General features: G+C 72.9%; 49 protein-coding genes (2 of these 49 only partly in view). 35 read left to right on the forward strand and 14 right to left on the reverse strand.

The annotated features are described in order from the left end of the window. The 3 genes from ACFYYT_RS28970 to ACFYYT_RS28980 form a co-directional block, all read right to left on the reverse strand. Positions 1-185, reverse strand: partial view of an acyl-ACP desaturase gene (locus tag ACFYYT_RS28970; RefSeq protein WP_351828193.1) — the 5' end (the start) only. It extends 787 nt beyond the left edge of the window; only the first 185 of its 972 coding nucleotides appear in the window; it begins with the start codon at positions 183-185; the stop codon falls past the left edge of the window. Between the two features lie 267 nt (positions 186-452). Continuing rightward, positions 453-2,093 carry an ABC-F family ATP-binding cassette domain-containing protein gene (locus ACFYYT_RS28975; protein ID WP_351828196.1) on the reverse strand — a complete coding sequence of 547 codons (1,641 nt, stop codon included), beginning with the start codon at positions 2,091-2,093 and terminating at the stop codon, positions 453-455. A 311-nt stretch (positions 2,094-2,404) separates the two neighbouring features. Beyond that, positions 2,405-2,821 carry an SsgA family sporulation/cell division regulator gene (locus tag ACFYYT_RS28980; protein ID WP_351828198.1) on the reverse strand — a complete coding sequence of 139 codons (417 nt, stop codon included), beginning with the start codon at positions 2,819-2,821 and terminating at the stop codon, positions 2,405-2,407. Between the two features lie 306 nt (positions 2,822-3,127). Here ACFYYT_RS28980 and ACFYYT_RS28985 point away from each other — a divergent pair, with 306 nt between their 5' ends. Further along, a complete protein-coding gene (locus tag ACFYYT_RS28985) occupies positions 3,128-4,240 on the forward strand; it encodes an oxidoreductase (RefSeq protein WP_351828200.1) in 1,113 nt (370 codons plus the stop codon). On the opposite strand, the gene ACFYYT_RS28990 is transcribed toward ACFYYT_RS28985, so the two are convergent. Both ACFYYT_RS28990 and ACFYYT_RS28995 read right to left on the reverse strand, forming a co-directional pair. Continuing rightward, the gene (locus ACFYYT_RS28990) at positions 4,221-4,469 is read right to left on the reverse strand and encodes a hypothetical protein (protein ID WP_351828203.1); all 249 of its coding nucleotides are present in this window, start codon (positions 4,467-4,469) and stop codon (positions 4,221-4,223) included. The genes ACFYYT_RS28985 and ACFYYT_RS28990 overlap by 20 nt on opposite strands. Positions 4,470-4,528: 59 nt before the next feature. Further along, a complete protein-coding gene (locus ACFYYT_RS28995; protein ID WP_351828224.1) occupies positions 4,529-4,828 on the reverse strand; it encodes a YciI family protein in 300 nt (99 codons plus the stop codon). A 25-nt stretch (positions 4,829-4,853) separates the two neighbouring features. Here ACFYYT_RS28995 and ACFYYT_RS29000 point away from each other — a divergent pair, with 25 nt between their 5' ends. Continuing rightward, a complete protein-coding gene (locus ACFYYT_RS29000; protein WP_351828206.1) occupies positions 4,854-5,531 on the forward strand; it encodes an endonuclease V in 678 nt (225 codons plus the stop codon). A gap of 29 nt (positions 5,532-5,560) precedes the next feature. Here ACFYYT_RS29000 and ACFYYT_RS29005 read toward each other — a convergent pair whose 3' ends face one another. Then, on the reverse strand, positions 5,561-6,760 hold the full coding sequence (locus tag ACFYYT_RS29005; protein ID WP_351828209.1) for a saccharopine dehydrogenase NADP-binding domain-containing protein: 1,200 nt from the start codon (positions 6,758-6,760) through the stop codon (positions 5,561-5,563). A gap of 212 nt (positions 6,761-6,972) precedes the next feature. Here ACFYYT_RS29005 and ACFYYT_RS29010 point away from each other — a divergent pair, with 212 nt between their 5' ends. Genes ACFYYT_RS29010 through ACFYYT_RS29030 form a run of 5 tightly spaced genes read left to right on the forward strand, consistent with a single transcriptional unit; the run spans position 6,973 to position 13,767 of the window. Further along, a complete protein-coding gene (locus tag ACFYYT_RS29010; protein ID WP_351828211.1) occupies positions 6,973-8,127 on the forward strand; it encodes a CaiB/BaiF CoA-transferase family protein in 1,155 nt (384 codons plus the stop codon). Continuing rightward, positions 8,127-9,152: an LLM class F420-dependent oxidoreductase gene (locus ACFYYT_RS29015; protein ID WP_351828213.1), complete on the forward strand. Its 1,026-nt coding sequence runs from the start codon at positions 8,127-8,129 to the stop codon at positions 9,150-9,152. The genes ACFYYT_RS29010 and ACFYYT_RS29015 overlap by 1 nt, the downstream gene beginning before the upstream one ends. 12 nt (positions 9,153-9,164) lie before the next feature. After that, positions 9,165-10,307: an acyl-CoA dehydrogenase family protein gene (locus ACFYYT_RS29020; RefSeq protein ID WP_351828215.1), complete on the forward strand. Its 1,143-nt coding sequence runs from the start codon at positions 9,165-9,167 to the stop codon at positions 10,305-10,307. A 27-nt stretch (positions 10,308-10,334) separates the two neighbouring features. Next, a complete protein-coding gene (locus tag ACFYYT_RS29025) occupies positions 10,335-11,549 on the forward strand; it encodes an acetyl-CoA C-acetyltransferase (protein ID WP_351828217.1) in 1,215 nt (404 codons plus the stop codon). A gap of 46 nt (positions 11,550-11,595) precedes the next feature. Continuing rightward, complete coding sequence (locus ACFYYT_RS29030; RefSeq protein WP_351828220.1) at positions 11,596-13,767, forward strand: 3-hydroxyacyl-CoA dehydrogenase NAD-binding domain-containing protein; 2,172 nt, start codon at positions 11,596-11,598, stop codon at positions 13,765-13,767. Between the two features lie 110 nt (positions 13,768-13,877). On the opposite strand, the gene ACFYYT_RS29035 is transcribed toward ACFYYT_RS29030, so the two are convergent. Then, positions 13,878-14,552 (reverse strand): 1,4-alpha-glucan branching protein, encoded by a 675-nt coding sequence (locus ACFYYT_RS29035; protein ID WP_388609782.1) that lies wholly within the window; start codon positions 14,550-14,552, stop codon positions 13,878-13,880. A gap of 9 nt (positions 14,553-14,561) precedes the next feature. Further along, positions 14,562-15,290: a MerR family transcriptional regulator gene (locus tag ACFYYT_RS29040; RefSeq protein WP_351831131.1), complete on the reverse strand. Its 729-nt coding sequence runs from the start codon at positions 15,288-15,290 to the stop codon at positions 14,562-14,564. 85 nt (positions 15,291-15,375) lie between these two features. On the opposite strand from ACFYYT_RS29040, the gene ACFYYT_RS29045 reads away from it, so the two are divergent. From ACFYYT_RS29045 to ACFYYT_RS29060, 4 genes are all read left to right on the forward strand, one after another. Then, positions 15,376-17,241, forward strand: a complete 1,866-nt coding sequence (locus ACFYYT_RS29045) for a long-chain fatty acid--CoA ligase (RefSeq protein WP_351831134.1) — start codon at positions 15,376-15,378, stop codon at positions 17,239-17,241. 115 nt (positions 17,242-17,356) lie between these two features. After that, positions 17,357-19,036 (forward strand): aspartate-alanine antiporter, encoded by a 1,680-nt coding sequence (aspT, locus tag ACFYYT_RS29050; protein ID WP_351831137.1) that lies wholly within the window; start codon positions 17,357-17,359, stop codon positions 19,034-19,036. A 19-nt stretch (positions 19,037-19,055) separates the two neighbouring features. Then, entirely contained in the window at positions 19,056-20,759 is a 1,704-nt protein-coding gene (gene aspT / locus ACFYYT_RS29055) for an aspartate-alanine antiporter (RefSeq protein ID WP_351831139.1), read from the forward strand. 41 nt (positions 20,760-20,800) lie between these two features. Continuing rightward, on the forward strand, positions 20,801-22,456 hold the full coding sequence (locus tag ACFYYT_RS29060) for a bifunctional aspartate transaminase/aspartate 4-decarboxylase (RefSeq protein ID WP_351831141.1): 1,656 nt from the start codon (positions 20,801-20,803) through the stop codon (positions 22,454-22,456). A gap of 52 nt (positions 22,457-22,508) precedes the next feature. Here ACFYYT_RS29060 and sph read toward each other — a convergent pair whose 3' ends face one another. Next, positions 22,509-23,504 (reverse strand): sphingomyelin phosphodiesterase, encoded by a 996-nt coding sequence (gene sph / locus ACFYYT_RS29065; protein ID WP_388609827.1) that lies wholly within the window; start codon positions 23,502-23,504, stop codon positions 22,509-22,511. 255 nt (positions 23,505-23,759) lie between these two features. On the opposite strand from sph, the gene ACFYYT_RS29070 reads away from it, so the two are divergent. Then, positions 23,760-24,647 carry an oxygenase MpaB family protein gene (locus ACFYYT_RS29070; protein WP_351826868.1) on the forward strand — a complete coding sequence of 296 codons (888 nt, stop codon included), beginning with the start codon at positions 23,760-23,762 and terminating at the stop codon, positions 24,645-24,647. 49 nt (positions 24,648-24,696) lie between these two features. Here ACFYYT_RS29070 and ACFYYT_RS29075 read toward each other — a convergent pair whose 3' ends face one another. Beyond that, positions 24,697-26,202 (reverse strand): M1 family metallopeptidase, encoded by a 1,506-nt coding sequence (locus ACFYYT_RS29075; protein WP_351826867.1) that lies wholly within the window; start codon positions 26,200-26,202, stop codon positions 24,697-24,699. A gap of 339 nt (positions 26,203-26,541) precedes the next feature. On the opposite strand from ACFYYT_RS29075, the gene ACFYYT_RS29080 reads away from it, so the two are divergent. The 5 genes from ACFYYT_RS29080 to ACFYYT_RS29100 all read left to right on the forward strand — a co-directional run bounded on the left by ACFYYT_RS29080 (position 26,542) and on the right by ACFYYT_RS29100 (position 32,760). Then, entirely contained in the window at positions 26,542-27,405 is an 864-nt protein-coding gene (locus tag ACFYYT_RS29080; RefSeq protein WP_351826866.1) for a hypothetical protein, read from the forward strand. Between the two features lie 78 nt (positions 27,406-27,483). Continuing rightward, positions 27,484-30,006, forward strand: coding sequence for a Tex family protein (locus ACFYYT_RS29085; protein ID WP_351826865.1), 2,523 nt, complete (start codon positions 27,484-27,486; stop codon positions 30,004-30,006). A gap of 319 nt (positions 30,007-30,325) precedes the next feature. Beyond that, positions 30,326-30,778 (forward strand): hypothetical protein, encoded by a 453-nt coding sequence (locus ACFYYT_RS29090; protein WP_351826864.1) that lies wholly within the window; start codon positions 30,326-30,328, stop codon positions 30,776-30,778. Beyond that, positions 30,768-31,967, forward strand: a complete 1,200-nt coding sequence (locus ACFYYT_RS29095; protein ID WP_351826863.1) for an MAB_1171c family putative transporter — start codon at positions 30,768-30,770, stop codon at positions 31,965-31,967. The genes ACFYYT_RS29090 and ACFYYT_RS29095 overlap by 11 nt, the downstream gene beginning before the upstream one ends. A 7-nt stretch (positions 31,968-31,974) precedes the next feature. After that, complete coding sequence (locus tag ACFYYT_RS29100) at positions 31,975-32,760, forward strand: SDR family NAD(P)-dependent oxidoreductase (RefSeq protein ID WP_351826862.1); 786 nt, start codon at positions 31,975-31,977, stop codon at positions 32,758-32,760. A gap of 36 nt (positions 32,761-32,796) precedes the next feature. On the opposite strand, the gene ACFYYT_RS29105 is transcribed toward ACFYYT_RS29100, so the two are convergent. Then, a complete protein-coding gene (locus ACFYYT_RS29105; RefSeq protein WP_351826861.1) occupies positions 32,797-34,434 on the reverse strand; it encodes an ABC-F family ATP-binding cassette domain-containing protein in 1,638 nt (545 codons plus the stop codon). 123 nt (positions 34,435-34,557) lie between these two features. Here ACFYYT_RS29105 and ACFYYT_RS29110 point away from each other — a divergent pair, with 123 nt between their 5' ends. Together ACFYYT_RS29110 and ACFYYT_RS29115 are read left to right on the forward strand one after the other, a co-directional pair. After that, on the forward strand, positions 34,558-35,529 hold the full coding sequence (locus ACFYYT_RS29110; protein WP_351826860.1) for a helix-turn-helix domain-containing protein: 972 nt from the start codon (positions 34,558-34,560) through the stop codon (positions 35,527-35,529). Positions 35,530-35,654: 125 nt separating this feature from the next. Beyond that, positions 35,655-36,290 (forward strand): DJ-1/PfpI family protein, encoded by a 636-nt coding sequence (locus ACFYYT_RS29115; RefSeq protein ID WP_351826859.1) that lies wholly within the window; start codon positions 35,655-35,657, stop codon positions 36,288-36,290. Here ACFYYT_RS29115 and ACFYYT_RS29120 read toward each other — a convergent pair. After that, positions 36,268-37,020 carry an enoyl-CoA hydratase/isomerase family protein gene (locus ACFYYT_RS29120; protein ID WP_351826858.1) on the reverse strand — a complete coding sequence of 251 codons (753 nt, stop codon included), beginning with the start codon at positions 37,018-37,020 and terminating at the stop codon, positions 36,268-36,270. The genes ACFYYT_RS29115 and ACFYYT_RS29120 overlap by 23 nt on opposite strands. Positions 37,021-37,110: 90 nt before the next feature. On the opposite strand from ACFYYT_RS29120, the gene ACFYYT_RS29125 reads away from it, so the two are divergent. Together ACFYYT_RS29125 and ACFYYT_RS29130 are read left to right on the forward strand one after the other, a co-directional pair. Further along, entirely contained in the window at positions 37,111-37,776 is a 666-nt protein-coding gene (locus tag ACFYYT_RS29125) for a DUF308 domain-containing protein (protein WP_351826857.1), read from the forward strand. A 106-nt stretch (positions 37,777-37,882) separates the two neighbouring features. Further along, the gene (locus ACFYYT_RS29130) at positions 37,883-38,413 is read left to right on the forward strand and encodes an ATP-binding protein (protein ID WP_351826856.1); all 531 of its coding nucleotides are present in this window, start codon (positions 37,883-37,885) and stop codon (positions 38,411-38,413) included. 52 nt (positions 38,414-38,465) lie between these two features. Here the strand turns inward: ACFYYT_RS29130 and idi are convergent, their stop codons facing one another. Further along, positions 38,466-39,065 carry an isopentenyl-diphosphate Delta-isomerase gene (gene idi, locus ACFYYT_RS29135; protein ID WP_351826855.1) on the reverse strand — a complete coding sequence of 200 codons (600 nt, stop codon included), beginning with the start codon at positions 39,063-39,065 and terminating at the stop codon, positions 38,466-38,468. Between the two features lie 128 nt (positions 39,066-39,193). Beyond that, positions 39,194-40,438, reverse strand: coding sequence for a GNAT family N-acetyltransferase (locus tag ACFYYT_RS29140; protein ID WP_351826871.1), 1,245 nt, complete (start codon positions 40,436-40,438; stop codon positions 39,194-39,196). Between the two features lie 410 nt (positions 40,439-40,848). Between ACFYYT_RS29140 and ACFYYT_RS29145 the strand changes: the two genes are divergently transcribed. The 14 genes from ACFYYT_RS29145 to hpnH all read left to right on the forward strand — a co-directional run. Then, positions 40,849-42,630, forward strand: a complete 1,782-nt coding sequence (locus ACFYYT_RS29145) for a DUF5941 domain-containing protein (protein WP_351826870.1) — start codon at positions 40,849-40,851, stop codon at positions 42,628-42,630. Continuing rightward, positions 42,627-43,379 carry a phosphocholine cytidylyltransferase family protein gene (locus tag ACFYYT_RS29150; protein ID WP_351826854.1) on the forward strand — a complete coding sequence of 251 codons (753 nt, stop codon included), beginning with the start codon at positions 42,627-42,629 and terminating at the stop codon, positions 43,377-43,379. The genes ACFYYT_RS29145 and ACFYYT_RS29150 overlap by 4 nt, the downstream gene beginning before the upstream one ends. Beyond that, the gene (locus ACFYYT_RS29155; RefSeq protein WP_351826853.1) at positions 43,367-44,428 is read left to right on the forward strand and encodes an iron-containing alcohol dehydrogenase family protein; all 1,062 of its coding nucleotides are present in this window, start codon (positions 43,367-43,369) and stop codon (positions 44,426-44,428) included. The genes ACFYYT_RS29150 and ACFYYT_RS29155 overlap by 13 nt, the downstream gene beginning before the upstream one ends. Continuing rightward, positions 44,406-45,185: a CDP-alcohol phosphatidyltransferase family protein gene (locus tag ACFYYT_RS29160; RefSeq protein ID WP_351826852.1), complete on the forward strand. Its 780-nt coding sequence runs from the start codon at positions 44,406-44,408 to the stop codon at positions 45,183-45,185. The genes ACFYYT_RS29155 and ACFYYT_RS29160 overlap by 23 nt, the downstream gene beginning before the upstream one ends. Positions 45,186-45,193: 8 nt before the next feature. After that, positions 45,194-46,066, forward strand: a complete 873-nt coding sequence (locus ACFYYT_RS29165; protein WP_385364578.1) for a glycosyltransferase family 2 protein — start codon at positions 45,194-45,196, stop codon at positions 46,064-46,066. 96 nt (positions 46,067-46,162) lie between these two features. Then, positions 46,163-47,092, forward strand: coding sequence for an ABC transporter permease (locus ACFYYT_RS29170; RefSeq protein ID WP_351826850.1), 930 nt, complete (start codon positions 46,163-46,165; stop codon positions 47,090-47,092). Next, positions 47,085-47,867 carry an ABC transporter ATP-binding protein gene (locus tag ACFYYT_RS29175; protein WP_351826849.1) on the forward strand — a complete coding sequence of 261 codons (783 nt, stop codon included), beginning with the start codon at positions 47,085-47,087 and terminating at the stop codon, positions 47,865-47,867. Before ACFYYT_RS29170 ends, ACFYYT_RS29175 begins: the two co-directional genes overlap by 8 nt. Before the next feature lie 437 nt (positions 47,868-48,304). Beyond that, entirely contained in the window at positions 48,305-49,228 is a 924-nt protein-coding gene (hpnC, locus tag ACFYYT_RS29180) for a squalene synthase HpnC (protein ID WP_351826869.1), read from the forward strand. After that, positions 49,225-50,193, forward strand: coding sequence for a presqualene diphosphate synthase HpnD (gene hpnD, locus ACFYYT_RS29185; protein WP_388609792.1), 969 nt, complete (start codon positions 49,225-49,227; stop codon positions 50,191-50,193). The genes hpnC and hpnD overlap by 4 nt, the downstream gene beginning before the upstream one ends. 259 nt (positions 50,194-50,452) lie before the next feature. Further along, complete coding sequence (hpnE, locus tag ACFYYT_RS29190) at positions 50,453-51,856, forward strand: hydroxysqualene dehydroxylase HpnE (protein ID WP_351826847.1); 1,404 nt, start codon at positions 50,453-50,455, stop codon at positions 51,854-51,856. Between the two features lie 59 nt (positions 51,857-51,915). Next, entirely contained in the window at positions 51,916-53,010 is a 1,095-nt protein-coding gene (locus tag ACFYYT_RS29195) for a polyprenyl synthetase family protein (RefSeq protein WP_385364545.1), read from the forward strand. Between the two features lie 123 nt (positions 53,011-53,133). Next, complete coding sequence (shc, locus tag ACFYYT_RS29200; protein ID WP_351826845.1) at positions 53,134-55,206, forward strand: squalene--hopene cyclase; 2,073 nt, start codon at positions 53,134-53,136, stop codon at positions 55,204-55,206. Then, entirely contained in the window at positions 55,203-55,838 is a 636-nt protein-coding gene (locus ACFYYT_RS29205) for a 1-hydroxy-2-methyl-2-butenyl 4-diphosphate reductase (protein ID WP_351826844.1), read from the forward strand. The genes shc and ACFYYT_RS29205 overlap by 4 nt, the downstream gene beginning before the upstream one ends. A gap of 5 nt (positions 55,839-55,843) precedes the next feature. Beyond that, positions 55,844-56,802 carry the 5' portion of an adenosyl-hopene transferase HpnH gene (hpnH, locus tag ACFYYT_RS29210; RefSeq protein WP_351826843.1) on the forward strand. 73 nt of this gene lie beyond the right edge of the window, so only the first 959 of its 1,032 coding nucleotides appear in the window; it begins with the start codon at positions 55,844-55,846; its stop codon lies beyond the right edge, outside the window.

A 56,802-nucleotide genomic window follows, 5' to 3' on the forward strand; every position in this document is an offset into this window, starting at 1 on the left:
CCGTCCTCGAAGAAGCCGGGGAAGTTCCGGCCGTCGCTCCACGGGACGTACTCGTGGGGCATCCAGTCCTTGGTGACCTGCAGATGGCGGTTGAGTTCCTTCTCCACCACCTCTTCCAGCGCGTACAGCAGCTTGGCGTCGGTCCACGCCTCCGAGCTGCCGAGGTGGGGAGAGGTGATCGTCACGGGTGCTCCTGGGGACAAAGCGAATTACCTACGGTTCCGTAGCCTACGGACTCGTAGGTTAAGCGCGGCATCAAGGCCAGCCAAGCCCCAGGGGTCGTTGTGTCCGGTTACCACCGGTTATCTGTGCATATGAAGCCCCCCTCAGGCGGCTTCAGAAAGGTCAGAATCACGCCAGAAGGTGGTCCCCGGTTTCTCGCCTTGACGGCCGCGAGATCGCGGGGACGGCCGCGCGGAGGTACCGCGCGGCCGTCCGGTGAGTCGTGCCGGTCAGTCGTGCCAGAGCGCCTCCCGGACCTCCTCGGCCGAGGACGGCCGCAGCGTTCCGTCGAGGAGCAGCCACCGGGTGATGCCGATCGACTCCAGGAACGGCACGTCGTGGCTCGCCACCACCAGCGCCCCCTCGTATGCCTCCAGGGCGCCGGAGAGCTGGCGTGCGCTCGCCAGGTCCAGGTTGTTCGTCGGTTCGTCCAGCATCAGCAGCTGCGGGGCCGGCTCGGCCAGCAGCAGAGCCGCCAGCGCGGCCCGGAAGCGTTCGCCGCCGGAGAGGGTGCCGGCCGCCCGGTCCGCCCGGGCGCCCCGGAACAGGAAGTGCGCGAGCCGCGCCCGGATCAGGTTGTTCGTGGCGTGCGGGGCGAACCGCGCCACGTTCTCCACGACCGAGCGCTCGTCGTCCAGCACGTCGAGCCGCTGCGGCAGGAAGCGGGCCGGCACGTGCGCCACCGCCTCCCCGGACGCGGGCGGCACCAGCCCGGCCACGGTCCGCAGCAGGGTGGTCTTGCCCGAGCCGTTGCCGCCGACCAGGGCGATCCGCTCCGGACCGCGGACCTCCCACTCGCCCGGCACCGACGCCCCGTGGGCCAGGCGCAGGTCCCGCAGGGTCAGGACGCGCCGGCCCGGTGGCACCTGGGTCGCGGGCAGCTCGATCCGGATCTCGGCGTCGTCACGGACCGCCTCCGCCGCCTGGTCCAGCCGCTCGCGGGCGTCCGCCAGCCTCTCGGTGTGCAGGGTCCGGTGTTTGCCCGCCGATTCCTGGGCGGCGCGCTTGCGGTTGCCCATGACGATCTTCGGCTCGCGCTTGTTGTCGTTCATCTTCTGGCCGTACCGCTTGCGGCGGGCCAACTTGACCTGTGCATCCGCCAGTTCGCGCTTCTGGCGGTGTACGTCGGCCTCGGCGACCCGGACCATCCGCTCGGCCGACTCCTGCTCGGCGGCGAGCATCCGCTCGTAGTCGGTGAAGTTCCCGCCGTACCAGCGGACTTCGCCGTCCCGCAGGTCGGCGATCTGGTCGACCCGGTCCAGCAGTTCCCGGTCGTGGCTGACCAGCAGCAGCACTCCGGACCAGGCGTTCACGGCCGCGTACAGGCGCCGACGGGCCGACAGGTCGAGGTTGTTGGTGGGTTCGTCGAGCAGCAGTACGTCCGGGCGGGCCAGCAGCAGCGCCGCCAGCCGCAGCAGGACGCATTCGCCGCCCGACAGCTCGCCGACGGTGCGGTCGAGCCCGATGCGGGCGAGTCCCAGCTGGTCGAGGGTGGCCAGGGCCCGTTCTTCCACGTCCCAGTCGTCGCCCACGGCGGCGAAGTTGGCCTCAGTGGCCTCGCCGGCCTCGATGGCGTGCAGGGCCGCGCGGGTGGCGTGGATGCCGAGCGCCTCGTCCACGCGCAGGGCGGTGTCCAGGGTGGCGTTCTGCGGCAGGTAGCCGACGGTCCCGGCGACGGAGATCTGGCCCGCGGACGGGGTCAGCTCGCCCGCCGCGAGTTTCAACAGGGTTGATTTTCCCGAGCCGTTGAGCCCGATCAGACCCGTGCGGCCGGGGCCGACGGCCAGCTGGAAATCCTCGAAGAGGGGGGTTCCGTCGGGCCAGTCGAAGGACAGGGCGGAGCAGGTGATGAAAGCAGTGGGATGACTCATGGAGGCCTCCAGGTTGCGTGGATGGTGCGTGCAACGCGGGGAGACAGCCGACGGGTCACGAAGATGTGGTCGCGGTCGGTGTCTCGGACCTCAGACGAGCAATGTCCTGCTCCGTTTCGGCGGCAATGGGGCGTTCACGAAGCTACGCGGGGGCGGCCGGCGTCCGCAAACGAATTGTGGCCGGTCCCGGTGGAGCGCACGAGCGGCGTGCTCCACCGGGACCGGCCACGCGGACCGTCCGGATCAGCGGGAGTCGGGCGTCAGCGGGAGTCGGGCATCAGCGAGGGTCGGGCGTCAGCGAGGGTCGGGCGTCAGAGGGAGCCGCGCATCAGCTCGTCCAGGCTGTGGTCCATGTCGAGGTACACGTGTTCCCGTCCTGGCGGCACGATGGTGGCCGCCCGTTCCAGGAACCGCTGGAGCTCGGCCGTCACCATCAGCACGATCGCGACGCCCTCCGGTGCGTGGAACTCGACCGTGGTCCGGTCCCCGTCGTACGGGCGCACGCGCACGTCCCCGCACCCGGCCGGGTGCCGCAGCCCGGAGTGGAGCAGCTCGCGCGCGAAGGTCCAGGAGACCTCGACGCCCTCCAGCGTGGCCAGGGCGGGGAAGGACATGCGGACGGCGAAGGGATCCGCGCGGTCGTAGCAGAGGGTGACGGGCACGGTCTCGACCTTCGGCGCGGTGGCGACCAGTCGGGCCTGCACGGCCTGCTCGATGACAGTGATCAAGGCTCACTCCCTTGCGGCGGATCTGCTGCCGGGCCGTGGGGTGGGACCCGGCAACCGGATAGACGCCGGAATCGGCAAATCCGTGCACGGCGGATGACGTGAGCTGTGTCACCGATTGGCTTGATCCAGGCCGTGTGATCACACAGAGAGAGGAAGGGAGGGATGGGGGAGCGGGGGCGGTGCGCGGTTGCCCGGGACCCGGAGTGATTCCAATTCGTCCGGTTACCGCTCACCCCACCGGCGCAACGGGCCCTCCGGGAGAGGCACCCTGGACGGCGAACGGGGGCTGCGTTAGCTTCCGGCGCCATGAGACTTCTGGGAGTGGGTACCTGCGCGGCGGCCCTGCTGGTGGGGCTGGTGGCCGCGCCCGCGCGGGCGGACGCCGGCGGCGGGGCGGACACCACCGCCGACACGGGCTTACGGGGCGCCGGCTGGGCGCTCAAGGCGACGGGCAAGGACTCCCGGTTCCGGGGCCTCGCGGCCGTCGGCCACGACGCCGCCTGGGTGGCCGGGTCCGGGGGCACCGTGCTGCGCACCGGCGACGGCGGGCGCACCTGGCAGGACGTCTCGCCGCCCGGCGCGGCCGCCGAGGGGCTGGAGCTGCGCGACATCGAGGCGTTCGACGCCCGCCGGGCGGTGGCCCTGTCGATCGGCGAGGGAGAGGCCTCGCGGATCCTGCGCACCGAGGACGGCGGCGCCACCTGGACCGAGGCCTTCCGCAACCCCGACCCGCGCGCCTTCTACGACTGCCTCACCTTCCTCGACTCCCGCCACGGGCTGGCCGTGAGCGACCCGGTGGACGGCAAGTTCCGCATCCTGGCCACCGACGACGGCGGCCGCGCCTGGCGGGTGCTGCCGGACACCGGGATGCCCGCCGCGCTGCCCGGGGAGGCCGGTTTCGCCGCGAGCGGCCAGTGCCTGGTGGGCTCCGGGCCCCGCGACGTCTGGCTGGCCACCGGCGGCGGCCCGGTGGCCCGGGTACTGCACTCCGCCGACCGGGGGCTGACCTGGCGGGCCGCCGACGCCACCCTCCCGGCCGGGGATCCGGCCCGCGGGGCCTTCGCCCTGGCCTTCCGCGACCGTACGACGGGCCTCGCGGTCGGCGGCGACTACCGCGCCGGCCGGCCCTCGCCCCGGGCCGCGGCCCGCTCCGCCGACTCCGGCCGGGAGTGGAGCCAGGCGGCCACCCCGCCGCCGGCCTACCGCTCGGGCGCGGCCTGGCTCCCGTACGGGCGCGCCACGGCCCTGGCGGTCGGCCCGACCGGCACGGACGTCACCACCGACGCGGGCCGCACCTGGCGGAGCCTGGACGCGGGCTCCTTCGACACCGTCGACTGCGCGCCCGACGGCGGCTGCTGGGCGGCGGGGGAGCGGGGCCGGGTGGCCCGGCTGGAGCCGCTCAGGCGTCCGGGCCGATGACCAGGTCCATCCCCGGGTAGCGGGCCGCGGTGAACCCGGCGGCCCGGCAGACGGGCTCGCCGTCGGCGCTCGCATGCAGTTGGACGAGGTGGACCCGGAACCGCCCGTCGGCGGCCACCCGCCAGGGGGCGTCGGCGGGGCCGGGACCGGTGCCGAGCGAGTCCAGGGCGACGGCGCGCAGCCGGATCAGCTCGGGTACGTCGTCCAGGGCGGCGGGACGGACCTGCACGGCTGTTTCCAGGGGGGCCGGGTCGGAGGGGGTACACCGGAGGGGGTGCACCGGAAGGGTCAAGCCGGAAGGGTCTCGCGGGCCGCGGCGAGGGCCGGGGAGGTCTTCGTGGCGATGAACTCGGTGATGCGGTAGGCGCAGACGCCCGCCACCGCGAAGGGGTCCTGGGCCGCGATCTCCTCGATCTCGGCGCGGGAGACGCCGGCGGCCAGGATGATCCCGCCCTCGCGGGGCACCTTGCGGCCCGAGGCGAGGAAGAGCCCGGAGGCGTAATGGCCGTCGAGCCAGGCGATGTGGGCCTCCAGCTCGGCATCGACGGCTTCGACGGGCGCGGTGTAGGTGAGCTCCATGACGAACATGATCGTCAGGCTACCCTCGCACCTCATGACGACAGTGAAGACCCCCGCCGACGAAGCCGAGGCCCGCGCGATACAGGACGAACTGCGGGCCGGGGTGGTGCTGGACGCCCCCGGACCGCCCCCGGGGCGCGGCCTGATCGCCGGAGTGGACGTGGCCTACGACGACGAGCGCGACCTGGTCGCCGCCGCGGCCGTCGTGCTCGACGCGGCCACCCTGGAGGTGGCCGCGGAGTCGACCGCCGTCGGACGCGTCAGCTTCCCCTACGTGCCCGGGCTGCTGGCCTTCCGTGAGCTGCCGACCGTACTGGCCGCCCTCGACGCCCTCACCGTCGTCCCGGACCTCGTCGTCTGCGACGGCTACGGCCTCGCCCACCCCCGCCGCTTCGGCCTCGCCTGCCACCTCGGGGTGGTCACCGGCCTGCCCAGCATCGGCGTCGCGAAGAACCCGTTCACCTTCACCTACGAGGAACCGGGCGCCCGGCGCGGCGACTCCTCCCCCCTGCTGGCGTCCGACGGAGCAGTCGTCGGGCGGGCCCTGCGCACCCAGGACGGGATCAAGCCGGTGTACGTGTCGGTGGGCCACCGCGTCTCGCTGGACGGCGCCTGCGCCCACGCCCTCGCCCTGAGCCCCCGCTTCCGGATCCCGGAGACCACCCGTCACGCCGACTCCCTGTGCCGACGGGCCCTGCGCGAGGCCTCCTGACCGGCCGGCGCGGGCGCGGGCGGCCCGGATCAGCGCGCGTCGGCCACCCGGAAGCGCAGGCCGGCCTTGCGGAGCCGGTCCAGCAGGGCGTCGCCCATGGCCACCGCGGTGGTGAGCTGCCCGGCGCGCTCCGGCAGGGCGTCCAGGGCCAGGCACAGCGCGGACTCCGCCAGCATCTTCGCCGTCTCCCCGTAGCCGGGGTCGCCGCCCGACACCTCGGTGAACACCCGCCGGCCGCCGCCCTCGCCGACGAAGCGGAGCGTGAACCAGCTGCGCGCGCGGCGTTCGGCGCCGGGGCCGCTGCCCGGCTCCCAGCGGGACATCAGCCACCGCCGGGCTGCCGGGACCTGTGCCAGGGCCAGCGTCGCACCCATCGCGGCGGTCCCGCCGAGGGCGACCGGGAGCCGGCGCACCGAGGCGTAGTGCCGGTAGCGGAAGTCCGGTCCGTAGCGCTCCAGTGCGGCCGCCGACCGGGCCACGACCGCCGGGTCCAGGGTGGGCAGCGGCAGCGCCCAGGTTCCGGTCTCGCGGCTGAAGCGCGGCGGGCCCACGGGTCCCCGTACGCGCCGGCCCGCGATCCGGGGCTCGTGCAGCCGCCGGGCGTGCGCGGCGGCCAGGGTCTGCGGGCCCCGGCCGAGGGCGGTGAGGGCGGAGGCGAGCGTGCCGCCGGAGAAGAGCGCGTTGGAGCGGACGAAGCCGTCGATCCGCAGCGGGACCCCCTCGGGCAGCCGGTGCACGGTGAAGTACGCCCCGAGGTCGGCCGGTACCGAGTCGAACCCGCAGGCGTGCACCAGCCGGGCCCCCGTCTCACGGGCGCGCGCGTCGTGCGCGACGTACATGCGGTCGACGAACTCCGGCTCCCCGGTGAGGTCCAGGTAGTCGGTGCCCTCCTCGGCGCAGGCGGCGACCAGCTCCGCCCCGTACCAGACGTACGGGCCGACGGTGGTGGCCAGCACCCTGGTGGCGGCGGCCAGTTCGCGCACGGCGCCGGCGTCCCCGGCGTCGGCCCGCAGCAGCGGCAGGGCGGCGCAGTGCGGGTGGCGGGCGGCCAGGCGGTCCCGCAGCCGCTCCAGCTTGCCGAGGTCGCGGCCGGCCAGCGCCCAGCGCAGTCCGGCGGGGGCGTGCTCGGCGAGGTACTCGGCGGTGAGCGTCCCCACGAAACCGGTGGCGCCGAAGAGGACGATGTCGTGGGCCCGTTGCGGACCTTCCTGGTGGACCTGCGCGTTCATGAACCGCTCCTCCCGGCTGGTGTGGGTGGCTGAGGTTAGCGTGGGGACCGGCTGTCCGTACGAGCGGGTGTGACCGGCGGTAAGCGGGAGGGGCGGACCGATCCCGCCAATCGGCTAAGCGCTTGCTCTTGTGCTGAATGGAACGCGTTCCTAGCATCACTGGTGTTACATCGGTTGTGTCACACACTCGCACCAGGGGCGCTGGGGGCTCGATGGCAGTGACAGGGAACGGCCCGCGGGCGGGCTCCGGCCCGCTCGCCGGAGTACGCGTGGTCGAGCTGGCGGGCATCGGCCCGGGCCCGTTCGCCGCCATGCTCCTGGCCGACCTCGGCGCGGACGTGGTGCGCGTGGACCGGCCGGGCGGCGGCGGCCTCGCCATCGACCCCGCCCACGACGTCACCAACCGGAACAAGCGCTCCGTGCTGGTCGACCTCAAGTCCGCCGGGGGCCCGGACCTGGTGCTGGACCTGGTCGAGCGGGCCGACGTACTGATCGAGGGGTTCCGGCCCGGCGTCGCCGAGCGGCTCGGCGTCGGCCCGGCCGACTGCCACGCCCGCAACCCGCGGCTGGTGTACGGCCGGATGACCGGGTGGGGCCAGGAGGGCCCGCTCGCCCACACCGCCGGGCACGACATCGCGTACATCGCCGTCACCGGTGCCCTCGGCATGATCGGCGCCCCCGACGGACCCCCGGCCGTTCCGGCCAATCTGGTCGGCGACTACGCGGGCGGCTCCCTGTACCTCGTCATCGGGGTCCTCGCGGCGCTCCACCACGCCCGTACCCCCGGCGGCCGCGGCCAGGTCGTCGACGCCGCGATCGTCGACGGCACCGCCCACCTCACCGCGATGATCCACGGCATGGTCGCGGCCGGCGGCTGGCAGGACCGGCGCGGGGCCAACCTCCTCGACGGCGGCTGCCCGTTCTACGGCACCTACGAGACCTCCGACGGCCTCTACATGGCGGTCGGCGCGCTGGAGCAGCAGTTCTACGACACCTTCGTGGACCTGCTGGGCATCGGGGAGCAGGCCCCCGCCCGCAAGGACCTGGCCCGCTGGGGAGAACTGCGCGAGAGCGTCGCCGCCCGCTTCAAGTCCCGTACCCGCGCCGAATGGACGGAGGTCTTCGAAGGCACCGACGCCTGCGTGGCGCCCGTCCTGTCCCTGCGCGAGGCCCCGCACCACCCGCACCTCGCCGCCCGCTCCACCTTCACCGACTTCGGCGGGATCACCCAGCCCGCCCCCGCGCCCCGCTTCTCCGCGACCCCGGCCGCCCTCACCGGCGGCCCCGCGCTGCCGGGCGCCGACACCGCCTCCGTGGCCGCCGACTGGGACGTGCCGGGCCTGACCGCGAAGGGCGGGGACGCCTGATGGAACTGTCCATGATGCTCGACTACGCGGGCGACCCGCGCGCGGCCGCCGACGGGGCCGCCGCCCTGGAGGCGGCCGGGCTCGACGCCGTGTGGGTGGCCGAGGCCTGGGGCTTCGACTCCCCGACGATCATGGGTTACCTGGCGGCCAGGACCGAGCGGATGAAGATCGGCTCGGCCATCCTCAACGTCTACTCCCGCACCCCCGCCCTCATCGCCCAGACCGCCGCCGGACTGGACGCGATCTCGGGCGGCCGGGCCCTGCTCGGCCTCGGTGCCTCCGGCCCGCAGGTCGTCGAGGGCTGGCACGGGAAGCCGTACGACAAGCCGCTCGGCCGGACCCGCGAGACCGTCGGGCTGTGCCGGCGGATCTGGCGCCGCGAGACCATCGACCACCACGGCATCACCGACATGCCGCTGCCGGCGGACAAGGGCGGCCGGCACGGCAAACCGCTGAAGATGCTCACCAAGCCGGTCCGCGACCGGATCCCGGTCTACATCGCCTCCCTCGGTCCCGCCAACGTCGCGCTGACCGCCGAGATCGCCGACGGCTGGCTGCCCACCCTCTTCCTCCCCGAGAAGGCCTCCGCGGTGTGGGGGAGCGCCCTGGCCGAGGGCGCCGCGAAGCGGGCGCCGGAGCTGGGCCCGCTCCAGACCGTCGCGGGCGGCCTGCTGGCCATCGGCGAGGACGCCGCCGCCGCGCGGGACCTGGCCCGCCCGCAGATCGCCCTGTACGTCGGCGGGATGGGCGCTCCGGGGAAGAACTTCTACAACGACCTCGCCGTCGCCTACGGCTACGGCGAGCAGGCCCGCAGGATCCAGGAGCTGTACCTGTCCGGGCGCGTGCGCGACGCCGCGGCCGCCGTCCCCGACGAGTTCTGCGAACTCATGACCCTGTGCGGGCCCGCGGGGTACGTGCGCGAGCGCGTCGAGGCCTTCCGGGAGGCGGGCGTCACCATGCTCAACGTCACGCCCGTCGGCCCCGAGCCGGCCCGGCTGATCGAAACCGTCAAGAGCTGGCTGTAGGGGGACCCACCGATGCAACGCCGCATCTTCGACGCCGACCACGAGGCGTTCCGCGAGACCGTCCGCACCTTCCTGACGAAAGAGGTGCTTCCGCACTACGGCCAATGGGAGAAGGACGGCATCGTCAGCCGCGAGGCCTGGCGGGCCGCGGGCCGCCAGGGCCTGCTGGGCCTGGCCGTCCCCGAGGAGTACGGAGGCGGCGGGAACCCCGATTTCCGCTACGCCGCAGTGATCGCCGAGGAGTTCACCCGCGCCGGGGCCCCCGGCCTCGCCATCGGCCTGCACAACGACATCATCGGGCCCTACCTGACCTCGCTGGCCACCGAGGAGCAGAAGCGCCGCTGGCTGCCGGGCTTCTGCTCCGGCGAAACCATCACCGCCATCGCGATGACCGAACCGGGCGCCGGCTCCGACCTCCAGGGCATCCGCACCACCGCCGAGGACCGGGGCGACCACTGGCTGCTCAACGGTTCCAAGACCTTCATCTCCAACGGCATCCTCGCCGACCTGGTGATCGTCGTCGCGAAGACCACCCCCGAGGGCGGCGCCCACGGCCTGTCCCTGCTGGTCGTCGAACGGGGCACGGAGGGCTTCGAGCGCGGCCGCAACCTGGACAAGATCGGCCAGAAGGCCCAGGACACCGCCGAACTGTTCTTCCACGACGTGCGCGTCCCCAAGGAGAACCTCCTCGGCGAGCGGGACGGCGCCTTCGCGCACCTGATGACCAACCTCGCGCAGGAGCGCATGGGCATCGCCATGGCCGCCATCGCCGCCGCCGAACACCTGCTGGAGATCACCACCACGTACGTGAAGGAGCGCGAGGCCTTCGGCCGTCCCCTCTCCAAGCTCCAGCACATCCGTTTCGAGATCGCGGAGATGGCCACCGAGTGCGCCGTCACCCGCGCCTTCCTCGACCGCTGCATCACCGACCACACCGCCGGCGAACTGGACCACGTCCACGCCTCGATGGCCAAGTGGTGGGCCACCGAACTGCAAAAGCGCGTCGCCGACCGCTGCCTCCAGCTGCACGGCGGCTACGGCTACATGAGCGAATACCGGGTCGCCCGTGCCTTCACCGACGGCCGCATCCAGACCATCTACGGCGGCACGACCGAGATCATGAAAGAGATCATCGGCCGCTCCCTCCTCGGCTGACGCCAGACCTTCAGAAAGGCTTGACCAGTGAGCACCGAAGCGTACGTGTACGACGCGATCCGCACGCCGCGCGGCCGCGGCAAGGCCAACGGCGCCCTGCACGGCACGAAGCCGATCGACCTGGTCGTCGGCCTCATCCACGCCCTGCGCGAGCGCAACCCCGGCCTGGACCCGGCCGCCATCGACGACATCGTCCTCGGCGTCGTCGGCCCGGTCGGCGACCAGGGCTCCGACATCGCCCGCGTCGCGGCCATCGCCGCCGGACTGCCCGACACCGTGGCCGGCGTCCAGGAGAACCGCTTCTGTGCCTCCGGCCTGGAAGCGGTCAACCTGGCCGCCGCCAAGGTCCGCTCCGGCTGGGAGGACCTGGTCCTCGCGGGCGGCGTGGAGTCCATGTCCCGCGTCCCCATGGCCTCCGACGGCGGCGCCTGGTTCAACGACCCGATGACGAACTGGGACGTCAACTTCGTCCCGCAGGGCATCGGCGCCGACCTGATCGCCACCATCGAGGGCTTCACCCGCCGCGACGTCGACGAGTACGCCGCCCTCTCCCAGGAACGCGCCGCCGCGGCCATCAAGGACGGCCGGTTCGGCAAGTCCGTGGTCCCGGTCACCGACCGCAACGGCCTGGTCGTCCTGGACCACGAGGAGTTCGTCCGCCCCGGGACCACCGCCGACAGCCTGGCCCGGCTGAAGCCCTCCTTCGCCGACATCGGCGAGCTCGGCGGCTTCGACGCCGTCGCCCTGCAGAAGTACCACTGGATCGAGAAGATCGACCACGTCCACCACGCGGGCAACTCCTCCGGCATCGTCGACGGCGCCTCGCTCGTCGCCATCGGCTCCCGCGAGGCCGGCGAGCGGGCCGGCCTGCGCCCGCGCGCCCGGATCGTCTCGGCGGCCGTCTCCGGCTCCGAACCCACCATCATGCTCACCGGCCCCGCGCCGGCCACCCGCAAGGCCCTCGCCAAGGCCGGCCTGACCATCGACGACATCGACCTCGTCGAGATCAACGAGGCCTTCGCGGGCGTCGTGCTGCGCTTCGTCAAGGACATGGGCCTGTCCCTCGACAAGGTCAACGTCAACGGCGGCGCCATCGCCCTGGGCCACCCGCTCGGCGCCACCGGGGCCATGATCCTCGGCACGATCGTCGACGAACTGGAGCGCCAGGACAAGCGCTACGGGCTCGTCACCCTCTGCGTCGGCGGCGGCATGGGCGTCGCCACCATCGTCGAACGCGTCTGACCCGTCCTGATCCCCTGATCCCTCCTCTCACACGGAAGTAGCGAACATGAGCGAGTCCACCACGATCCGCTGGGAACAGGACGAGACCGGCGTCGTCACCCTCGTCCTCGACGACCCGGGCCAGTCCGCCAACACGATGAACCAGGCCTTCAAGGACTCCATCGAGGCCGTCGCCGACCGCGCCGAGGCCGAGAAGGACTCCATCCGCGGCATCGTCTACACCTCCGCGAAGAAGACGTTCTTCGCGGGCGGCGACCTCAAGGACATGATCCGGCTGCGCCCCGAGGACGCGGCCCTCGCCTTCGAGACCGGCACCGCCATCAAGCGCTCCCTGCGCCGCATCGAGACCCTGGGCAAGCCCGTCGTGGCCGCCATCAACGGCGCCGCGCTCGGGGGCGGTTACGAGATCTGCCTGGCCTCCCACCACCGGATCGCCCTCGACGCGCCGGGCTCCAAGATCGGCCTGCCCGAGGTCACCCTCGGCCTGCTCCCGGCCGGCGGCGGCGTCACCCGCACCGTGCGCCTGATGGGCATCGCCGACGCCCTGCTCAAGGTGCTGCTCCAGGGCACCCAGTACAGCCCGCAGCGCGCCCTCGACAACGGGCTCGTGCACGAACTGGCGGCCACCCCCGAGGAGATGCTCGCCAAGGCCCGCGCCTTCATCGACGCGCACCCCGAGTCGCAGCAGCCCTGGGACGTACCCGGCTACAAGATCCCCGGCGGCACCCCGTCCAACCCGCGCTTCGCCGCCAACCTCCCGGCCTTCCCGGCCAGCCTCAAGAAGCAGCTGGGCGGGGCCCCGTACCCGGCGCCGCGCAACATCCTGGCCGCCGCCGTCGAGGGCGCCCAGGTGGACTTCGAGACCGCGCTGACCATCGAGGCCCGGTACTTCACCGAGCTGGTGACCGGCCAGACCGCCAAGAACATGATCCAGGCGTTCTTCTTCGACCTCCAGGCCGTCAACGCGGGACGCAGCCGCCCCCAGGGCATCGAACCCCGCACGGTCCGCAAGGTCGCCGTCCTCGGCGCCGGGATGATGGGCGCGGGCATCGCCTACTCCTGCGCCCGCGCGGGCATCGAGGTCCTCCTCAAGGACGTCACCCCCGAAGCCGCCGCCAAGGGCAAGGCCTACTCGGAGAAGCTCCTCGACAAGGCGCTCTCCCGGGGCCGCACCACCGAGGCCAAGCGCGCCGAACTGCTGGCCCGCATCACCCCGACCGCCGACCCCGCCGACCTGGCGGGCTGTGACGCCGTCATCGAGGCCGTCTTCGAGGACACCGCGCTCAAGCACACGGTGTTCCAGGAGATCCAGGACGTCATCGCCCCCGACGCGCTGCTGTGTTCCAACACCTCCACCCTGCCCATCACCGGGCTCGCGGAGGGCGTCAAGCGGCCCGCCGACTTCATCGGCCTGCACTTCTTCTCGCCCGTCGACAAGATGCCGCTGGTCGAGATCATCAAGGGCGAGCGCACCGGCGACGAGGCCATCGCCCGCGCCTTCGACCTGGTCCGCCAGATCGGCAAGACCCCGATCGTCGTCAACGACTCGCGCGGCTTCTTCACCTCGCGCGTCATCGGCCAGTTCATCAACGAGGGCGTGGCGATGGTCGGCGAGGGCGTGGAGCCCGCCTCCGTCGAGCAGGCCGCCGCCCAGGCCGGGTACCCGGCGAAGGTCCTCTCGCTGATGGACGAGCTCACCCTCACCCTGCCGCGCAAGATCCGCAACGAGACCCGCAAGGCCTTCGAGGCCGAGGGCCGCGCCTGGGCGCAGCACCCGGCGGACGCCGTCATCGACCGGATGGTGGACGAGTTCGGCCGCCCCGGCCGCAGCGGCGGCGCCGGCTTCTACGAGTACGACGAGTCGGGGCGGCGCACCCGCATCTGGCCCGGCCTGCGCGAGCACTTCGCCAAGCCGGACGCCGGCATCCCCTTCGAGGACATGAAGGAGCGGATGCTCTTCTCCGAGGCCCTCGACACCGTGCGCTGCCTGGACGAGGGCGTGCTCACCTCGATCGCCGACGCCAACATCGGCTCCGTCATGGGCATCGGCTTCCCGGCCTGGACCGGCGGCGTCATCCAGTACATCAACGGGTACGAGGGCGGCCTGGCGGGATTCGTGGCCCGTGCCCGCGAGCTGGCCGCCACCTACGGCGAGCGCTTCACCCCGCCGGCCTCCCTCGTGGCGAAGGCCGAACGGGGCGAGACGTACGCGGACTGAGCGGACGGCCCGCCCCGGCCCGCCCCGCCCCGGCCCGCCCCGGCCCGCCCCGGACCCGCCGCGCGAGCGGGTCCGGGGCGGGCGGGACGCCGGCAGGGCCGGGGGCCGTCTCAGTGGCCGGCGGCGCGCAGCAGGGCGAAGACCCCGCGCCGCGCGGCGCCGTCCGGGGCGGTCCAGCCGGCCAGCACCTGGCCGAGGACCCCGTCACCGTCGGCGGCCGGGCGGGGGCGCAGCACCCGCGCCAGGGTGAGGTCGAACAGGGGCCCCGCCCCCTCGGCCGGGCCCAGCCCGATGACGGTGGCGTCGGCGGTGTCGGCCACCTTCCCCGAGCCGGCCGGGGCCGCCGCCGGGGCCGCCCGCAGGGGGCGCACCTCCACCGTCGGGTCGGGAGCGTCGCTCTCGCTCTGGGCCTGCGCCGTGGCGCGGCCCGCCAGCAGCTCCGCCAGCTGCCGTACCAGGACCGGGTCGTGGGCGCCGTCGTAGACCCAGCGCGGGCCCAGTACCCCGTGTTCCAGGGTGCCGACGAGCCCGTCCCCGGCGTCGTCCAGCGGGGCCCCGCGATAGGTGAGCGGGACCAGGTGGGCGACCGGCTCGCCGCCGGAGGTGTCGGTGACCACCATGAACTCGATGCCCACCTCGCCCTCCGGGTCGTCGAGGCGGAACCCGCCCGCGTTCGCGAGCCGGGTGAGGTCCCCGGCCCCGCGGTACCACGGCTTCAAGGGGAGCCATGCGGCGAGGAGTTCGAGTTTGGTCGGGGACAACGTGGTGTGATGGATGACTGCCATGGGCCGAACCTACCCGCCGTCGGGGACGAACGCGGCGCGCAATTCCGCCTTCAGCGAGCGCTGGAAGGCCGTCACCAGGGCCTGCACCACCATCGGCTGCATGTGGGCCGACAGCGCCTTCATCGACTCCACCCGCTCCGGGTCGCTCTCGCCCTCGGTGAACGGCCCCCAGACCTCGTCCCGGAACAGCGCCGTCAGTTCGTGCGCCGCCGTCCGGGCGTGCTCCATCAGCACCGTGCGGGCCGCGAGGATCGTCTCGTGCGCGATCGGTACGTCGAGCAGCGCGACCCCGAGCCGCAGCAGACCCACGTCCACCCGGAACCCGTCGCCCGCCCCGGCGAGCACGTTCATCGCGGCGAGCCGGCGCAGGTCGCCCTCCGACAGGCTCCGCCCGGCCCGCTGCTCCAGTTCCGCCCGCGAGAGCTCCCGCGCCTCGTCGGGCGCCCAGGTGGCCACCAGGGCCCGGTGGATCGCCAGGTCGTGCGCGCTCAGGTCGTCGGGGAGCGCGTCCAGGTAGCGCTGGATCGCGGACAGGGTCATGCCCTGGTGCTGCAACTCCTCGATGAGCGCCAGCCGCGAGAGGTGTTCCGGGCCGTAGTGGCCCACCCGGCGGGCTCCGATCACGGGAGGGGGCAAAAGCCCGCGCGTGCTGTAGAACCGTACGGTGCGGACGGTGACCCCGGCCTTCGACGCCAGCTCGTCCACGGTGAGCACCGGCTCGGTCGCCCGGTCGGCCATCGTCCGCTCCTCGCTCTCTGCTCCACAGCTTGGGTTCAACAGTATTGCTGTCGCACCAACGATGTGAAACGGCCAGGAGCTGCCCATGACCACGAACCTGCGACTGCCCGGACGACCCGAGGAGCTCACCCTCCCCGCCCTGCTGCTGCGCAACGCCGCCGAACACGGCGAGCTGCCCGCCCTCTCCTGGCGCGCGGGGCCCGAGGGGCGCGAAGGGCGCCAAGGGGGTGACGGCTGGCGGACGCTCACCTGGAGCGAGGTCCGCCACCAGGTCGCCCTCCTCGCCGCCGGCTACGCAGCCCTCGGCGTCGAGCGCGGCGAACACGTCCTGCTGATGATGGGCAACCGGCCCGAGCACTGGCTGAGCGACCTCGCGCTCGTCCACCTCGGCGCCGTCCCCGTCACCGTCTACGGGACCTCCGCCCCCGAGCAGGTCGCCCACATCGCCCGCCACAGCCGGGCCCGCCTCGCCGTCGTCGAGGGGGCCCGCGAACTGCCCCGCTGGGAACCGCTGCTGGCGGCCCCCGGCATTCCCCTGGAGCGGCTCGTGGTCGCCGAGGCCGCGGCGGCCGGGACGCACCACACGTACGCCTCCGTGTACGCGAGCGGCGCCCGGCGGCACCGCGCCGAGGACTTCGAGAAGGGCTGGCGCGAGAGCCGCCCCGAGGACCCGCTGACGGTCGTCTACACCTCGGGCACCACCGGCGACCCCAAGGGCGTGCGCCTGACCCACCGCAACATCTGGCTCCAGTCGGTCCGCCTCGACCGCAACACCGAACTGCCCGAACACGCCGAGCACGTCTGCTACCTGCCGTTCGCGCACATAGCCGAGCGCATCCTCGGCATCTACCTGCCGCTGCTGCGCGCCGCCCACGTCCGGCTGGTCGCGGACCCCGCCGCCGTCGCGGGCGCGGTCCGCGAGCTGCACCCCGTGCAGTTCTTCGGCGTGCCCCGGGTCTGGGAGAAGCTGGCCGCCGCCGTCAAGGCCGTCGTCGCCCGGCTCCCCGAGGAGCAGCGCCGGGCCATCGAGGACGCGGGCGCCCTGGCCCTGGCCCGGGCCGGGCACCGGGAGCGAGGCGAGGAGGTGCCCGCCGCGCTCGAAGCCTCGTACGCCCTGGCCAAGGAACGGGTGCTGGACCCGCTGCTGGAGCGGGCCGGGATGGACCGGCTCGTCTGGACGGCCAGCGCCACCGCGCCGATGCCGATCGACGTGGTCCGCTTCTGGGCGGCCTGGGGGATCACCATCATGGACGCCTGGGGGCTGACCGAGACCTCCGGCGTGTGCACCGTCAACCGGCCCGACCGGTTCCGGCTGGGCTCGGTGGGCCTGCCGATCGAGGGGCTGGAGCTGCGGATCGCCGAGGACGGGGAGGTCCTCACGCGGGGGGCGACCGTCTTCGACGGCTACCTGCGGGCCGACGGGACGGTGGAGGGCGCCCGCGACGCCGAGGGCTGGTTCCCCACCGGGGACGTCGGCCGGATCGACGCCGACGGCTTCCTGTGGATCACCGACCGCAAGAAGGAGCTGATCATCACCTCGACGGGCAAGAACGTCTCCCCGGCGCTGGTGGAGAACACGGTCAAGGAACACCCGCTGATCGGCCAGGCCCTGGTGCACGGCGACGGCCGCTCCTACCTCGTCGCCCTGCTCGTCCTGGACCCCGAACTGGCCCCCGCCTGGGCCGCCGCCCGAGGGATCGGGGCCGCCTCGCTCGCCGACCTCGCCGAGCACCCGGCCGTCCTGGAGGAGACCGCGCGCGCGGTGGCCGCCGCCAACGCCCGCCTCAACCGCACCGAGCAGATCAAGCGCCACCGGCTGCTCGCCGAGGAGTGGGGCCCGCTGACCGGTGAGCTCACCCCCTCGCTGAAGCTGCGCCGCCGCGTGATCCGGGAGAAGTACGGACCGTTGATCGAGGAGCTCTACGCCGCTCCGGCGGCGCCCCCGCAGTAGCTCGTACGGCCTCACCCGGAGGGCGGACGCCCACCCTCCGGGTGAGGGTGGGGGGCATGCGGACAGACCTGCTCCGGCATCCACGCGCGGGCCTGCGAGGGCGGGGTGAGCGCCCGTGGGCGTGCTGAGTGACAACCCGGAACTCGCCCTCTTCCTCTGCCTGGCGGTCGGTTACCTCGTCGGGAAGCTGCGGGTGGGGCCCATCACCCTCGGCGGCATCTGCGGCACGCTGATCGTCTCCCTGCTGCTGGGTGCCTGGGCGCACGTCCAGATCGACGCGGACGTCAAGACGGTCTTCTTCGCGCTGTTCATCTTCGCCCTCGGCTACCTCGCGGGTCCGCAGTTCTTCGCCAACCTCAACCGCGGGAGTCTGCGCTTCTTCGCCCTCTGCCTGATCGAGCTGGTGTCCGTCCTCGGCCTCGCCTATCTGCTGGCGCAGGCCTTCGACCTGGACGTCGGCACCGCTTCCGGGATCCTCGCCGGCGCCGCCACCGAATCGGCCGTCGTCGGCACCGCCACGGAGTCGATCGCCAAGCTGCCGGGGCTCACCGCGGACCAGATCGCCACCTACCAGGGCCACGTGGCCACGGCCTACACCGTCTGCTACCTCTTCGGGCTGGTCACCATCGTGATCTACACCAGCCAGATCATGCCGATGCTGCTGCGCATCAACCTGCGCGACGCCTCGCGCCGGCTGTGGGAGAAGATGCGCGGGGGCGGCGTCTCCCTGGAGAGCGACGAGCGCGAGGCCCTGCCCGCGCTGGTCGGCCGTACCTACCTGGTGACCCACGCCGACGGCCGCACGGTCGGGGACCTGGAGAGCGCCTTCGGCGGCCGGGTGACCGTGGAGGCCGTCAAACGCGGCTCCCGCACCCTCGATCCCGCCCCCGGCCTCGAACTCACCCTCTCCGACCTCGTCCTGGTCGTCGGCCGCCGCGCCAACACCATCGAGGCCGGCCGCGCCATCGGCCCCGAGACCCCCGGCATCCCGGGCGTGGACACGCCGCTCGCCACCAGCCAGATCGCGGTGACCGACCGGGGCGTCTCCGGGAAGTCCATCGACCGGATCCAGCGCGAGCACCCCGAGTTCGCCCGCGACGGCGTCTACGTCACCGACGTGCTGCGCGGCGACCAGAACCTGCCCGCCACCCCCGAGACGGTCATCCAGCGCGGCGACGTCGTCACCCTGGTGGGCGCCCGCTCCGGACTGAACAAGATCGTCGCGAAGATCGGCACCGTCGCGAAGAACGACGCCACCGACTTCATCTACCTCGGCCTCGGCATCGCCGCCGGCTCGCTCCTCGGCCAGGTCGTCGTCCGCATCGGCGGGGTGCCGCTCTCGTTGGGCACGGGCGGCGGCTGTCTGGTCTCCGGGCTGCTCTTCGGCTGGTTCCGCTCCCGCCGCCAGACCTTCGGAGCCTTCCCCCCGCAAGCCGCGACCACCATCAAGGACATGGGCCTCGCGGTGTTCATCGCCTGCACCGGCCTGACCTCCGGCCCGCAGGCCTGGCCGCTGCTCAAGGAGTACGGGGCCCTTTTGCCGTTCGCCGGGATCGCGATGGTCCTCGTACCGGCCACGCTCTCCCTGTTCATCGGCGCCAGACTGCTGAAGATCGAGAAGCCGCTGCTCATCGGCGCCATCGCCGGGCAGCAGTGCTCCACCCCGGCGATCACCTCGGTCACCCAGGTCGCGCAGAGCTCCGTCCCGATGCTCGGCTACACGATCACCTACGCGCTCTCCAACTTCCTGCTGCCCCTGACCGGTCCGATCCTCGTCGGCATTCTCGGCGCCTGATCTCGCTGGACGGCTGTTCATGATCGATTTCCTCAACCGGAACGTCTTCCAGCCCCACCCGGAGCTGCTCGTCTTCCTCACGGTCGCGGTCGGCTTCCTCGTCGGCAAGCTCCGCTACAAGGCGATCGCGCTCGGCGCGGTGACCGGCTGCCTGATCGTGGGGCTGCTCTTCGGCGCGCAGTTCAAGGTCACCATCGAGGCCACCGTGAAGAACCTGTTCTTCACGATGTTCCTCTTCGCCCTCGGCTACAAGGTGGGCCCGCAGTTCTTCCGCGGCCTCAAGAAGGACGGCCTGCCCCAGGTCCTGAACGCCGTCGTCGTCTGCGTCACGGGCCTGCTGGTCTGCTGGGGGTTCGCGGCCTTCCTCGGCTACGGTCCCGGGCTCAGCGCCGGCCTGCTCGGCGGCGCGCTGACCCAGTCCGCCGTGATCGGTGTGGCGCAGGACGCGATCGGCAACCTCCCGGGGTTGAGCGCCGACCAGATGAAGGAGCAGGAGAACCTCGTCGCGGTGGGCTACGCGGTCACCTATCCGCTCGGCACCATCCTGTGCGCGGTCCTGCTGGCCTCCGTCCTGCCCCGGATCTACCGCCGCGACCTGGCCGCCGAGAGCGCCCGGCTGGCCCGGGAACTGGACGCCCCGGCCGACAACCCCGACCTCCACGAGGGCTACTACGAGGCCGTCCTGCGGGCGTACACCATCGTCCAGCCGGACCTGGTGGGCCGCACCATCGAGGACTTCGAGCAGCAGCAGAAGGCGCTCGGCCGGCGCGTCTACCTCACCCGCATCCGCCGGGCCGGGGCGATCCTCGACCACACCCAGCAGACCGTGCTGGAGAGCGGGGACGTCGTCGCCGTCAGCGCCCTGCGCGACTCCCTCGTGGCCTTCGACGCCCGCACCCACATCGGCCCGGAGAGCGACGACGTCGAGCTGCTCGGCTACCAGACCGAGAACCTGCACGTGGTGGTCTCCGAGAAGGAGCAGCTCGGCAAGACCATCGCGCAGCTGCGCGCGGAGCCCTTCATGGTCGGTGTGTACATCGACAAGCTCTACCGGGCCGGCTCGGAGTTCCCCTACCGGCTCACCACCCCCGTCGAGCGCGGGGACACGCTGATCCTGTCCGGGCCCGCCCGCCTCGTCGGCCCCGCCGGCACGGCCATCGGCAAGCCGGTGCCCACCAGCTTCGCCACCGATATGATCTGGGTGGGCCTGGGCATCTTCCTCGGCGGCTGCATCGGCATCCCCGCCCTCACGGCGGGCGGGGTCCCCATCTCGCTGTCCACCTCGGGCGGGGCGCTGATCATGGGCCTGGTGTTCGGCTGGATCCGGGGCCGCTACCCGACCTTCGGCAACGTTCCGCCCGGGGCCCAGTGGATCATGGACACGCTCGGCCTGTGCCTCTTCGTCGCCGTCGTCGGCATCAACGCCGGACCGAGCTTCACCAGTGGCCTGGCGGCCGCGGGCTGGGGCCTGCTCCTGTTCGGCGCCATCGCCACCGTGATCCCGCTGGTCGTGGGCTTCCTCGTGGGCCACCACATCCAGAAGATCCGCTTCCCGATCCTGATGGGCGTCCTCGCGGGTGGCCAGACCACCACGGCCGCGATCGGTGCGGTCGTCGAACAGTCCAAGTCCCAGGTGCCGGTGCTCGGCTACACGATCCCGTACGCCATCAGCAACGTGCTGCTGACCATCTGGGGAGCCGTGATCGTCCTCCTCCACCACTGACGTCCGCCGCCAGACCACCCCCGAGCCGCAAAGGAATCCCCGTGCCGCAGACCAGCTTCAGCCGCGAGGAGATCCAGTCCCTCGCCCAGCTCAGCCCCTTCGAGCTGAAGGACAAGTTCATCCAGCTCGCCACCGCCGCCCAGGAGGACAAGCCGGGCCAGAAGGGCACCACCGCCCGCGCCATGCTCAACGCCGGCCGCGGCAACCCCAACTGGGTCGCCACCGGGCCCCGCGAGGCCTTCTACGCGCTGGGCTACTTCGCGCTGGACGAGTCCCGGCGCGTGTGGACCGCCGACAACCTCGGCGGGATGCCGGAGAAGAGCGGCATCGGCGACCGCTTCGACTCCTGGGTGCGCCGGCACCCGGACCTGCCGGGGGTCGAGCTGCTGTCCGCCTGCGTCGCGTACGCCCTCAAGCGCTGGCCCTTCGACAAGGACGCCTTCGTCCACGAGCTGACCGACTCGATCACCGGGGACAACTACCCCGTACCGGACCGGATGCTGACGCACGCCGAGCACATCGTGCGCGGCTACCTCGCCGACGAGATGTTCGACAAGCGGCCGCCCGGCGACAACCTCTCGCTCTTCGCGACCGAGGGCGGCACCGCCGCCATGTGCTACATCTTCGACTCCCTGATGAAGAACGCGGTCCTGGCGAAGGGCGACAAGATCGCCTTGATGACCCCCGTGTTCACCCCGTACATCGAGATCCCCGAGCTGGACACCTTCGAGTTCGACGTCGTCAACGTCTCGGCCGGCCTCTTCGCGGAGACCGGCGTGCGCCAGTGGCGCTACCCGCAGGAGGAGGTCGCCAAGCTCGCCGACCCCGCCGTGAAGCTGGTGTGCGTGGTCAACCCCAGCAACCCGCCCTCGCTGGCGATGAGCCGGCGGGTCGCCGACCAGATCAGGGACATCGTCGCCACCAGCAACCCCAACCTGCTGATCGTCACCGACGACGTCTACGGCACCTTCGTCCCCGGCTTCCGCTCGCTCGCCGCCGACCTCCCGCGCAACACCCTGCTCGTGTACTCGTACTCGAAGCACTACGGCTGCACGGGCTGGCGGCTCGGCGTCATCGGGCTGCACGACGACAACGTCGTCGACGAGATGATCGCGAACTTCCCGCAGGAGCAGAAGGACCGCCTCGCCAAGCGCTACGGCACCCTCACCCTGGAACCGGGCAAGATCCGCTTCATCGACCGCCTCGTGGCCGACTCGCGGTCCGTGGCCCTCAACCACACGGCGGGGCTGTCCCTGCCCCAGCAGACGATGATGGTGCTCTTCTCCCTCTTCGACCTCCTCGACGAGGGCCAGGCGTACAAGGAGCGCATCCGCGCGATCGTCCACCGCCGCCTGGACCTGCTCCTGGAGGGGGCCCAGATGAAGATCAGCGAGGACGACCAGCGGGCCGGCTACTACATCGAGCTCGACCTGCTCGCCGAGGCCGAACGCGTCCACGGCAAGGACTTCGCCGACTTCCTGGAGAAGAACTACGAGCCCGTCGACCCGCTCTTCCGCCTCGCCGAGCAGACCTCGGTGGTCCTCCTGAACGGCGGCGGCTTCGACGGCCCCGAATGGTCGGTCCGGGTCTCCCTGGCCAATCTCGACGACCTCGACTACCTCAAGATCGGCCACCACCTCCGGCAGATCTTCAACGACTACGCCTCGGAGTGGCAGCGCGCGAAGGCCGCGGACTGAACCGTCCGCGCGGGCGCCGCCCCGGCCGGGGCGGCGCCCGCGCGGACCCGCGTCAGGAACCGATCAGCGGGTAGTGGTCCGAGAGGTTGGAGTAGGTGTAGGAGGTGCCCCAGCTGGAGACCGTCCAGGGCGCCGACTGCTCCTTGACGACGTTGTTGTTCCAGTTCGCCGGGCGGGCGTTGGCCTTGCGGTACAGGACGTAGTCCAGGTCCTCGCGCGGGTCCGTCGGGTAGCGGTAGTTCGCGATCGAGTTCAGCGCCGTGTCGAAGGAGTACGGGTGGCCCGTGCGCGAGTCGGCGCCGGCCAGGCCCGCGTCCGCGAGCATGGAGGCGTACTCCGGGCTGCGCGAGTCGACGTTCATGTCGCCCGCCACGATCACCTGCTCGCCCGAGGGGATGTTCTTGGCGTCCAGGAAGGCGCCGATCGCCTTGAACTGCCGGCTGCGCGTTTGCGCGGCCTCCCCGGCGCCGCAGCCCGGGTCGGTGGACTGGGCGTGGGTCCCCACCACGTGCACGCGGACGCCGTTCACGTCGAGCACGACGTAGGCGAAGCCCTTGTTGGACCACCAGTCGGCGCCGCAGGCGTCCTTGTAGACCACCTGCTCCTTGCGGACGATCGGCCACTTGCTCAGGACCGCGACGCCGCCGTCCTCCGGGGTGGTGGCGGAGTAGGAGCCGCCCGTCGCGTCCCAGCCGCCCTTGCCGCGGCCCACGACCGGGGTCTGGTACGGGTACTGCGCGGCCGAGCCCGCCTTCAGCGCGTCCGAGGCGCCGTTGTCGAAGGCCTCCTGGACCACGACCACGTCGTGACCCTGGAAGAAGGACGCCTTGGGGATCTCCGCGGCCCGGTGGTCCTGACCCCAGTTCGGGTACAGGTTCTTGCTCATCAAGAACGTGTTGTACGTCAGCACGCTGAGCCGCGGCGCGGCGCCCTGGGCGCTCTCCGCGGCCGTGGCGGCGGGCGCGGTGGTGACGGCCAGGGCTCCCGCGGCGATCGCCGCGACGGCCGTGGCGGCGGCGCGGGTGCGGCGGTTCGAGGTGTGCGGCATGTGGGTCTCCGTCAGTCCGGCGGGGAAGATCGACGCCGTCATCCAAGCAGCCGCGGTTACTTCGGGGTAACACCCATGACAAGACTTTCTGTCCTGCCCACGACAACGTGGGGGCGGGCTCTCGCGGGCCCCCGCGCGAGCCCCGTGCCCCGGCGCGCCGCAGACGCCGCCTGGCCGCCGCCGGTCGCCGCGCGGCGGCCTGCGGCGATACTGGAAGCACCGCGAGGCGCGCGGGGCACGACCGGGGGAGCACCGATGGGCACGGACACCACCAGGGCGGCCACCGCCGGACGCGGCCGCGACCCCGAGCCGCCCCCGCCCGGCGGGGTGCTGTGGACCAACGCCGGGGACGTCCGCTCGCTGCTGAGCCTGCCCGCCGCCTTCACCCTCCAGGTCGCCCACCCCGCCGTCGGCGCCGGCGTCGACCAGTACTCCGTCTTCCGCACCGACCCCTGGGGCCGCGGCGAACGCTCGCTGCGCTCCGTCCTGCTCTGGGTGTACGGCGGCGACCGGGCCGCCGAGGAGGGCCGCCGGGTGCGCCGGCTGCACAAGGAGATCCGGGGCACCGACACCCGGGGGCGCCGCTACCACTCCCTGGACCCGGCCTGCTACGCGTGGGTCCACGCCACGGGCTTCCCCGTCGCCCTGTACTCCGGCCGCTACCTCTTCCGCCGCGTCACCCCGGCCCAGGAGCGGCAGCTGTACCGCGAATGGCTTCAGGTGGGCCGCATCCTGGGGCTGCGCGACCGGGACATGCCGCAGACGGTCGAGGAGTTCTGGCCCTACTACCACCGGATGCTGGCCGAGGAGATCGAGCCGACGAAGGTGGCCCGCGAACTGCTCGCCACCGACACCGACGTGCCCCGCCCCGACGCCGCCTCCCCGGCCCTGCGGCTGCTGCTGCGGATCGGCTGGCCGCTGCTGCGCACCGCGTACCTGCGCTTCCGGGCCTTCGTCACCGTCGGGTACCTGCCGCCCGAGGCCCGGGCCGCCCTCGGCCTGGCGTGGACCCCCGCCCAGGAGCGCCGGCTCCGGCGTTTCAGCACGGCCGTACGGATCCTCGTCCCGCTCCTCCCGGAACGCCTGCGCTACCTCCCCCTCGCCCGCACGGCCCGCGCCCGCCACCGCGCCGCCGCCCGCTGAGGGGCACCGGCGCGGTAGCGGGCCGGTCCGGGCCGGCCCGGACCCGGGGTCAGTGCTCGTGCAGGTTGTTCGTCGCGGCGATCTTCTTCCAGGACTTCGGCTCGACGGCGGGCTTGGCCGGCGCCTGGGAGCGGGCGCCCGGGGCCTTGTTCGTGGCCGGCGGGGCGAAGGCGGGCTTGCCCGGGGTGTAGAGCCAGGTCTCGAAGAGCTGCGCGAGCGGCTTGCCCGAGATCTTCTCCGCGTACCGGACGAAGTCCCCGACCTTGGCGTTGCCGTAGGCGCGCTCGGTCGGCCAGCCCTTGAGGATCTTGAAGAACTTCTCGTCGCCGATCTCGTTGCGCAGCGCCTGGATGGCGATGGCGCCGCGGTCGTAGACGGCTCCGTGGAACTGGTTCTCCGGGCCCGGGTCACCCGGCTTGACCTGCCAGAACGGGTCCTCGGCCGGGCGGGAGGCGTAGGTCCAGTCGGCGAGCTCCTGCGCGGTGCCCTCGCCCTCCTTCTCCGACCACAGCCACTGGCTGTAGCGGGCGAAGCCCTCGTTGACCCAGATGTCCTTCCAGTTGTCGACGGACACGCTGTCGCCGTACCACTGGTGGGCCAGCTCGTGCACGACCACCGAGACGTTCGCGCCGTTCGCGAACTGCCGGGGGCTGTAGAACGGCCGGGTCTGCGTCTCCAGCGCGAAACCGGAGGGCACGTTCGGGACGTAGCCCCCGAGCGCGTTGAACGGATACGGGCCGAACACGCCCTCCAGCCACTCCGCGACCTCGGTGGTCCGCTCGACGCTCGCGCGGGCCGCGCCGTCGTTGTCGCCGAGGTCCTTGCTGTAGGCGTTGAGGACCGGCAGGCCGCTCGCCGTCTTGTCGGTGGTGATGTCGAACTTGCCGATGGCGAGGGTGGCCAGGTAGGTGGCCTGCGGCTTGTTGGAGCGCCAGTTGTAGCGGGTCCAGCCGAGCTTGGAGCTCTGCGACTGGAGCACGCCGTTGCTGATGGCCTGCGTACCGTCCGGGACGTTGACCGACACGTCGAAGGTGGCCTTGTCCAGCGGGTGGTCGTTGCTCGGGAACCACCAGGCCGCCGAGTCGGGCTCCTGCGCAGCGATGCCGCCGTCCGGAGTGCGCTGCCAGGCGGACCAGCCGTCGACCTTGAACTCCGAGGGCTTGCCCGCGTACTTGACGACGACGCTGGCCTGCTTGCCCTTCTGGAGCGGCTTGGCGGGGGTCACCTCCAGCTCCTGGGTGCCGGAGGTGGCGAACGTCGCCTTGACCCCGTTGACCCGGATCTCGCTCACCTTCAGGCCGAAGTCCAGGTTGAAGCGCGACAGGTCCTGCTTGGCGGTGGTGAGCAGGGTGGCCGTGCCCTCCAGCAGGTCGGTCGCGGGCTGGTACTGCAGGCGCAGGTCGTAGTGGGAGACGTCGTAGCCGCCGTTCCCGCTGGCCGGGTAATAGGGGTCGCCGATACCCGGCGCGCCCGGACCGGCACTGGCCGCGGATGCCGGGATCACCAGCAGCAGGGAGGCGGCGAGCACGCTCGGGGCGATGACTTTGCGGCGCACGAAGAGCTCCAAGGGGTAGGGGAGACAGATCGGTTCGGGGTCTCGTCGTTCGACCGTATTCACCCCTGGCCGCTCACGTCATGTCCATGGCCCCTCGTGTCACACGATCGCCATCCGGCCGCAAGGAACCGGTGGCGGGAGCCGCTCCCGCCGCCCCGCCGCCGGGCGGCCACCGCGGCGTCGCCGTGCCGTCGCCGCTCCCGGGGGGGCGCCCGGGGCCGTACGTCCGCCGGTGCGCGGCCGGGGCCACATTGACCGGAAAGCGCCGGTCCGCCCGCGCCGGCGGAGGGCCGGGGCCGGGGGTACCCGACATACCGAACAGTCGGTAACCTGCGGCGCATGACGCTCCCTCCGCACGCCGCCCGCCGCACCTGGCACGCCGCCGTCAACCCCCTCCACTCCACGATCTACTTCTCGCCCGACCTCGCCACCGAGTTCGCCGCCCTCGGCGTCACCCACCGGGTCGCCGTCAACCTCGCCAGCCGCTCCGCCGCCCTGGGCGCCGTCGGCCCCGGCGCGGTGACCGCCGCCTTCTACAACTACCGCCACGACCACGTCGCCCGGCACCTGCCCGCCGTCTGGCGGACCATCACCCCCGAGCAGGCCCTGGCCGCCCGGCTGCGGGCCGCCGACACCACCCTGCGCCGCCTCCTGGGCCCCGAGACCATCGCCTCGCCCGAGCTCGCCGAGGCCGCCGCCCTCGCCCTGCGCGCGACCGAGGGCTGCGTCCGGCCCGGCCGCACCCTCTACGCCGCCCACGCCGACCTCCCCGTCCCCGCGGAGCCGCACCTGCGCCTGTGGCACGCCACCACCCTGCTGCGCGAGCACCGCGGCGACGGCCACGTGGCCGCGCTCCTCCTGACCGGCCTCGACCCGGTGGAGGCCCTGGTCAGCCACGCCGCCACCGGCCGCGGCATGACCCCGAAGTGGGACATGGCCATCCGCGGCTGGGAGCAGGACGACCTCGACGCCGCCGCCGCCCGGCTGCGCGCCCGCGGGATCCTGGACGCCGACGGCGAACTCACCGAGGAGGGGCGGGCGCTGCGCGAACGGCTGGAGACCGAGACCGACCGCCTCGACGCGGCCCCGTACGAGCACCTCGGTGCGGAGGGCCTCGCCCGGCTCCACGAACTGGGCGGCGGATTCGTCCGCCAGGTCCTCGCCGCCGGGGCCTTCCCCCGGGACCTCACCGGAAAGGCCTGAGGGGCTCCCGCCGTCCGTCACCGCCACCTGCCACAATTGGCAGCCTTCCACGCAAACGAAGGCAGGCGGGACCGCACAGTGACGATGTCCATCGAAGGCAGGATCGCCGAGGAGCTCGGCGTACGGGAGCGGCAGGTCAAGGCCGCCGTCGAGCTGCTCGACGGCGGCTCCACCGTGCCGTTCATCGCGCGCTACCGCAAGGAAGCGACCGAGATGCTCGACGACGCCCAGCTGCGCACCCTGGAGGAGCGGCTGCGCTACCTGCGCGAGCTGGAGGACCGCCGCGCGGCGGTCCTCGACTCCGTACGGGAGCAGGGCAAGCTCGACGAGGCGCTGGAGGCCCGGATCAACGCGGCCGACACCAAGGCCCGGCTGGAGGACATCTACCTCCCCTTCAAGCCCAAGCGCCGCACCAAGGCCCAGATCGCCCGCGAGGCCGGCCTGGAGCCGCTGGCCGAGGCCCTGCTGGCCGACCCGTCCGCCGACCCGGCCGTGGCCGCGGCCGCCTTCGTCGACGCGGACAAGGGCGTCGCCGACGCGGCCGCCGCCCTGGAGGGCGCCCGCGCCGTCCTCACCGAGAAGTTCGCCGAGGACGCCGACCTGATCGGCGACCTGCGCGAGCGCATGTGGAGCCGCGGCCGCCTCGCCGCGAAGGTCCGCGAGGGCAAGGAGGAGGCGGGCGCCAAGTTCGCCGACTACTTCGACTTCGCCGAGCCCTTCACCGCCCTGCCCTCCCACCGCGTCCTCGCGATGCTGCGCGGCGAGAAGGAGGAGGTGCTCACCCTCGACCTGGAGCCCGAGGAGCCGTCCGAGACGCCCGGGCCGTCCACGTACGAGGGCATCGTCGCCCGCCGCTTCGGCATCGCCGACCGCGGCCGCCCCGGCGACAAGTGGCTGGCCGACACGGTCCGCTGGGCCTGGCGCACCAAGATCCAGGTGCACCTGGGCATCGACCTGCGGACCCGGCTGCGCGCCGCCGCCGAGGACGAGGCCGTACGGGTCTTCGCCGCCAACCTGCGCGACCTGCTGCTCGCCGCCCCCGCCGGCACCCGCGCCACGCTCGGCCTCGACCCGGGCTTCCGCACCGGGGTCAAGGTGGCCGTGGTCGACGCGACGGGCAAGGTCGTGGCCACCGACGTGATCCACCCGCACGTTCCCGCCAACAAGTGGGACGCCTCCCTCGCCACGCTCGCCCGCCTCGCGCGGGAGCACGCGGTCGATCTCGTCGCCATCGGCAACGGCACCGCCTCCCGCGAGACGGACAAGCTCGCCGGGGACCTCATCGCGCGCCACCCCGAGCTGAAGCTCACCAAGGTGATGGTCTCCGAGGCCGGCGCCTCGGTGTACTCGGCCTCCGCCTTCGCCTCGCAGGAACTCCCCGACATGGACGTCTCGTTGCGCGGCGCCGTGTCCATCGCCCGCCGCCTCCAGGACCCGCTCGCCGAGCTGGTCAAGATCGACCCGAAGTCGATCGGCGTGGGCCAGTACCAGCACGACCTGTCCGAGACGAAGCTGTCCCGCTCGCTGGACGCGGTCGTCGAGGACTGCGTGAACGGCGTCGGCGTCGACGTCAACACCGCCTCCGCCCCGCTGCTCTCCCGGGTGTCGGGCATCAGCGGCACCCTCGCGGAGAACATCGTGGCCCACCGCGACGCCAACGGCCCCTTCCGCAGCCGCAAGGGCCTCAAGGACGTGGCCCGCCTCGGCCCGAAGGCGTACGAGCAGTGCGCGGGCTTCCTGCGCATCCGCGGCGGCGACGACCCGCTGGACTTCTCCAGCGTGCACCCCGAGGCCTACCCGGTGGTCCGGGCGATGGGCAAGACGGCCGGCACCGAGGTCGCCGCGCTGATCGGCAACTCCGCCGTCCTGCGGTCCCTGCGGCCCGAGCAGTTCGTCACGGAGGCCTTCGGCCTGCCCACGGTCTCCGACATCCTGCGCGAGCTGGAGAAGCCGGGCCGTGACCCGCGGCCCGCCTTCAAGACGGCCACCTTCAAGGAGGGCGTGGAGAAGATCGGCGATCTGGCCCCCGGGATGATCCTGGAGGGCGTGGTCACCAACGTGGCCGCCTTCGGCGCCTTCATCGACATCGGTGTCCACCAGGACGGCCTGGCGCACGTGTCGGCCCTCTCGAAGACCTTCGTGAAGGACCCGCGCGACGTGGTGAAGCCGGGCGACATCGTCCGGGTCAAGGTCATGGACGTGGACATCCCGCGCAAGCGGATCTCGCTGACGCTGCGGCTGGAGGACGACTCCGAGCGGCAGGCGGGCGCACCCCGCCAGCGGGAGGAGCGCCAGGAACGCCCGGAGCGACGCGCGGGCGGCGGCCGTCCGCCGCAGCAGCGCGGCGGTGACCAGGGCGGCCAGGGCCGGCGTGGCGGGGCCCAGGGCGGGAACCAAGGCCAGGGTCAGGGCCAGGGCCAGGGCCAGAGTCAGAGTCAGGGCCAGGGCGCGCGCGGCGGCGCCCAGGACGGACGCCGGCAGGGCGGTCAGGGCGGCGGGGGACAGCGCTCCGGCGCCCCGGCCCCCGCCAACAGCGCCATGGCCGACGCCCTGCGCCGGGCCGGCCTCACCGGACCGCAGGAGCGTCGCAAGCGGTCGTAGGCGGTCGTGGGCGGCTGGCGGAACCTGCTGTTCCGGGCAACCGGAAGGAGTGGCCGGATCGGCACCCTGCGGGGGGAGCCGTCTTGCCAACCCGCGTGAACGATCTGTAGGGATGGTGGAACGCCCGTTCGCAGTGCGGACGGGCTTCCGCCTTTCTCCCCCTCAGGAGCCCCCCTCCCGAGGCCGCCTCCAGGCACAGGACGCCATGCCGATGCCCACCCACGCCTACCGACGCTGCCCCAGGAAGGGTCCCCAGAGGGAACACATGCCCCACCGGAATCTCAGCCTGCGCAAACGGTGCGAGGTGATTCTCGGTCACATGGACCTGACGCACCCGTTCTCCCTCGACGCGCTGTGCGCGCGGCTGGCCGAGCAGCGGGGCCGCCCGATCCGGCTGCACCCGCTGCCCAGGGAGGCCGCCGAATCCGGCGTCTGCGGGCTGTGGGTGGGCACCGAAACCGTGGACTACGTCTTCTACGAGGCCCAGACCACCCCCCTGCACCGGGAGCACATCGTGCTCCACGAGCTCGGCCACATCCTCTTCGGCCACCACTCCGTCGAGGGCGAGGAGAACCACGGCCGCGCGCCCGTGATCCTCGGCCGCACCAACTACACCAGCCGCCAGGAGCAGGAGGCGGAAATGCTCGCGAGCATGATCCGCATCCGGACCTCGGGCCCCGGCCACCCCCGCGCGGCCACCCCGCCCCGCGGCGCCCTGGCCCGCCTGGAGTCCGCCATGGGGTACGAGCGGGGCCCGCGCGATGCCGGCTGAGCTCACCGCCCTCGGGGACTGGCTCGCCGTTCCCAGCGTGATCTGCCTGTGGGCCGCCGTCCTGCTGCGGGCCCCCGGCGCCCTGCGCGCCCCGCAGCAGCGCGGCCTGTGGCTGGCCGTCGCCACCGCCGCCGCGGCCATGACCCTGAACCTGCCCGACGTCGTCGCGTACGCCACGAGCCGCACCCCCGGCTACGCGCACACCGTCGGGCTCGTCCGCAACCTCATCGGGGTCCTGTCGGCGGGCGCCGTGCTCTACTTCGTCGCCGCCGCCACCCGCGGCCGCCGGCTCCAGCTCGCCGCCCGGGCCGGCACGGTCCTGTGGCTCTGCGCCCTCGTCGCGCTGGACGCCGCCGCCCCCGGCCACGGCACGCACACCATCCCGCCCAGCGGGCCGCCCGTGCCCTCGCTCGCGTACTGGCTCGTCCTGATCTGCGCCCACCTCCTCGCCAACACCGTCTGCGTGTACGTCTGCTGGCGCTACGGCCGGCGCACCGAGAGCCGGGGCCTGGCGGCCGGGCTGCGGCTGTTCGGCCTGGGCACCGCGCTGGCCGGCCTGTTCTGGTTCGCGTACCTGCTCAAAGCCCTGTTCGGCAGCAGCTGGGCGATGCCCGCCCTGCCGCTGATGATGAACCTGCACGGGCTGCTGCGCGCCGCCGCGATCCTCGTGCCCACCCTGTTCACGCTGCGCCGCACCACCGCCGACGTCGCCACCGCCTGGCGTCTGTGGCCCCTGTGGCGGGACCTCGTCCAGGCCGTTCCGCACGTGGTCCTCTCCGAACCCCGCACCGGGCGGGTGCTGGAGCTGCTGTGGCCGCCCGTACCGCGCAACCTGCTCGTCTACCGCAAGGTCATCGAGACCCGCGACGCGATCCTGATCCTCGGGGAGTACGTGTCCCCGGAGGTTCCCGACCTGGCCCGCAGCCACGTCGCCGGCTGCCGGATACCCGACCGGCGGCGCACGGCGGCGGCGCTGGCCTGCGTCCTGAAGGAAGCGCGGCGGGCGAAGCTGGCCGGGCTGCCCGGACAGCCGGGCCTGGCCACCTCCCTGGACCTGCCCTCCGCGATGCAGCCCGGCGAGGAGGGCCGCGGGCTGGAGGAGGAGACCCGCTTCCTGGTGGACGTCGCCCAGGCCTACGCCTCCCCGGACACCACCGCCTTCACCCCCGCCGCACCGCACAGGAAGTGACACGCACGTGCCCACCACCGTTCTGATCACCGGGGCCAGCGCCGGCCTCGGCGCCGCCTTCGCGCGCGGCTTCGCCGCCAAGGGCTGCGACCTCGTCCTCGTCGCCCGGGACAAGGCCCGGCTGGAGGCCGTCGCCGCGGACCTCGGCCGGGAGTTCGGCGCCTCCTGCGAGGTGCTGGCCGCCGACCTGCTGGAGCCGGAGCAGTGCGCCGCCGTCGAGGCGAGGCTCGCCGACCGGACCCGGCCCGTGGACATGCTGGTCAACAACGCCGGCTTCGGGCTGCCCGCGCCGTTCCCGTACAACCCGGTCGCGGACGAGGAACGGATGCTGGACCTGCTCGTGAAGGTCCCGCTCCGGCTCACCCACGCCCTGCTGCCCGGCCTGCGCGAGCGCCGCCGGGGCGCCGTGCTCAACGTCGCCTCCGTCGCCGGCCTGCTGCCCACCGGCACCTACGGGGCGGCGAAGGCCTGGCTCACGGCCTTCAGCGAATCCCTGCGGGTGGACATGGAGCCCTACGGGGTGCGGGTGCTGGCCGTGGTCCCCGGCTTCACCCGGACCGAGTTCCAGCAGCGCGCCGGGATGGACGTCAGCGCCCTGCGCGACGCGGTCTGGCTGGAGCCCGGCGCGGTCGTCGCCAAGGCGCTGCGCGACCTTGCCCGGCGCCGCCCGCTCAGCGTCACCGGCCGCCACTACCAGGCGTACGCGCTCGCCGTCCGGCACCTCCCGCGCCGTTTCGTGGCCGAGAGGATGGCCCGTACGCGCAGGGCGCCGGCGGCGGTCCGGTCCGACTGACGAACCGGACGCCGCGCCGCCGCCGCCCGTAGGGCCCTAGATCTCCGTGACCTTGCCGTCCACCACTTCCAGGCGGCGGGTCACGTGGACGGCGTCCAGCATGCGGCGGTCGTGCGTGACCAGGAGCAGCGTGCCCTCGTAGGTCTCCAGCGCCGCCTCCAGCTGCTCGATCGCGGGCAGGTCGAGGTGGTTCGTCGGCTCGTCCAGGACGAGCAGGTTCACCCCGCGGCCCTGGAGCAGCGCCAGCGCCGCGCGGGTGCGCTCGCCGGGGGAGAGGGTCGCCGCCGGGCGCAGCACGTGCGCCGCCTTCAGGCCGAACTTGGCCAGCAGCGTGCGCACTTCTGCCGGCTCGGTGTCCGGGACGGCGGCGCAGAAGGCCTCCAGCAGCGGCTCGTCACCGAGGAACAGCCCGCGCGCCTGGTCCACCTCGCCGACCAGTACGCCCGAACCGAGCGTGGCGGCGCCGGAGTCCGGGGCGAGCCGGCCCAGCAGGACCGAGAGCAGGGTGGACTTGCCGGCGCCGTTGGCCCCGGTGATCGCGACCCGGTCCGCCCAGTCGATCTGCAGGCTGGCCGGACCGAAGGAGAAGTCCCCGCGCCGCACGGCCGCTTCGCGCAGGGTGGCGACGACCGAGCCGGAGCGCGGGGCCGCCGCGATCTCCATGCGCAGCTCCCACTCCTTGCGCGGCTCCTCGACGACGTCCAGCCGCTCGATCGCGCGCTGCGTCTGCCGGGCCTTGGCGGCCTGCTTCTCGCTGGACTCCCCGCGGAGGTTCTTGCCGATCTTGTCGTTGTCGCTCGCCTTGCGGCGGGCGTTGCGCACGCCCTTGTCCATCCAGTTGCGCTGCATCTGGGCCCGGCCCTCCAGGGCCGCCTTCTTGCCCGCGTACTCGTCGAACTCCTCGCGGGCGTGGCCGCGGGCCCGCTCGCGCTCCTCCAGGTAGGACTCGTAGCCGCCGCCGTAGAGGTTGATCTGCTGCTGGACCAGATCGAGTTCGAGGACCTTGGTGACCGTGCGGGTCAGGAACTCGCGGTCGTGGCTGATGACGACCGTGCCCGCGCGCAGCCCCTTCACGAACTGCTCCAGCCGCTCCAGACCGGCCAGGTCCAGGTCGTTGGTGGGCTCGTCCAGGAGGAACACGTCGTACCGGGACAGCAGCAGCGAGGCGAGCCCGGCCCGGGCGGCCTGGCCGCCGGAGAGGGCGGTCATCGGCAGGTCCAGGCCCACGGACAGCCCCAGCTCGTCCGCGACCTCCTGGGCCCGCTCGTCGAGGTCGGCGCCGCCCAGGTTCAGCCAGCGGTCGAGGGTGTCCGCGTACGCGTCGTCCGCGCCCGGGGTGCCGTCGACCAGGCCCTGCGTGGCCTCGTCGAGCGCGGCCTGCGCGGCGGCGACCCCGGTACGGCGGGCGAGGAACTCGCGCACCGACTCGCCGGGGCGCCGCTCGGGCTCCTGCGGGAGGTGCCCGACGGCCGCGCCGGGCGGGGAGAGCCGCAGCTCACCGGTCTCCGGGGCGTCGAGCCCGGCGAGCATCCGCAGCAGGGTCGACTTCCCGGCGCCGTTGACGCCGACGAGTCCGATGACGTCGCCGGGCGCGACGACGAGGTCGAGATCGGCGAAGAGCGTGCGCTCACCGTGCGCGGCGGTGAGGTTCTTGGCGACGAGGGTTGCAGTCATGATGCCCCGATCCTATCCGCGCCCCACGGGCGTCCCGCCCCGCCCGGTGCGGTCCGCTCGCATGGCCGGATAGGTGGGAGAGCCGTCATTGCGGCCATCGTGTCCGCGTCACACCATGGAGGCATGCCGCTGCGAAACGTGCTGGTCGTCCTCTACGACGGGGTCCAGAGCCTGGACGTCAGCGGGCCGGTCGAGGTCTTCGACGGGGCCCGGCGGTGCCCCGGCGGCGACGGCGGGTACGCGATCCGGACGGTGTCCCCGGGCGGGGCCCCGGTCCGGACGGGCAGCGGACTGACCCTGGTCCCGGACGGGGACCTGGAGGGCGCCCGGCCCGGTCCGGGGACCACGCTGCTGGTCCCCGGGGGCCGCTACCGTGCCGACTTCGAGCCCCGGCTCACCGACTGGCTCCGCGCGTACGGGGGACGTGCGGAGCGCCTGGTCTCGGTCTGCACCGGCGGACTGCTGCTCGCCGAGGCCGGGCTGCTCGACGGGCGGCGGGCGACGACACACTGGGACGCCTGCGCGGGGATGGCGCGGGACTACCCGCGGGTGGCGGTGGAACCGGACCCCATCTACGTACGGGACGGCCCGGTCGCCACCTCGGCCGGGGTCACCGCCGGGATCGACCTGGCGTTGGCGCTGGTGGAGGAGGACCTCGGGCGGGACGTGGCCCTGCTGATCGCCCGCCACCTGGTGGTGTTCCTGCGCCGCCCGGGCAACCAGGCGCAGTTCAGCGCACAGCTGGCGGCGCAGACCGCGCGGCGCGAACCGCTGCGGGACGTCCAGCAGTGGATCACCGAGCACCCGGGCGGGGACCTGAGCGTGGAGGCCCTCGCCGCGCGGGCGGCGCTGTCGCCGCGGCACTTCGCGCGGGCCTTCCACGCGGAGACGGGCGTGACGCCGGGGCGGTACGTGGAGCGGGTACGGGTGGAACACGCGCGCAGGCTCCTGGAGGAGGGCGGGGAAGGGGTGGCGCAGGTCGCCCGGTCCTGCGGCTACGGCACCCCCGAGGCCCTGCGCCGCGCCTTCGTCCGCAACCTCGGCCAGCCTCCGGCGGAATACCGCCGCCGCTTCGGCCCGCAGACCGGCCCGTGACGCCCCCGCCGGACCTCCCCGCCGGGACGCCGGCCGCGACCCCGCGCCGCCCCGGTGGGGCATGCGTACCCGTTCCGGTGGGGGTCTCCCGCCGGATCCGTTCCAGCGAGCGCTCCGGAGGAGCCATGCAGATCGCCGTACTGCTCTACGACCGTTTCACCGCCCTCGACGCCATCGGGCCCTTCGACACGCTCGGCCGGCTCCAGGGCGCGGAGACCGTCTTCGTCGCCGAGCGCCCCGGACCCGTACGGACCGACAACGGGGCCCTCGCGCTCGTCGCGGACAAGGGGCTCGACGAGGTCACGCGGCCGGACGTGGTCGTCGTCCCCGGCGGGCCGCACCCCGAGGAGGGGATGAAGAACCCGGCCGTCCTCGACTGGCTGCGGGCCGTCGACGCCACCACCACCTGGACCACTTCCGTCTGCACCGGCTCGCTCCTGCTCGCCGCCGCCGGGCTGCTCGACGGCCGCCGGGCCACCAGCCACTGGCTCTACCTCGACCGGCTGCCCGCCTTCGGCGCCCGCCCCACCGGGGAGCGGGTGGTCTACGACGGCAAGTACGTCACCGCCGCCGGGGTGTCCTCCGGCATCGACATGGGCCTCGGCCTGCTCGGGAAGATCGCCGGGGACGAGTACGCCCAGACCGTGCAGCTGATGTGCGAGTACGATCCGCAGCCGCCCTACGACGCCGGTTCCCCGGAGAAGGCCCCGGCCGCGATCGTCGCCCGGCTGCGCGCCGCTAATCCGCAGACGGCCAGCTGAACCGCGGCGCCCGCCGCTCCAGGAACGCGGCGACGCCCTCCGCGGTGTCGCCGCTCGCGGCCGCCTGCCCCGCCCAGTACGCGTCCCGGTCCGTGCGGCCGTCCGCGAACTCCTTCGCCGCCGCCTGCGTCAGTTGCGAGCGGGCGGTCAGGATCCGGGTGAACTCCGCCACCCGCTTGTCCAGTTGCCCGGCCGGCAGCAGCTCGTGCAGGAACCCGGCGCGCAGCGCCTGCTCCGCACCGATCAGCTCCGCCGAGTACAGCAGGTACTTGGCCCAGGCCGGGCCGACCACCGAGGCCAGCCGCCGGGTGGAGGAGGCCGGGTAGACGATGCCCAGCTTCGCCGGGGTCACCCCGAAGGAGGCGCCCTCCTCCGCGAACCGCAGGTCGCAGGCGGCCGCCAGCTGGCTCCCGCCGCCCACGCAGAACCCCCTGACGGCCGCCACCGTCGGCTTGGGGAAGGCGGCGAGCGCCTCCTCGGCGGCCACCGCCAGCGCCTGCGGATCGTCGTCGCCGGTGAGGGAGGAGATGTCGGCGCCCGCGCAGAAGGTCGCCCCCTCCCCGGTCAGCACCAGGACCCGTACGGCCGGATCGGCGGCGAGGCCGGGCAGCAGCCGGGGCAGGGCGCGCCACATCTGCGCGGTCATGGCGTTGCGCTTGGCGGGGTGGGAGATGACGACGGTGGCCACGCCGTCGGCGACGGTGGAGCGGAGGGCTGCGGCTGCGTCCATGCGCCGGATGCTATCCCGGGCAGCCGATCCTATGATCAAGGGGAGTCCGTCCGCGGGGGGTGCCGGGGGGTGCTGAAAGGTGGTACGCCCATGGGCGCCGACCGTACCGGCCGCACCGACCCGGGAACCGGGCGGGAGAAGAGGAAGCTGGGGCGCAGCTTCGGGGTGCTGGCCCTGCTCGGGGTGATCCTCGTACTGGCGGGCCTGGTGGGCCTCGTCTACACGGCGGTGGCCACCCTGACCTCGATGTTCCTCTTCGGCTGGCTGCTGCTGATCGGTGGCGCGGTGGGCCTGGCGCAGGCCGTGCAGTCGCGGAAGAGCAACTACTTCTGGCTCGCCGTCATCGTCGCCGCGATCAACCTGGCCGCCGGGTTCGTGATCCTGCGGCGTCCCGAGGCGAGTGCCGAGGCGCTGACCATGTTCGCCGCGCTGCTCTTCCTCACCGGAGGGCTTTTCCGTCTCGTCGGCGCGCTGGTGGTGCGCGGCACCCACTTCGGGCTGGCCCTGGTACAGGGTGCCTTCGGGGTGCTGCTCGGGATCCTGATCCTGGCCGGCTGGCCGGACAGCAGCCTGTACGTGATCGGCACCTTCTTCTCGCTCGCCCTGCTGTTCGACGGGCTGAGCCTGGTGGCGCTGGGCATCGGCGCCCGGCGCATCCTCGGCCTGGTCGGCGAGGACGACGGGACGGCCGGGCCGGGCGTGGTGGGCGGGGTCCGGGAGACGGCCGGGAAGACGCCCGCAGCGGATCAGAAGTAGTCGAACAACTGACTCTGTCATACGCCAATGGTCAGAAAGTGTCCGAATGACGCTGACTTATGGTCAGCGACACGGTCCGGACCAGCAGCTTCCCCACTCTTGGCACGTGGAGACGATCGAGCGCGAAGACGGGGGCCGGAAGATGACCGACAGCGGGAGCGTCCCGCCAGCCAGGGAGGGTGAGGCGCCGGCTCCGGCGGACCCCCTCGCGTACGAAGGAGTGTGGCGCTTCACCGCGCCGGCGGTAGAAGAATCCGTTCCGCAGGCCCGCCGCGCGGTCCGCGACCTGCTCGGCCGCCAGGGGGTGCCCGCCCCGCAGGACCTGGTGTACTCGCTGCTGCTGATCGTCTCCGAACTGGTGACGAACTCGGTCCGGCACGCGGCCCTGCTCTCCCCGGAGGTGGCCGTCGAGGTCGCGGTGGGCCGCGAGTGGGTACGGGTGGCCGTCGAGGACAACCACCCGTACCGGCCCAAGGCGCTGGAGGCCGACTTCGGCCAGACCGGCGGCCGGGGCCTGCTCCTGGTCCGCGAGATCACCCGCGAGGCGGGCGGCGTCTGCGACGTCGAGCACACCTCGACCGGAGGCAAGGTGATCTGGGCCGCCCTCCCGCTCACCGCCCCGGCGCCCGCGCCCTGAGGGGCGGGGGCCGCGGCGCCGCCGCGGCCGGGCCGGGCCCGGCCGCCCGCTCCTACCAGCCCGCCGCGTCGCCGGTCAGCTCGCGGATCGCGGGCCGCGCCGCGTCCAGCACCGTCATGAACCAGGCCGAGAACGGCAGCTCGGCGTGCCGCTTCGCCAGCTCCTCGGCCGTGACGAAGGCCGTATCGCCGACTTCCTCCGGATCCGGCGCCGGATCCGACTGCGCAAGTCCCACGAACAGGTGGTTGTACTCCTGCTCGACCAGCCCGGACGCGGGGTCCGGGTGGTTGTAGCGCACCGTCCCCGCCGCCGCGAGCAGGGAGGGCGACAGGCCCAGTTCCTCGTGGGTGCGCCGGGCCGCCGCCGCGAACGGGGACTCGCCGGGGTAGGGGTGGCCGCAGCAGGTGTTCGACCAGACGCCGGGGGAGTGGTACTTCCCGAGGGCGCGCTGCTGGAGCAGCAGACGGCCCCGCTCGTCGAAGAGGAACACGGAGAACGCCCGGTGCAGCAGGCCGGGCGCCTGATGTGCGGAGAGCTTCTCCGCCGTGCCGATGGTGTTGCCGGACTCGTCGACCAGTTCGAGCATGATCGATTCCTGAGTTCCGGTGCCGGCGGACGCGCTGCCCGCGTCGGTGGCTGGTGTGGTCGGCATACCCATCCTTCGCTTCGGACTCCGGCCTTCAGTCTGCCGTACAAAAGCGGCTTGTCCCCACTTCGCCGATCAACGCATGTCCGCCCCGCGCCGCGTGATAGGCGGCGCGGGGCGGACCTGTGACGGCGTCAGCCGATGCCGAAGGGGGCCGGGTAACCGATCGTGCCCGACGGAACCGGAACCGAATCGTCCAGCACCAGCGCCATCATCGCCTCGTCCGGCACCTCGAAGGGCGCCCGGATCCCGAAGAGCGACGCCGGGACGAACCCGAAGCGCGGGTAGTACGCGGGATCTCCGAGCACCAGCACCAGCGACTCCCCCCGCTCCCGGGCCGCCGCGAGCACGGCCCGGACGACCGCGCTGCCCGCGCCCGAGCGCTGGAGCGCGGGATCGACGGCGACGGGCGCGAGCGCGAGCGCCGGGGCACCGGCCACCGCGCAGCGGGTCAGCAGGGCGTGTGCCGCCACCGACCCGTCCGGGCCCTCGGCCACGTAGGAGAGCCCCGGCAGCCAGGAGGCGTCGGCGCGCAGCGCGTCGACGAGATCAGCCTCCATGGGGGTGTCGAAGGCCGCCAGGTTGACGGCCCGGACCGCGGCCGCGTCGGCCGGGGTCTCCGGCCGGGCGGGCCGGCGGTCCCCGTCCCCGGCGCGCACCGGGGCCAGGACGTAGCCCCGGTAGCCGTACTCGTGCCCGTACCGCTCCCGTACGGAGATCTCCTCGCGGGTCTCGGCCAGCGCGGCCCGGCCCGCCTCGGTGGTGGCGGGCGGGGCGGCCCGGACCCGCTCGCCGAGCGGACCGTAGTACCGCGCCCAGTCGGAGTCCGGCTGGAGGAGGGTGCCCAGCACCCGGTACCCGGCCGCCTGGGCGGCGGCGGTGTTGCGGGCGGTGGACCGCAGCGGGAACCGCGGGTCCCAGAAGGCCCGGGCCCCGGCCGAGGGTTCGGCCGCGGTCCACTCGCACTCGCTCAGTACGAGCCGGCCGCCCGGCGCGAGCAGCCGGCGCCACTCGGCGAGCGCCCGGTCGAAGCCGATGCAGTAGGCGGAGCCCTCGGCCCAGACGAGGTCGAAGGAGCCGTCCGCGTAGGGCAGCGCCCCCATGTCCGCCCGGACGCCCTCCACGCGGCCGGCCAGGCCCCGGGCAGCGGCGGCGGCGCGCAGTTCGGCCAGGAACGGCTCGTGCAGGTCGACGGCGGTCACCTCGGCGAGGCCCGCCCCGCCCGCCTCGGCGGCGAGCAGCAGCGCACTGCGGCCGGGACCGCAGCCGAGGTCGAGGACGCGCGGCCGCTGTGGCAGCGGTCCGCACAGGGACAGCAGGCGGCGGGTGGTCGCGTCGGAGCCGGGGGACTGCCGGGGCAGGCCGTGGTGCAGCTCCATGAAAGCGGTGTGGAAGGAGTCGTCCGCGGCGGACGGGGACGTGCCGGTGTTCTTGTCGGTCAACGTGAACCCTTGGAACGGGGGCTCCGGCCGACGGGCCGAACGCTGAGGTCAGCCCTGGCGGGGAGCCCGGGAAGCGGGGGAGGGGACGTACCGGAATGCGCCGCGCTCGGCAGCGGCCACTGCGACGGTCATCAACCCCACCTCATTTCCCGTTCCGGACGTGTTCACGGGACCCGAACACATCGGCGTCCACCCTAACATCCGGCGCCAAACGGCCCCGGAGGGGCCCGAACGGCTGATGAATACCCCGTTCCATTCATCCGATAGCCTCTGCCGACGTGCCGCCGCCCCACCGGGCGACCCGTCGCGCATGTTCGCTGGATGTCCGCTGCAAGGAGTGAGTCCGTCTGTCGACCGTCATCCTCACCGGCCCGCCGGTTCCCGGATCACCGCTCGAAGACGAGCTCCGCTCGCTCGGGTTCCACGTCCGCCCGGCCACCGGCCCCGAAGACACCGCCGCCGTGCTGGCCGGCGTACCCGCCGACGAGCGGGTGGCCGTCGTGGACAGTGCCTTCGTCGGGCACCCGCACGCGCTGCGCCTCGCGCTGACCGACCCGCGCTTCGACGCCTGCGCCGTGACCGGCGCCTTCGCCGTCCAGCGCGGCGCCCGCGCGGCGCTGGACAAGGCCGCCGCGCTCGCGCCCGGGGGCCCGGGACCGTACGCCGACGCCCTCGCCGCCGCCGTCGAGGCCGCCGGGACCACCGTCCAGCGGCCCGAGCTGGGCAGCCTGGTCGCCGCCGTGCCCGCCGCCGGGGCGGAGCGGGCCGAGGCCGAGGCCGCCGTGGCCGCCGTGGACGACGAGGCCGTCCGCCTGCGCACCGCCGTCAAGTCCCGCGACGGCTTCTTCACCACCTTCTTCATCAGCCCGTACTCGCGCTACATCGCCCGCTGGTGCGCGCGCCGCGGCCTGACCCCCAACCAGGTCACCACGGCCTCCCTGCTCACCGCGCTGATCGCGGCGGGCTGCGCCGCCACCGGCGAGCGCTGGGGCTACGTCGCCGCCGGGGTGCTGCTGCTCGTCTCCTTCGTCCTGGACTGCACCGACGGGCAGCTCGCCCGGTACGCGCTCAAGTACTCGACGATGGGCGCCTGGCTCGACGCCACCTTCGACCGCGCGAAGGAGTACTCCTTCTACGCGGGCCTCGCGCTCGGCGCCGCCAGGAACGGCGACGACGTGTGGGCCCTCGCGCTCGGCGCGATGATCCTCATGACCTGCCGGCACGTCGTCGACTTCGCCTTCAACGAGGCCAACCACGACGCCACGGCCAACACGAGCCCGACGGCGGCGCTGTCCGGCCGGCTCGACAGCGTGGGCTGGACGGTCTGGGTCCGCCGCATGATCATCCTGCCGATCGGCGAACGCTGGGCCATGATCGCGGTCCTGACCGCCCTCACCACCCCGCGGACCGTCTTCTACGCCCTGCTCGTCGGCTGCGCCTTCGGCGCCCTCTACACCACCGCCGGCCGGGTGCTGCGCTCCCTGACCCGCAAGGCGCGCCGCACCGACCGCGCAGCCCAGGCCCTGCGCGACCTCACCGACTCGGGGCCGCTCGCCGAACTGGCCGCCAGGCTCCTCTCCCACCCGAAGCGCACCCTGAGCGTGCCCTTCGCGGTGCTCGGCGCGGCGCTGGTGATCGGCGCCGCCTGCTACGCGCCCTTCGGCGGCATGACGCTCGTCTACGCCGCCCTGCTGTACGCCGTGCTCAGCGGCGACGCCGTCGCCCGGCCGCTGGGGGGCCCGCTCGACTGGCTGCTCCCGCCGCTCTTCCGGGCCGCCGAATACACCACGGTCCTGGTCCTCGCCGTCAAGGCGGACGTCCCCGGGGCCCTCCCGGCGGCATTCGGCCTGATCGCGGCGGTCGCCTACCATCACTACGACACGGTCTACCGCATCCGCGGTGGCACCGGTGCGCCCCCGCACTGGCTGGTGCGGGCGATCGGCGGCCACGAGGGCCGGGTGCTGCTCACCGCGGTGCTGGCCGCCGTGCTGGCGTCGCGCGCAGCGGACTTCCCCGTCGCGCTCACGGCCCTGGCCGTGTTCGTGGCTCTGGTGGTGCTCGTGGAGAGCATCCGCTTCTGGGTCTCCGCCGGAGCACCCGCCGTACATGACGAAGGAGAACCAGCATGATCGGCCTTGTACTCGCTGCCGGTGCCGGACGCCGCCTGCGTCCCTACACCGACACCCTGCCCAAGGCCCTCGTGCCGGTCGGACCCGAGGGGCAGGAGGACAGCATCACCGTCCTCGACCTGACCCTGGGCAACTTCGCCGAGGTCGGCCTCACCGAGGTCGCCGTCGTCGTCGGCTACCGCAAGGAGGCCGTGTACGAGCGCCGCGAGGCGCTGGAGGCCAAGTACGGCGTCAAGATCACGCTGATCGACAACGACAAGGCCGAGGAGTGGAACAACGCCTACTCCCTGTGGTGCGCGCGTGACGTCCTCAAGCAGGGCGTGATCCTCGCCAACGGCGACACCGTCCACCCCGTCTCCGTCGAGAAGACCCTCCTCGCCGCCCGCGGCGAGGGCCGGAAGATCATCCTGGCGCTCGACACGGTCAAGAGCCTGGCCGAGGAGGAGATGAAGGTCGTCACCGCCGAGGGCAAGGGCGTGCGGACGATCACCAAGCTGATGGAGCCCGCCGAGGCGACGGGCGAGTACATCGGCGTCACCCTCATCGAGCCCGAGGCCGCCGAGCAGCTCGCCGAGGCCCTGAAGACCACCTTCGAGCGCGACCCCGACCTCTACTACGAGGACGGCTACCAGCAGCTCGTCGACGACGGCTTCACCATCGATGTCGCCCCCATCGGCGACGTCAAGTGGGTCGAGATCGACAACCACGACGACCTCGCCAAGGGCCGGACGATCGCATGCCAGTACTGACGCGGCTGATCCCCTCGCCCGTCGTCGTCGACATCAGCCGAGGGGCGATGGACGACCTGGCCGGCCTCCTGGCCGACCAGCGCATCTCCGCGTCCGGCAAGCTCGCCATCGCGATCAGCGGGGGATCCGGCCAGGCGCTGCGCGCCAAGCTGGAGCCCGTCCTGCCGCACGCCGACTGGTACCCGGTCGTCGACGGCACCATCGATTCCGCGGTCAAACTGGCCGACGACATAAAGGGCCGCCGCTACGACGCCGTCGTGGGCCTGGGCGGCGGCAAGATCATCGACGTGGCGAAGTACGCCGCGGCGCGGGTCGGCCTGCCCATGGTGGCCGTCGCCACCAACCTGTCGCACGACGGGATCTGCTCCCCGGTGTCCATCCTGGACAACGACAACGGACGCGGCTCCTACGGCGTGCCCACGCCGATCGCCATGGTGATCGACCTCGACGTGATCAAGGACGCCCCGGTGCGGTTCATCCGCGCGGGCATCGGCGACGCGATCTCCAACATCTCGGCCATCGCCGACTGGGAGCTCTCGCACGAGGTCACCGGCGAGGCCGTCGACGGCCTCGCCGCCGCCATGGCCCGCACCGCGGGCGAGTCCGTCCTGCGCCACCCCGGCGGATGCGGGGACGACGAGTTCCTCACCGTGCTCTCCGAGGCCCTGGTGCTCTCCGGCATCGCCATGTCGATCAGCGGCGACAGCCGGCCCTCGTCCGGCGCCTGCCACGAGATCAGCCACGCCTTCGACCTGCTCTACCCGGGGCGCTCCGCGCTCCACGGCGAGCAGGTCGGCATCGGCGCCGCCTTCGCCATGCACCTGCGCGGCGCCGCCGAGCAGTCCGGGCTGTTCACCGAGGTCCTGCGGCGCCACGGCCTGCCCGTGCTGCCCGAGGAGATCGGCTTCAGCGTGGACGAGTTCGTCGCGGCCGTCGACTACGCCCCCCAGACCCGCCCGGGACGCTTCACCGTCCTGGAGCACCTCAACCTGTCCGCAGCCGAGATCAGGGACGCTTACGCCGACTATGCCCAGACCATCCGTAGCTGAACTCCGGCCCGTCGTTCACCCGCCGGGCGTCAAGGACCGGCGCAGTGGCGAGCACTGGGGCGGCCGCCTGTACATGCGCGAGATCTCGCTGCGCATCACCCGTCTCCTGGTCACCACCAAGGTCACGCCGAACCAGCTGACCTACGTGATGACCCTCGCCGGCGTCCTCGCCGCGCCCGCCCTCCTGGTGCCGGGCGTCTGGGGCGCCGTCCTCGGCGTGGTCGCGGTCCAGCTGTACCTGCTGCTCGACTGCGTCGACGGCGAGGTGGCCCGCTGGAAGAAGCAGTACTCGCTCGCCGGGGTGTACCTGGACCGGGTCGGCGCCTACCTGTGCGACGCCGCCGTCCTGGTCGGCTTTGGCCTGCGCGCCGCCGACCTGTGGGGCGGCGGCCGGATCGACTGGCTGTGGGCCTTCCTGGGAACCCTCGCGGCGCTCGGCGCGATCCTGATCAAGGCCGAGACCGACCTGGTCGGCGTCGCCCGCCACCAGACGGGCAAGCCCCCGGTCCAGGAGTCGGCCGCCGAGCCGCGCTCCTCCGGCATGGCGCTCGCCCGCCGGGCCGCCGCCGCGCTCAAGTTCCACCGGCTCGTCCTCGGCATCGAGGCGTCCCTGCTCATCCTGGTGCTGGCCGTCCTGGACCAGGTCCGCGGCGACCTGTTCTTCTCCCGGCTCGGTGTCGCCGTACTGGCGGGCATCGCCCTGCTCCAGACCGTGCTGCACCTGGTGTCGATCCTGGCCTCCAGCAGGCTGAAGTGACCGCGCCGATGCGGCTGGGCGCCGTGATCATCACCATGGGCAACCGCCCCGACGAGCTCAAGGCGCTGCTGGAGTCCGTGGCCCGCCAGGACGGGGACCCCGTCGAGGTGGTCGTCGTGGGCCAGGGCGTCGAGCTCACCGGGCTGCCCGAGGGCGTCCGCACCGTCGCGCTGCCCGAGAACCTGGGCATCCCGGGCGGCCGCAACGTCGGCATCGAGGCCTTCGGCCCCGGCGGCCGCGAGGTGGACGCCCTGCTCTTCCTCGACGACGACGGGCTGCTGGAGCGCACCGACACCGCCGAGCTGTGCCGGCAGGCCTTCGCCGAGGACCCCGGGCTCGGGATCATCAGCTTCCGCATCGCCGATCCGGACACCGGTGTGACCCAGCGCCGCCACGTGCCGCGGCTGCGCGCCTCCGACCCGATGCGCTCCTCCCGCGTCACCACCTTCCTCGGCGGCGCCAACGCCGTCCGCACGGCGGTGTTCGAGCAGGTCGGCGCGCTGCCGGGGGAGTTCTTCTACGCCCACGAGGAGACCGACCTGGCCTGGCGGGCGCTGGACGCGGGGTGGCTGATCGACTACCGCGCCGACATGGTGCTGCTGCACCCGACGACCGCCCCGTCCCGGCACGCCGTCTACCACCGTATGGTGGCTCGTAACCGGGTGTGGCTCGCCCGCCGCAACCTGCCCGCACCGCTGGTCCCGGTCTACCTGGGCGTCTGGCTCGCGCTGACGCTCGTCCGCAGGCCTTCCGCACCGGCGCTGAAGGCGTGGTTCGGCGGCTTCAAGGAGGGCTGGACCACTCCCTGCGGTCCCCGGCGCCCCATGCGGTGGCGTACGGTCTGGCGACTGACCCGGCTGGGCCGACCGCCCGTCATCTGACAAGCTCGCGTCTGGGAGCATGGGCCCCATCACGGGTCCGGCGCACCAGCCCCGATGCCCCTCCTGCCGCATCTTGAAGACGGAAAGTTTCAACTTGTGAGTGACACAACCCACGACGGCGCCCTCGCCACGAGCAAGCCGCCGTCCGACGACGCGGGCCTGAGCCCCGCCGAGCTCGCCAGGAAGTACGGCCTGTCGGTCAGTGGCGCTCGGCCCAGCCTGGGCGGATACGTGCGGCAGCTCTGGGGCCGGCGCCACTTCATCATGGCCTTCTCGCGGGCCAAGCTGGTGGCGCAGTACAGCCAGGCGAAGCTCGGCCAGATCTGGCAGGTGGCCACCCCGCTGCTGAACGCGCTCGTCTACTACCTGATCTTCGGCCTCATCCTGAACGCGGGCCGGGGCATGGAGAAGGGGGTGTACATCCCCTTCCTGGTGATGGGCATCTTCGTCTTCACCTTCACCCAGAACTCGCTGATGGCGGGCGTCCGGGCGATCCCCTCCAACCTCGGCCTGGTGCGCGCGCTGCACTTCCCGCGCGCCTCGCTGCCGATCTCCTTCTCCATGCAGCAGCTCCAGCAGCTGCTCTACTCGATGATCGTCGTGGTCATCGTGGCGGTCGCCTTCGGGAACTACCCGCGGCCGGCCTGGCTGCTGGTCATCCCGACGCTGGTTCTCCAGTTCGTCTTCAACACCGGCCTCGCCCTGATCTTCGCGCGGATGGGCTCCAAGACCCCCGACCTCGCGCAGCTGATGCCCTTCCTCACACGCACGTGGATGTACGCCTCGGGCGTCATGTTCTCGATCGGCGCGATGCTGAAGGACAAGCCGTCCTGGATCGCCGACGTCCTGCAGTGGAATCCGGCGGCGATCTACATGGACCTGGTGCGCTTCGCCCTGATCGACGATTACGGCGCGTCGAACCTGCCGCCGCACGTCTGGCTCTTCGCGGTCGGCTGGGCCGTCCTGATCGGCGCCGGCGGCTTCGTGTACTTCTGGAAGGCTGAGGAGCGTTACGGCCGTGGCTGAGATCATCAAGACCGAGGTGCCCACCGTCATCGCCGACGACGTGCACATCGTGTACCGCGTGAACACCGGCAGCTCCGGCAAGGGCAGCGCCACCGCGGCGCTGAGCAAGATACTCCGCCGCGGCAAGGGCGACGCTCCGGGCGTCCGCCGGGTCCACGCCGTGCGGGGCGTCTCCTTCACGGCGTACCGGGGCGAGGCCATCGGCCTCATCGGCTCGAACGGTTCCGGCAAGTCCACCCTGCTGCGCGCCATCGCCGGCCTGCTGCCCTGCGAGTCCGGCAAGGTCTACACCGACGGCCAGCCCTCGCTGCTGGGCGTCAACGCCGCCCTGATGAACGACCTCACGGGCGAGCGCAACGTGGTCCTCGGCGGTCTCGCGATGGGCATGACCCGCGAGCAGGTCAGGGAGCGCTACCAGGACATCGTCGACTTCTCGGGGATCAACGAGAAGGGGGACTTCATCTCCCTTCCCATGCGCACCTACTCCTCGGGCATGGCCGCGCGCCTGCGCTTCTCGATCGCGGCCGCCAAGGACCACGACGTCCTCATGATCGACGAGGCCCTCGCCACGGGTGACCGCAAGTTCCAGGTCCGTTCCGAGGCGCGCATCCGCGAGCTGCGGGAGAAGGCCGGAACGGTCTTCCTGGTGAGCCACAACAACAACTCCATCCGCGACACCTGTAGCCGGGTGCTGTGGCTGGAAAAGGGCGAGCTCCTGATGGACGGGCCCACCGAGGAAGTCGTCTCGGCGTACGAGAAGGCCACCAGTCACTGACCGGACTCACTGACCGGACTCACTGACCGGACTCACTGACCGGACTCACTGACCGGGGTCACCGACCGGTCCACCCGGTCCGGGCCGCCCGCGGCCGTCGCCCAGGCCCCTGTCGCTCCGTGCGGCGGGGGCCTCGCCGTAACGGGTGGCGGGCCGGAGCCCGACATTCCGGGAGGCTGGGCCCACCCGATAGGCCCCCGCGGTGTTGTACAGCGTAAGCTGGACCAGTTCTCAATCGCGCCAAGAGGGGACGATTCCCCGCAGCCGGTCCGCCCGGATACTCCTGGGTAAACTTCGGCGGCGTGTCCGAAATGGGATGACTTGGGTCGGCAGTGTAGAACGGGAGACGTGACGGCAATGGCTACGGGAATTCTGCGGCTCCCAGGCACAGTGGCCGTGCCCCCCACGGGCGGCGGGCGGTGACCCCCGGGCCCGGCATCCGGACCGGCGCTCCCGGCGCCGAACTCGACCCCCACGCCCGCGCCACCCTCGCCAAGGCCGCGGCGGAGAACTTCCCGGTCGCCCCCGCCTTCCTCCCGCGCGCCTGGCGCGACGGACTCACGGCGGTCTACGGCTATGCCCGGCTCGTCGACGACATCGGCGACGGCGACCTCGCCCCCGGCGGCCGCGACGCCGTGCTCCTGGGGCTGGAACCGGACGCCGTCGACGACCGGCTCGCCATGCTCGACGCCTTCGAGGCCGACCTGATGCGCGTGTTCGGAGCGGCCGACGGCCCGCCCCGCCACCCCCTGCTGCTGGCCCTGCGCCCCGTCGTGCGCGCGCACGGACTCACCCCCGAGCCCTTCCTCGGGCTCATCGAGGCCAACCGCCAGGACCAGCGCGTCGCCCGCTACGCCACCTACGGCGACCTGCTGCGATACTGCGAGCTCTCCGCCAATCCGGTCGGCCGCCTCGTGCTCTCCCTCACCGGAACGAGCACCCCCGAGCGGATCCGCCGTTCCGACGCCGTCTGCACCGCCCTGCAGATCGCCGAGCACCTCCAGGACGTCACCGAGGATCTCGGCCGCGACCGGATCTACCTCCCCGCCGAGGACATGCGCCGCTTCCACGTGGCCGAGAATGATCTGCGGGCCCCGTCCGCCGGCGCATCCGTGCGCTCCCTGGTCGCATTCGAAACTGAACGCGCACGCGACCTCCTGAATGAAGGCACCCCCCTCGTGGGTAGCGTGAACGGCAGGCTACGGCTGTTGCTCGCGGGATTCGTGGGAGGGGGGCGAGCCGCCCTGCGAGCAATTTCGGCCACCGGTTTCGACGTGCTTCCCGGCCCGCCCAAGCCCACCAGGAGCCTCCTGCTCCGCGAGGTGGCCGCCGTTTTGCGCACAGCGCCGAGAAAGGGGTGAGCCCGAACGTGGAGGGCCCCACACACGCGTCCGCACCGTCCGCTCCGGTCCTCGCGGCCTACAGCTACTGCGAGGCCGTCACCGGAACCCAGGCGCGGAACTTCGCGTACGGCATCAGGCTGCTGCCCACCGACAAGCGGCAGGCGATGTCCGCGCTGTACGCCTTCTCGCGGCGGGTCGACGACATCGGCGACGGCACGCTCGCCCCCGAGGCCAAGTTCGTCCGGCTGGAGGAGACGCGCAGCCTGCTCGGCCGGATCCGGGCCGGAGAGATCGAGGAGGACGACACCGACCCGGTGGCCGTCGCCCTCGCGCACGCCGCGCGCCGCTTCCCCATCCCCCTCGGCGGCCTCGACGAACTCATCGACGGGGTCCTGATGGACGTCCGCGGCGAGGAATACGAGACCTGGGACGACCTCAAGGCCTACTGCCGCTGCGTGGCCGGAGCCATCGGACGGCTCTCGCTCAGCGTCTTCGGCACGGTGCACACCGGCGGCCTCGGCGCCGAGGCGGCCCGCGCCGACGAATACGCCGACACCCTGGGCCTGGCCCTGCAACTCACCAACATCCTCAGGGACGTTCGGGAGGACGCCGCCAACGGCCGCACCTACCTGCCCGCCGAGGACCTCGCCAAGTTCGGCTGCTCCGACGGCTTCGCCGCCGACCGGGCCCCGGCCGGAGCCGACTTCGCCGGCCTCGTCCACCACGAAGTGCGCCGCGCGCGGGCCCTGTTCGTCGAGGGCTACCGGCTGCTGCCGATGCTCGACCGGCGCAGCGGCGCCTGCGTGGCGGCGATGGCCGGCATCTACCGCCGGCTCCTGGACCGCATCGAGCGTGAACCCGAGGCGGTGCTGCGCGGACGCGTCTCGCTGCCGACCCACGAGAAGGCGTACGTCGCCGTCCGCGGCCTGTCCGGTCTCGACGCCCGCACCATCTCCCGCCAGAGCACGCGGAGGCGCATCTGATGTCCCGCCCGAGGACCCCCGCCCCGCGGGCGGCTGCCGCGTCCGGCGCGCTTGCGCCCGCCGCCGGGGCGGCCCCGCGCCGCCCCGCCACCCAGCGGCCCATCGCGCCCCGGCCCGGGCGGGAAGGCGCCGTACTCGCGGGACGGGGCGAGGCAACCCCGTGGGGTGATCCGGCGTCCCTCCGGTCGGGCTCGGTCCGCGCCCCGCGGCCGGCGACCCGCAGCGCCCGGCAGGGCCACCGCACCACGGGGGAGGACGCATGAGCACCGCACCGCAGCACGCCGACGAGCACGCCGGCCAGCGCGCCGTTGTCGTCGGCGGCGGCCTCGCCGGCGTCACCGCCGCGCTGCAACTCGCCGACGCCGGACTCCGGGTGACCCTCCTCGAAGGCCGCCCCCGGCTCGGCGGCCTCGCCTTCTCCTTCCAGCGCGGCGACCTGACCGTCGACAACGGCCAGCACGTCTACCTGCGCTGCTGCACCGCCTACCGCTGGTTCCTGGACCGCGTCGAGGGCGCCGCCCTCGCACCCCTCCAGGACCGGCTCGACGTCCCCGTCCTCGACGTCGCCCACCCCGCCGGGCCCCGGCTGGGCCGACTGCGCCGCAGCGCCCTGCCCGTCCCCCTGCACCTGGCCGCCTCGCTGGCCCGCTACCCGCACCTCTCCCTCGCCGACCGGCTGAGCGTCGGCCGCGCCGCCCTCGCCCTGCGCCGCCTCGACCCCGCCGACCCGGCCCTCGACGGCCTCGACTTCGCGACCTGGCTCGCCCGCTACGGCCAGTCCCCGCGCACCATCGAGGCCCTCTGGGACCTCGTCGGCATCGCCACCCTCAACGCCACCGCCGACCGGTCCTCCCTGGGGCTGGCCGCCATGGTCTTCAAGACCGGCCTGCTCTCCGAGAACGGCGCCGCAGACATCGGCTGGGCCCGCGTACCGCTGGGCGACCTCCACGACACCCTCGCCCGCAAGGCCCTCGACGCCGCCGGCGTACGCACCGAACTGCGCAGCCGCGTCACCTGCCTGTCCCGTACCGACGAAGGCCACTGGCGCGTGGACACCGAGGAGGAGTCGCTGCGGGCGGGCACCGTCGTCCTCGCCGTCCCGCAGCGCGAGGCCCACGCCCTGCTCCCGCCCGGCGCGCTGGCCGACCCGGACAAGCTCCTCGACATCGCCACCGCGCCCATCCTCAACGTGCACGTGGTGTACGACCGCAAGGTGCTCCGGCAGCCCTTCTTCGCCGCGCTCGGCACCCCCGTCCAGTGGGTGTTCGACCGCACCGACGCCTCCGGCCTCACCGACGGCGGCCAGTACCTGGCCCTGTCCCAGTCGGTGGCCCAGGACGACATCGACGAACCCGTCTCCGTCCTGCGCGCCAAGTACCTCCCCGAACTGGAGCGGCTGCTGCCCGCGGCCCGCGGCGCGAAGGTGCGCGACTTCTTCGTCACCCGCGAGCGCACCGCCACCTTCGCCCCCACCCCGGGCGTCGGCCGGCTGCGCCCCGGCCACCGCACCGACACGCCGGGGCTCTATCTCGCCGGTGCGTGGACCGCGACCGGCTGGCCCGCGACCATGGAGGGCGCCGTACGCAGTGGCCTCGGCGCCGCGCGGGCGGCACTGGAGACCCTGGGCCGCCCCGCCGGAGATCCTCTGCGGGAGACGGCATGACGACGACCACGACCACCAGCACGACCGGCACAGCACGTACAGGAACCAGAGGAGAGCCAGTGAACCCGGGGAACCCGGCTGTCGAGAACACGGCTGCCAGTGTGGGCACGGCCGGCGGGGAGAAGGCGGACACGCTCGCCCTCCTGGAGCGCGGCCGCACGCTGTCGACCCCCGTGCTCCGCGCCGCCGTAGACCGGCTCGCGGCGCCCATGGACACCGTCGCCGCCTACCACTTCGGCTGGATCGACGCCCAGGGCAACCCGGCGGACGGCGACGGCGGCAAGGCGGTGCGCCCCGCCCTCGCCCTGCTCTCCGCCGAGGCCGCGGGCGCCTCCGCGGAGGTCGGCGTTCCCGGAGCCGTCGCCGTGGAGCTCGTCCACAACTTCTCGCTGCTGCACGACGACCTGATGGACGGCGACGAGCAGCGCCGCCACCGCGACACGGTGTGGAAGGTGCACGGACCGGCGCTGGCGATCCTCGTCGGCGACGCCCTCTTCGCGCTGGCCAACGAGGTCCTGCTGGAGCTCGGCACCGTCGAGGCCGGCCGTGCCGCCCGCCGGCTGACCACCGCCAGCCGCAAGCTCATCGACGGCCAGGCCCAGGACATCTCCTACGAGCACCGCGAGCGCGTCAGCGTCGAGGAGTGCCTGGAGATGGAGGGCAACAAGACGGGCGCCCTGCTCGCCTGCGCGGTCTCCATCGGCGCCGTCCTCGGCGGCGCCGACGACCGCACCGCCGACAAGCTGGAGGAGTACGGCTACCACCTCGGCCTCGCCTTCCAGGCCGTCGACGACCTCCTCGGCATCTGGGGCGACCCGGACGCCACCGGCAAGCAGACCTGGAGCGACCTGCGCCAGCGCAAGAAGTCCCTGCCGGTGGTCGCCGCCCTCGCGGCCGGCGGACCCGCCTGTGAGGAACTGGCGGAGCTGCTCGCCGCCGACGCCAAGAGCAACGACTTCGAGAACTTCTCCGAAGCGGAATTCGCCCACCGGGCCTCGCTCATCGAGGCCGCCGGCGGGCGCCAGTGGACCGCCGACGAGGCGCGCCGCCAGCATGCGGTGGCGATCCGCGCCCTCGACGACGTGAACATGCCGCAGCGGGTGCGGGACCAGCTCGTCGCCCTCGCCGACTTCGTCGTCGTGCGCAAGAGGTGATCGCCACCCGGCAGCGGATATAGCGCGAGTCGCCGGCCGGTACGCCTCTCCCCACGGGGAGGCGTACCGGCCGACGGCAGAACCCCAGCACAGCAGAGGACACTGTTCGAAGGGGAAGAAGCCATGACTGCGACGACCGACGGTCCCGGTGCGATGGCCGGCGGCGCGGATCCGGAACACGAGGGCGCGGTGGCCGCGACGGCGCCACCGCCGCCCGCACGCGCCACCGTGGCCGACAGGCCGCCCGGCGCCACGGACCCGGCCGGGGAACTGTGCCACGGCGTCCGGCAGGCCGCCGACCGGGCCATCCGCGAGCTGCTGGACCGCCAGGACGCGGCCGGCTGGTGGAAGGGCGACCTGGAGACCAACGTCACCATGGACGCCGAAGACCTGCTGCTGCGGCAGTTCCTCGGCATCCGCGACGAGGCCGTCACCCGGGCCGCCGCCCTCTTCATCCGCGGCGAACAACGGGACGACGGCACCTGGGCCACCTTCCACGGCGGACCGCCCGAACTCTCCGCGACCATCGAGGCGTACGTCGCCCTGCGGCTGGCCGGGGACCCGCCCGACGTCCCCCACATGGCCCGCGCCTCGGCCTGGATCCGGGCCCACGGGGGGATCGCCTCCGCCCGGGTGTTCACCCGGATCTGGCTGGCCCTCTTCGGCTGGTGGAACTGGGACCACCTGCCCGAACTCCCGCCCGAGCTGGTCTTCCTGCCACCCTGGGTGCCGCTGAACATCTACGACTTCGGCTGCTGGGCCCGCCAGACCATCGTCCCCCTCACCGTCGTCTCCGCGCTGCGGCCCGTCCGCCCGGCGCCCTTCCCCCTGGACGAGCTGCACACCGACGCCCGCGCCCCCTACGCGGCCAGACCACTTGCTCCGCTGGCCAGTTGGGACGGCGCCTTCCAGCGCATGGACAAGGCCCTGCACGTCTACCGCAGGTTCGCCCCGCGCCGGCTGCGCAAGGCCGCCATGACCGCCGCGGGCCGCTGGATCATCGAACGCCAGGAGAACGACGGCTGCTGGGGCGGGATCCAGCCACCCGCCGTGTACTCGGTCATCGCCCTGCACCTGCTCGGCTACGACCTGCGGCACCCGGTGATGCGGGCCGGGCTGGAATCCCTCGACCGCTTCGCCGTCTGGCGCGAGGACGGCGCCCGGATGATCGAAGCCTGCCAGTCCCCGGTCTGGGACACCTGCCTCGCCGCCATCGCGCTGGCCGACGCGGGCCTGGCCCCCGACCATCCGGCCCTGGTCAAGGCCGCCGACTGGATGCTCGGCGAGGAGATCCGGCGCAGCGGCGACTGGGCCGTGCGCCGCCCCGGCCTCGAACCCGGCGGCTGGGCCTTCGAGTTCCACAACGACAACTACCCCGACATCGACGACACCGCCGAAGTCGTACTGGCCCTGCGCCGCATCCGGCACCCCGAACCCGCGAAGGTCGAGGCGGCCATCGCCCGCGGGGTGTCCTGGAACCTCGGCATGCAGTCGAAGAACGGCGCCTGGGGCGCCTTCGACGCCGACAACACCAGCACCCTGCCCAACCGGCTGCCCTTCTGCGACTTCGGGGAGGTCATCGACCCGCCCTCCGCCGACGTCACCGCCCACGTGGTGGAGATGCTCGCCTTCGAGGGGAAGGCCGCCGACCCCCGCACCCGCCGCGGCATCGCCTGGCTGCTCGCCGAACAGGAGCCCGACGGCGGCTGGTTCGGCCGCTGGGGCACCAACTACGTGTACGGGACGGGCTCGGTGGTCCCGGCCCTCACCGCCGCCGGCGTGGCCCCCGAGCACCCCGCGATCCGGCGGGCCGTGCGCTGGCTGGAAACCGTACAGAACGGGGACGGGGGATGGGGCGAGGACCAGCGCTCCTACCAGGACCGCTCCTGGGCCGGAAAGGGCGCCTCCACCCCCTCGCAGACCGCATGGGCGTTGATGGCCCTGCTGTCGGCGGGCGAGCGCGGGGGCAAGGCCGTCGAGCGGGGACTGGCGTACCTGGTGGAGACCCAGCGCCCCGACGGGACCTGGGACGAGCCCTACTTCACCGGCACCGGTTTCCCCTGGGACTTCTCCATCAACTACCACCTCTACCGGCAGGTGTTCCCGCTCACCGCGCTCGGCCGCTACCTCCACGGCGAGCCCGCCGTGCCCGGCCGCGCCCGTACCCCCGCGGCCCGCGCCGAGGAGGCCGGATGACCTCCGCCGCCCGGCCCCCGCTGCTGATCGCCTGCGCCCTGCGCATCGAGGCGGCGGCCCTGCGCACCGCGCGCGGCGGCGGCGCGCCGGACGGGGCGCTGCTGCGCACGGGCATGGGCCCGCGCGCGGCCGAGCGCGCCGTCGTACGGGCCCTGGGGCGGCCCGGCATGGCGGGGGCCGCCGTCCTGGCCACCGGCTTCTGCGCCGGTCTGCTCCCCGGCATGAACCCCGGCGACCTGGTCGTCGCCGAGGAGACCCGGGACCCACGGGGCACGGTCGCCTGCACCGGCCCCACCCTGCTCGCCGAGGCACTGGCCCGGGCCGTTCCCGGCCGGACCGTGCACACCGGCGCACTGACCGGATCAGACCACGTCGTCCGCGGCCAGGAGCGCGCCCGGCTGCGCGCCACCGGCGCCGTCGCGGTCGACATGGAGTCCGCGGCCACCCTGTGGACCGCGCACGACCACGGCGGCCGCCCGGTTGCGGCCGTCCGGGTGATCGTGGACGCTCCGGAGCACGAGCTCGTCCGTATCGGCACGGTCCGCGGTGGAATATCGGCCTTCCGTGTGCTGCGTGCCGTACGGCCCGCGTTTTATGACTGGCACCGTTCGTTGCTGCTCCCCAGGAGGTGAGCCAGATGGCCATGCCGTTGCGACAGTCCATCAGGGTCGGGACCTATCTTCTCGAACAGAAGCTCCGCAAGCGCGAGAAGTTCCCGCTGATCGTCGAGCTGGAGCCGCTCTACGCCTGCAACCTGGCCTGTGAGGGGTGCGGGAAGATCCAGCACCCGGCCGGGGTGCTCAAGCAGCGCATGCCGGTCGCCCAGGCGGTCGGCGCCGTCCTGGAGTCCGGGGCGCCGATGGTGTCCATCGCGGGCGGCGAGCCCCTGATGCATCCGCAGATCCACGAGATCGTGCGCCAGCTGGTGGCGAAGCGGAAGTACGTCTTCCTCTGCACCAACGCGATGCTGCTCCGCAAGAAGATCGAGAAGTTCACCCCGTCCCCGTACTTCGCCTTCGCCGTCCACATCGACGGACTGCGCGAACGCCACGACGAATCGGTGGCCAAGGAAGGCGTGTTCGACGAGGCCGTGGCGGCGATCAAGGAGGCGAAGCGGCGGGGATTCCGGGTCACCACCAACTCGACCTTCTTCAACACCGACACCCCCCAGACGATCATCGAGGTGCTGAACTACCTCAATGACGACCTCCAGGTCGACGAGATGATGATCTCGCCCGCCTACGCCTACGAAAAGGCACCCGACCAGGAACACTTCCTGGGCGTCGAACAGACCCGGGAACTCTTCAAGAAGGCATTCGCCGGCGGCAACCGGCGGCGCTGGCGCCTCAACCACTCCCCGCTCTTCCTCGACTTCCTGGAAGGAAAGGCGGATTTCCCCTGCACGGCCTGGGCCATTCCCAATTACTCGCTCTTCGGCTGGCAGCGCCCCTGCTACCTGATGAGCGACGGCTACGTGCCCACGTACCGGGAACTGATCAACGACACCGACTGGAGCAAGTACGGCCGCGGCAAGGACCCGCGCTGCGCCAACTGCATGGCGCACTGCGGCTACGAGCCCACCGCCGTCCTCGCCAC

This window comes from Streptomyces sp. NPDC002032 (assembly GCF_042890765.1).
Taxonomy (GTDB): domain Bacteria; phylum Actinomycetota; class Actinomycetes; order Streptomycetales; family Streptomycetaceae; genus Streptomyces.

What these genes read in the sequence shown, in the direction of transcription:
- ACFYYT_RS28975 (WP_351828196.1), bottom strand. Translation starts at nt 2,093, where the DNA reads ATGAGTCATCCCACTGCTTTCATCACCTGCTCCGCCCTGTCCTTCGAC.
- ACFYYT_RS28985 (WP_351828200.1), top strand. Translation starts at nt 3,128, where the DNA reads ATGAGACTTCTGGGAGTGGGTACCTGCGCGGCGGCCCTGCTGGTGGGG.
- ACFYYT_RS28995 (WP_351828224.1), bottom strand. Translation starts at nt 4,828, where the DNA reads ATGTTCGTCATGGAGCTCACCTACACCGCGCCCGTCGAAGCCGTCGAT.
- ACFYYT_RS29000 (WP_351828206.1), top strand. Translation starts at nt 4,854, where the DNA reads ATGACGACAGTGAAGACCCCCGCCGACGAAGCCGAGGCCCGCGCGATA.
- ACFYYT_RS29005 (WP_351828209.1), bottom strand. Translation starts at nt 6,760, where the DNA reads ATGAACGCGCAGGTCCACCAGGAAGGTCCGCAACGGGCCCACGACATC.
- ACFYYT_RS29010 (WP_351828211.1), top strand. Translation starts at nt 6,973, where the DNA reads ATGGCAGTGACAGGGAACGGCCCGCGGGCGGGCTCCGGCCCGCTCGCC.
- ACFYYT_RS29015 (WP_351828213.1), top strand. Translation starts at nt 8,127, where the DNA reads ATGGAACTGTCCATGATGCTCGACTACGCGGGCGACCCGCGCGCGGCC.
- ACFYYT_RS29020 (WP_351828215.1), top strand. Translation starts at nt 9,165, where the DNA reads ATGCAACGCCGCATCTTCGACGCCGACCACGAGGCGTTCCGCGAGACC.
- ACFYYT_RS29030 (WP_351828220.1), top strand. Translation starts at nt 11,596, where the DNA reads ATGAGCGAGTCCACCACGATCCGCTGGGAACAGGACGAGACCGGCGTC.
- ACFYYT_RS29035 (WP_388609782.1), bottom strand. Translation starts at nt 14,552, where the DNA reads ATGGCAGTCATCCATCACACCACGTTGTCCCCGACCAAACTCGAACTC.
- ACFYYT_RS29040 (WP_351831131.1), bottom strand. Translation starts at nt 15,290, where the DNA reads ATGGCCGACCGGGCGACCGAGCCGGTGCTCACCGTGGACGAGCTGGCG.
- ACFYYT_RS29045 (WP_351831134.1), top strand. Translation starts at nt 15,376, where the DNA reads ATGACCACGAACCTGCGACTGCCCGGACGACCCGAGGAGCTCACCCTC.
- aspT (WP_351831139.1), top strand. Translation starts at nt 19,056, where the DNA reads ATGATCGATTTCCTCAACCGGAACGTCTTCCAGCCCCACCCGGAGCTG.
- sph (WP_388609827.1), bottom strand. Translation starts at nt 23,504, where the DNA reads ATGCCGCACACCTCGAACCGCCGCACCCGCGCCGCCGCCACGGCCGTC.
- ACFYYT_RS29070 (WP_351826868.1), top strand. Translation starts at nt 23,760, where the DNA reads ATGGGCACGGACACCACCAGGGCGGCCACCGCCGGACGCGGCCGCGAC.
- ACFYYT_RS29080 (WP_351826866.1), top strand. Translation starts at nt 26,542, where the DNA reads ATGACGCTCCCTCCGCACGCCGCCCGCCGCACCTGGCACGCCGCCGTC.
- ACFYYT_RS29090 (WP_351826864.1), top strand. Translation starts at nt 30,326, where the DNA reads ATGGACCTGACGCACCCGTTCTCCCTCGACGCGCTGTGCGCGCGGCTG.
- ACFYYT_RS29095 (WP_351826863.1), top strand. Translation starts at nt 30,768, where the DNA reads ATGCCGGCTGAGCTCACCGCCCTCGGGGACTGGCTCGCCGTTCCCAGC.
- ACFYYT_RS29105 (WP_351826861.1), bottom strand. Translation starts at nt 34,434, where the DNA reads ATGACTGCAACCCTCGTCGCCAAGAACCTCACCGCCGCGCACGGTGAG.
- ACFYYT_RS29110 (WP_351826860.1), top strand. Translation starts at nt 34,558, where the DNA reads ATGCCGCTGCGAAACGTGCTGGTCGTCCTCTACGACGGGGTCCAGAGC.
- ACFYYT_RS29115 (WP_351826859.1), top strand. Translation starts at nt 35,655, where the DNA reads ATGCAGATCGCCGTACTGCTCTACGACCGTTTCACCGCCCTCGACGCC.
- ACFYYT_RS29120 (WP_351826858.1), bottom strand. Translation starts at nt 37,020, where the DNA reads ATGGACGCAGCCGCAGCCCTCCGCTCCACCGTCGCCGACGGCGTGGCC.
- ACFYYT_RS29125 (WP_351826857.1), top strand. Translation starts at nt 37,111, where the DNA reads ATGGGCGCCGACCGTACCGGCCGCACCGACCCGGGAACCGGGCGGGAG.
- idi (WP_351826855.1), bottom strand. Translation starts at nt 39,065, where the DNA reads ATGCCGACCACACCAGCCACCGACGCGGGCAGCGCGTCCGCCGGCACC.
- ACFYYT_RS29140 (WP_351826871.1), bottom strand. Translation starts at nt 40,438, where the DNA reads ATGGAGCTGCACCACGGCCTGCCCCGGCAGTCCCCCGGCTCCGACGCG.
- ACFYYT_RS29150 (WP_351826854.1), top strand. Translation starts at nt 42,627, where the DNA reads ATGATCGGCCTTGTACTCGCTGCCGGTGCCGGACGCCGCCTGCGTCCC.
- ACFYYT_RS29155 (WP_351826853.1), top strand. Translation starts at nt 43,367, where the DNA reads ATGCCAGTACTGACGCGGCTGATCCCCTCGCCCGTCGTCGTCGACATC.
- ACFYYT_RS29160 (WP_351826852.1), top strand. Translation starts at nt 44,406, where the DNA reads ATGCCCAGACCATCCGTAGCTGAACTCCGGCCCGTCGTTCACCCGCCG.
- ACFYYT_RS29165 (WP_385364578.1), top strand. Translation starts at nt 45,194, where the DNA reads ATGCGGCTGGGCGCCGTGATCATCACCATGGGCAACCGCCCCGACGAG.
- hpnE (WP_351826847.1), top strand. Translation starts at nt 50,453, where the DNA reads ATGAGCACCGCACCGCAGCACGCCGACGAGCACGCCGGCCAGCGCGCC.
- shc (WP_351826845.1), top strand. Translation starts at nt 53,134, where the DNA reads ATGACTGCGACGACCGACGGTCCCGGTGCGATGGCCGGCGGCGCGGAT.
- ACFYYT_RS29205 (WP_351826844.1), top strand. Translation starts at nt 55,203, where the DNA reads ATGACCTCCGCCGCCCGGCCCCCGCTGCTGATCGCCTGCGCCCTGCGC.